54 protein-coding genes (1 of these 54 running past the window's edge) are annotated in these 43128 nt (G+C 32.8%); 51 read left to right on the top strand and 3 right to left on the bottom strand.

The window, feature by feature from the left end; genetic code table 11:
* The first annotated feature begins 289 nt into the window (after nucleotides 1–289).
* From HCH28_RS19125 to HCH28_RS19045, 17 genes are all read left to right on the top strand, one after another.
* Nucleotides 290–472, top strand: coding sequence for a hypothetical protein (locus HCH28_RS19125; protein WP_221682689.1), 183 nt, complete (start codon nucleotides 290–292; stop codon nucleotides 470–472).
* Between the two features lie 1084 nt (nucleotides 473–1556).
* Complete coding sequence (locus HCH28_RS19120; RefSeq protein ID WP_221682688.1) at nucleotides 1557–1802, top strand: hypothetical protein; 246 nt, start codon at nucleotides 1557–1559, stop codon at nucleotides 1800–1802.
* A gap of 71 nt (nucleotides 1803–1873) precedes the next feature.
* Nucleotides 1874–2854 (top strand): GGDEF domain-containing protein, encoded by a 981-nt coding sequence (locus HCH28_RS19115; RefSeq protein WP_221682687.1) that lies wholly within the window; start codon nucleotides 1874–1876, stop codon nucleotides 2852–2854.
* A 292-nt stretch (nucleotides 2855–3146) separates the two neighbouring features.
* The gene (locus tag HCH28_RS19110; protein WP_255601686.1) at nucleotides 3147–3746 is read left to right on the top strand and encodes a thermonuclease family protein; all 600 of its coding nucleotides are present in this window, start codon (nucleotides 3147–3149) and stop codon (nucleotides 3744–3746) included.
* Nucleotides 3737–3979 (top strand): hypothetical protein, encoded by a 243-nt coding sequence (locus HCH28_RS19105; protein ID WP_221682686.1) that lies wholly within the window; start codon nucleotides 3737–3739, stop codon nucleotides 3977–3979. Before HCH28_RS19110 ends, HCH28_RS19105 begins: the two co-directional genes overlap by 10 nt.
* A gap of 48 nt (nucleotides 3980–4027) precedes the next feature.
* Nucleotides 4028–4426: a hypothetical protein gene (locus HCH28_RS19100; protein ID WP_221682685.1), complete on the top strand. Its 399-nt coding sequence runs from the start codon at nucleotides 4028–4030 to the stop codon at nucleotides 4424–4426.
* A 231-nt stretch (nucleotides 4427–4657) separates the two neighbouring features.
* Nucleotides 4658–4945, top strand: a complete 288-nt coding sequence (locus tag HCH28_RS19095; RefSeq protein WP_221682684.1) for a hypothetical protein — start codon at nucleotides 4658–4660, stop codon at nucleotides 4943–4945.
* An 18-nt stretch (nucleotides 4946–4963) separates the two neighbouring features.
* Nucleotides 4964–5392 carry an ASCH domain-containing protein gene (locus tag HCH28_RS19090; RefSeq protein ID WP_221682683.1) on the top strand — a complete coding sequence of 143 codons (429 nt, stop codon included), beginning with the start codon at nucleotides 4964–4966 and terminating at the stop codon, nucleotides 5390–5392.
* A gap of 37 nt (nucleotides 5393–5429) precedes the next feature.
* Nucleotides 5430–5714, top strand: a complete 285-nt coding sequence (locus tag HCH28_RS19085) for a hypothetical protein (RefSeq protein ID WP_221682682.1) — start codon at nucleotides 5430–5432, stop codon at nucleotides 5712–5714.
* 65 nt (nucleotides 5715–5779) lie between these two features.
* Entirely contained in the window at nucleotides 5780–6502 is a 723-nt protein-coding gene (locus tag HCH28_RS19080) for a hypothetical protein (protein WP_221682681.1), read from the top strand.
* Between the two features lie 54 nt (nucleotides 6503–6556).
* The gene (locus HCH28_RS19075) at nucleotides 6557–6877 is read left to right on the top strand and encodes a hypothetical protein (protein WP_221682680.1); all 321 of its coding nucleotides are present in this window, start codon (nucleotides 6557–6559) and stop codon (nucleotides 6875–6877) included.
* 24 nt (nucleotides 6878–6901) lie between these two features.
* The gene (locus HCH28_RS19070) at nucleotides 6902–7117 is read left to right on the top strand and encodes a hypothetical protein (protein WP_221682679.1); all 216 of its coding nucleotides are present in this window, start codon (nucleotides 6902–6904) and stop codon (nucleotides 7115–7117) included.
* Nucleotides 7118–7159: 42 nt separating this feature from the next.
* Nucleotides 7160–7438 (top strand): hypothetical protein, encoded by a 279-nt coding sequence (locus tag HCH28_RS19065; protein WP_221682678.1) that lies wholly within the window; start codon nucleotides 7160–7162, stop codon nucleotides 7436–7438.
* A 35-nt stretch (nucleotides 7439–7473) separates the two neighbouring features.
* Complete coding sequence (locus HCH28_RS19060; protein WP_221682677.1) at nucleotides 7474–7662, top strand: hypothetical protein; 189 nt, start codon at nucleotides 7474–7476, stop codon at nucleotides 7660–7662.
* An 801-nt stretch (nucleotides 7663–8463) separates the two neighbouring features.
* Nucleotides 8464–8676 carry a hypothetical protein gene (locus tag HCH28_RS19055; RefSeq protein ID WP_221682676.1) on the top strand — a complete coding sequence of 71 codons (213 nt, stop codon included), beginning with the start codon at nucleotides 8464–8466 and terminating at the stop codon, nucleotides 8674–8676.
* Between the two features lie 183 nt (nucleotides 8677–8859).
* Nucleotides 8860–8997, top strand: coding sequence for a hypothetical protein (locus tag HCH28_RS19050; protein WP_221682675.1), 138 nt, complete (start codon nucleotides 8860–8862; stop codon nucleotides 8995–8997).
* A complete protein-coding gene (locus HCH28_RS19045) occupies nucleotides 8994–9269 on the top strand; it encodes a hypothetical protein (RefSeq protein WP_221682674.1) in 276 nt (91 codons plus the stop codon). The genes HCH28_RS19050 and HCH28_RS19045 overlap by 4 nt, the downstream gene beginning before the upstream one ends.
* A gap of 106 nt (nucleotides 9270–9375) precedes the next feature.
* Here the strand turns inward: HCH28_RS19045 and HCH28_RS19040 are convergent, their stop codons facing one another.
* Entirely contained in the window at nucleotides 9376–9570 is a 195-nt protein-coding gene (locus tag HCH28_RS19040; protein ID WP_221682673.1) for a hypothetical protein, read from the bottom strand.
* A gap of 522 nt (nucleotides 9571–10092) precedes the next feature.
* On the opposite strand from HCH28_RS19040, the gene HCH28_RS19035 reads away from it, so the two are divergent.
* The 5 genes from HCH28_RS19035 (at nucleotide 10093) to HCH28_RS19015 (ending at nucleotide 17277) form a co-directional block, all read left to right on the top strand.
* Entirely contained in the window at nucleotides 10093–10965 is an 873-nt protein-coding gene (locus HCH28_RS19035) for a DNA cytosine methyltransferase (RefSeq protein ID WP_221682672.1), read from the top strand.
* Between the two features lie 489 nt (nucleotides 10966–11454).
* A complete protein-coding gene (locus HCH28_RS19030; protein WP_221682671.1) occupies nucleotides 11455–11910 on the top strand; it encodes a hypothetical protein in 456 nt (151 codons plus the stop codon).
* A 274-nt stretch (nucleotides 11911–12184) separates the two neighbouring features.
* Entirely contained in the window at nucleotides 12185–15181 is a 2997-nt protein-coding gene (locus tag HCH28_RS19025; protein ID WP_221682670.1) for a DNA polymerase III subunit alpha, read from the top strand.
* Nucleotides 15182–15302: 121 nt separating this feature from the next.
* Nucleotides 15303–16781 carry a hypothetical protein gene (locus HCH28_RS19020; RefSeq protein ID WP_221682669.1) on the top strand — a complete coding sequence of 493 codons (1479 nt, stop codon included), beginning with the start codon at nucleotides 15303–15305 and terminating at the stop codon, nucleotides 16779–16781.
* A gap of 289 nt (nucleotides 16782–17070) precedes the next feature.
* Nucleotides 17071–17277 carry a hypothetical protein gene (locus HCH28_RS19015; protein ID WP_221682668.1) on the top strand — a complete coding sequence of 69 codons (207 nt, stop codon included), beginning with the start codon at nucleotides 17071–17073 and terminating at the stop codon, nucleotides 17275–17277.
* A gap of 545 nt (nucleotides 17278–17822) precedes the next feature.
* Here HCH28_RS19015 and HCH28_RS19010 read toward each other — a convergent pair.
* A complete protein-coding gene (locus tag HCH28_RS19010; protein ID WP_221682667.1) occupies nucleotides 17823–18113 on the bottom strand; it encodes a hypothetical protein in 291 nt (96 codons plus the stop codon).
* A gap of 85 nt (nucleotides 18114–18198) precedes the next feature.
* Nucleotides 18199–19167 carry an HNH endonuclease gene (locus tag HCH28_RS19005; RefSeq protein ID WP_221682666.1) on the bottom strand — a complete coding sequence of 323 codons (969 nt, stop codon included), beginning with the start codon at nucleotides 19165–19167 and terminating at the stop codon, nucleotides 18199–18201.
* Between the two features lie 204 nt (nucleotides 19168–19371).
* On the opposite strand from HCH28_RS19005, the gene HCH28_RS19000 reads away from it, so the two are divergent.
* The 29 genes from HCH28_RS19000 to HCH28_RS18865 all read left to right on the top strand — a co-directional run.
* Entirely contained in the window at nucleotides 19372–20100 is a 729-nt protein-coding gene (locus tag HCH28_RS19000) for a helix-turn-helix transcriptional regulator (RefSeq protein WP_221682665.1), read from the top strand.
* A 71-nt stretch (nucleotides 20101–20171) separates the two neighbouring features.
* Nucleotides 20172–20666, top strand: coding sequence for a hypothetical protein (locus HCH28_RS18995; RefSeq protein WP_221682664.1), 495 nt, complete (start codon nucleotides 20172–20174; stop codon nucleotides 20664–20666).
* A 37-nt stretch (nucleotides 20667–20703) separates the two neighbouring features.
* The gene (locus HCH28_RS18990; protein ID WP_221682663.1) at nucleotides 20704–21069 is read left to right on the top strand and encodes a hypothetical protein; all 366 of its coding nucleotides are present in this window, start codon (nucleotides 20704–20706) and stop codon (nucleotides 21067–21069) included.
* Between the two features lie 115 nt (nucleotides 21070–21184).
* Complete coding sequence (locus HCH28_RS18985; RefSeq protein WP_221682662.1) at nucleotides 21185–21376, top strand: hypothetical protein; 192 nt, start codon at nucleotides 21185–21187, stop codon at nucleotides 21374–21376.
* Nucleotides 21376–21642 carry a hypothetical protein gene (locus tag HCH28_RS18980; RefSeq protein ID WP_221682661.1) on the top strand — a complete coding sequence of 89 codons (267 nt, stop codon included), beginning with the start codon at nucleotides 21376–21378 and terminating at the stop codon, nucleotides 21640–21642. Before HCH28_RS18985 ends, HCH28_RS18980 begins: the two co-directional genes overlap by 1 nt.
* A 747-nt stretch (nucleotides 21643–22389) precedes the next feature.
* Nucleotides 22390–23319 carry a DNA polymerase III subunit delta gene (gene holA / locus HCH28_RS18975; protein ID WP_221682660.1) on the top strand — a complete coding sequence of 310 codons (930 nt, stop codon included), beginning with the start codon at nucleotides 22390–22392 and terminating at the stop codon, nucleotides 23317–23319.
* A gap of 30 nt (nucleotides 23320–23349) precedes the next feature.
* The gene (locus HCH28_RS18970) at nucleotides 23350–23574 is read left to right on the top strand and encodes a hypothetical protein (RefSeq protein WP_221682659.1); all 225 of its coding nucleotides are present in this window, start codon (nucleotides 23350–23352) and stop codon (nucleotides 23572–23574) included.
* 218 nt (nucleotides 23575–23792) lie between these two features.
* Nucleotides 23793–24026 (top strand): hypothetical protein, encoded by a 234-nt coding sequence (locus HCH28_RS18965; protein ID WP_221682658.1) that lies wholly within the window; start codon nucleotides 23793–23795, stop codon nucleotides 24024–24026.
* 377 nt (nucleotides 24027–24403) lie between these two features.
* Complete coding sequence (locus tag HCH28_RS18960; RefSeq protein WP_221682657.1) at nucleotides 24404–25516, top strand: EAL domain-containing protein; 1113 nt, start codon at nucleotides 24404–24406, stop codon at nucleotides 25514–25516.
* 164 nt (nucleotides 25517–25680) lie between these two features.
* Nucleotides 25681–26274 carry a hypothetical protein gene (locus HCH28_RS18955; RefSeq protein ID WP_221682656.1) on the top strand — a complete coding sequence of 198 codons (594 nt, stop codon included), beginning with the start codon at nucleotides 25681–25683 and terminating at the stop codon, nucleotides 26272–26274.
* A gap of 92 nt (nucleotides 26275–26366) precedes the next feature.
* The gene (locus HCH28_RS18950; protein ID WP_221682655.1) at nucleotides 26367–26567 is read left to right on the top strand and encodes a hypothetical protein; all 201 of its coding nucleotides are present in this window, start codon (nucleotides 26367–26369) and stop codon (nucleotides 26565–26567) included.
* Nucleotides 26568–26727: 160 nt separating this feature from the next.
* Nucleotides 26728–27990 carry a glutathionylspermidine synthase family protein gene (locus HCH28_RS18945; protein ID WP_255601685.1) on the top strand — a complete coding sequence of 421 codons (1263 nt, stop codon included), beginning with the start codon at nucleotides 26728–26730 and terminating at the stop codon, nucleotides 27988–27990.
* Nucleotides 27991–28192: 202 nt separating this feature from the next.
* The gene (locus HCH28_RS18940) at nucleotides 28193–29191 is read left to right on the top strand and encodes a DNA adenine methylase (protein WP_255601684.1); all 999 of its coding nucleotides are present in this window, start codon (nucleotides 28193–28195) and stop codon (nucleotides 29189–29191) included.
* A 52-nt stretch (nucleotides 29192–29243) separates the two neighbouring features.
* A complete protein-coding gene (locus tag HCH28_RS18935; RefSeq protein ID WP_221682654.1) occupies nucleotides 29244–29819 on the top strand; it encodes a hypothetical protein in 576 nt (191 codons plus the stop codon).
* Between the two features lie 12 nt (nucleotides 29820–29831).
* Nucleotides 29832–31283 (top strand): hypothetical protein, encoded by a 1452-nt coding sequence (locus HCH28_RS18930; protein WP_221682653.1) that lies wholly within the window; start codon nucleotides 29832–29834, stop codon nucleotides 31281–31283.
* A gap of 173 nt (nucleotides 31284–31456) precedes the next feature.
* Nucleotides 31457–32860, top strand: coding sequence for a hypothetical protein (locus tag HCH28_RS18925; protein WP_221682652.1), 1404 nt, complete (start codon nucleotides 31457–31459; stop codon nucleotides 32858–32860).
* 204 nt (nucleotides 32861–33064) lie between these two features.
* On the top strand, nucleotides 33065–35329 hold the full coding sequence (gene ligA, locus HCH28_RS18920; RefSeq protein WP_221682651.1) for an NAD-dependent DNA ligase LigA: 2265 nt from the start codon (nucleotides 33065–33067) through the stop codon (nucleotides 35327–35329).
* A gap of 364 nt (nucleotides 35330–35693) precedes the next feature.
* Nucleotides 35694–36479: a hypothetical protein gene (locus HCH28_RS18915; RefSeq protein ID WP_221682650.1), complete on the top strand. Its 786-nt coding sequence runs from the start codon at nucleotides 35694–35696 to the stop codon at nucleotides 36477–36479.
* A gap of 272 nt (nucleotides 36480–36751) precedes the next feature.
* On the top strand, nucleotides 36752–37201 hold the full coding sequence (locus HCH28_RS18910; protein ID WP_221682649.1) for a hypothetical protein: 450 nt from the start codon (nucleotides 36752–36754) through the stop codon (nucleotides 37199–37201).
* 120 nt (nucleotides 37202–37321) lie between these two features.
* Nucleotides 37322–38026, top strand: coding sequence for a thermonuclease family protein (locus HCH28_RS18905; RefSeq protein WP_221682648.1), 705 nt, complete (start codon nucleotides 37322–37324; stop codon nucleotides 38024–38026).
* 96 nt (nucleotides 38027–38122) lie between these two features.
* A complete protein-coding gene (locus HCH28_RS18900; RefSeq protein ID WP_221682647.1) occupies nucleotides 38123–39049 on the top strand; it encodes a hypothetical protein in 927 nt (308 codons plus the stop codon).
* Nucleotides 39050–39211: 162 nt separating this feature from the next.
* Nucleotides 39212–39346, top strand: a complete 135-nt coding sequence (locus tag HCH28_RS25145) for a hypothetical protein (protein WP_255601683.1) — start codon at nucleotides 39212–39214, stop codon at nucleotides 39344–39346.
* A gap of 53 nt (nucleotides 39347–39399) precedes the next feature.
* A complete protein-coding gene (locus HCH28_RS18895; RefSeq protein WP_221682646.1) occupies nucleotides 39400–39582 on the top strand; it encodes a hypothetical protein in 183 nt (60 codons plus the stop codon).
* 241 nt (nucleotides 39583–39823) lie between these two features.
* Complete coding sequence (locus HCH28_RS18890) at nucleotides 39824–40015, top strand: hypothetical protein (RefSeq protein ID WP_221682645.1); 192 nt, start codon at nucleotides 39824–39826, stop codon at nucleotides 40013–40015.
* Between the two features lie 2 nt (nucleotides 40016–40017).
* Complete coding sequence (locus HCH28_RS18885; RefSeq protein ID WP_221682644.1) at nucleotides 40018–40299, top strand: hypothetical protein; 282 nt, start codon at nucleotides 40018–40020, stop codon at nucleotides 40297–40299.
* A gap of 85 nt (nucleotides 40300–40384) precedes the next feature.
* Nucleotides 40385–40612 carry a hypothetical protein gene (locus HCH28_RS18880; RefSeq protein ID WP_221682643.1) on the top strand — a complete coding sequence of 76 codons (228 nt, stop codon included), beginning with the start codon at nucleotides 40385–40387 and terminating at the stop codon, nucleotides 40610–40612.
* A 112-nt stretch (nucleotides 40613–40724) separates the two neighbouring features.
* Entirely contained in the window at nucleotides 40725–41162 is a 438-nt protein-coding gene (locus HCH28_RS18875) for a hypothetical protein (RefSeq protein WP_221682642.1), read from the top strand.
* 69 nt (nucleotides 41163–41231) lie between these two features.
* Nucleotides 41232–41915, top strand: coding sequence for a hypothetical protein (locus HCH28_RS18870; RefSeq protein ID WP_221682641.1), 684 nt, complete (start codon nucleotides 41232–41234; stop codon nucleotides 41913–41915).
* Between the two features lie 166 nt (nucleotides 41916–42081).
* Nucleotides 42082–43128 carry the beginning of a type IA DNA topoisomerase gene (locus tag HCH28_RS18865; RefSeq protein ID WP_221682640.1) on the top strand. The gene runs 1050 nt beyond the window's last position, so only the first 1047 of its 2097 coding nucleotides appear in the window; the start codon lies at nucleotides 42082–42084; the stop codon falls past the right edge of the window.

The following is a 43128-nucleotide window of genomic DNA, read 5'->3' as shown; positions in this document are numbered from 1 at the left end:
TGGCTTTACTGTATCTGAGAGGTTTTACAATGACCTGATAAACTCTTTAAAGAAAATATCTAACTGAACAATATGAGCATGTTGTTCAGTAGGAAAAAGGGGAACACATCTTGTTTAAAAGTATACTGTTATGTTCTTTATTTGGATTTATAGTATTGGATTTGATTATAGGCACAAAAAAAGTTTGGAAACCAGGCGTTTTGAATTGGTTAATTGCAATTGTAAAGAAGTAAAAGTAAATGTTACTGTACATTTGACGAAAATGTTCAATAAAGGAGAAAGGTAAATAATGCCATTATATAGAATAATTGGTGAGCAAAAAATAACCCAAAGAGTATTGGTAGTCGTGGAAGCAGATTCTGATGAAGAAGCAATGGATCAGGCACGTGATGGAAACATTATAGCTGCTGAAAAAACATTTGATACGAAAATAGATGAGTTTATTCCACTTGAAACTACAAAATATTACTGAAGATTTTGAGGAAAATATTAATAAGGAGGGTATGAAAATTTTATGTGGATGGGACCTATATTTGATTATACAAGAGTTCATTTGAAAATTAGATGTTTTACAGAAAGTTGTGACAATGTACTTGAACATGAATATCCATCTGATAATTGGAGTCCTAGAATAGATGGCAAATGTTCAAAATGTGGACATGCGTATTCCGTTAAAGTAGCTAGCTTATCAGAATCAGATATTATTAGCAGAACAACAGAAGAAGTTTACCGATAAAATCAATCTGTGACTATTTTGATATGGATTTGATAATTGAATATGGAGAGTTGGATTAAGGGAAAGCGCCAAAGAAATAACAATCATATCGTTTTTAAATGTGTTCGTGTCAGAAAGAAAATGCTCAGCATCTAGGAGTGGGATTTTGAAAAAATTGCATAGGGAGGGAGAAGTTTAATTATGATTAAAGCGCTCGTTAATTTTGGTAACAACATAAGAGAAATACAGGCTGTAAATCCTACAGTTAGCATACAATCTAATAATAAAATTACTGTTTATATTTTGAGGAAAATATTTAAATTTAGAAATATATGTGTAAATATTAAGGTTAGAAAAACTAATCTAGAAACACATAGTAGTAGCGAATATTGGGATTGGAGTAAGGGTGATTTCATTCCACAATTTATGGCGTGCATAGCAGTAACAAGTTTGTTCAAAAGGAGTTCAGTGGTGAACGAGTAATAAATATTTCAGACATTGTAGAACAAAGAAATGTCGAAAATGAGTAACGATGTTATCTAAAGAAAAATAAAGCAGTAGTGTTATAACACCACTGCTTAAGAATTGGTCGCCCTTTTATGGATACAATAATGAATTATACCATATTTGTTACTGCTCATAAATAGGATTGTATCATATTAAAATATTTGATAAGATTTAATCAACTAAATACATTATCGGGAAGAACCCGCTTCAAAATACCAATTGTCATGGTTTATTTCAATGACTTCTATTGGCATTTTGAAGCGGGTTTTTGTATTGGATAGGAGAAGTGAAATAAGACATTATAGAATTTTTTTATAAAGGAGAATGAATAAATATGAAAAAATATCGGGGATCATCGATGGAACAAAATGAGGAATCATGTCAGGATCTCGAAGGGCATTGGACTTTCGCACATAGTAAAGAATTAGAATGGGAAAATGCCCCCTTTAAAACAAAAAAGAAAGCAATTGCTGCGGGTAAAGACGTACTTCCATGTGGCTTTTTAATAGGACAGTTAAAGAGAAAAGATAACAATTTGGAATACGAAATTGTGAATCTAGAGAAGTTAACGTTTAGTTGAAAATGAATATAAGAAGAGCTCTTAAAACTAAGAAGTGAATTTGAGAGCAGGAAAAAGAAAGGATGAGTCCAATGCCAATATTAACTATTGTGTTGAGTGCATTATATCAATACATAAGATTGCAATTTAACATGGCCATTAACATGAAAAATGCTAGAAAAGAAAACATGTTACTGTTAATTGGTCAATTACTATTATTACTATCAGCTGGTATTTATATATGGCTGCCGCTCCAGTTAAATTTTTATATCCCATTTTTAATGATGAGCATTTTTTTAATAGAGTTTGTAAAGCCCTGGTTATTGAATGAACACTTTATTAGCAAAATAGTTATAGCTTTACTAGTCATAGCTACCTTCATCCCCTTTGTAAAAGGAATAGCCTTGATTTTTTTAATGCTCTATTTGATTTATGGGGGATATAAATACGGTGAATTTAAAGATCGATCAGCTGTATTAATCATGTCACTCTCAGCATTTTTAACAATTACAACAAACACAGATACATTTATTTGGAGCGGTGCGACAATCTATTTTGTGCTAAACCATATTAAGCACACAGCGCAGCTTTTAAGCATGATGAGAAATGCTAGTGAGAATGTCATTACTGATACCCTTACAGGCCTTTATAACCGACGCTGGCTATTTAAAAAGGCAGAACAATTAGTACAGCTTCAAGAAATAGGAATTATCTTTTGTGACATCGATAATTTTAAAAAATTGAATGATGAAAAAGGCCATGAGCATGGTGATCTTGTATTACAGCAAACAGGGGAAGTTATTCGAAGAATTTTAAATGGTTACGGTTTTGGGGTTAGGTACGGTGGAGAAGAATTGATTGGATTAGTGACTAACACTATGTTCACTGAACGCCTTGCTGAAAAAATCTTGGAAGCAGTCCGAAAAGAGATAAACATCACTATGTCAATTGGTATTGCTGTGGGGCAAGGTTCAGTCGAAGAACTACTAAAGACTGCTGACGAACGTATGTACATTTCTAAAAACACTGGAAAAAATAAAATAACGATACAAGATGAAGTAGAAGCTTCATGAGTTTGGAAAAGCCCTTGCATTAAGGGCTTTTTCGGTGTAACGGTATATCACGATTAGTGTACGAAACGTTAAACAGTCTTGGTCAAAACAAAAATTCGAAGAGGATTGTCGCATTTTTGGAATGTTATTTACCTGAATGTTAAAGAGATATTTTCGATGTAACTACGGACATTCAAAAAGAATACCGCTTCATTGCTTAATTGAGAAATTTATATATTAGTAGCGTTTTTATACAAAAGCTTTAAAACATGCTTAGATAGAACTTGAATATAGACAGAAAAGAGGATGAGACATGAACTGGAAACGAATACTTACAATCAGTTTATTAACCCTATCATTAGCTGCTTGTGAGGCTGATCAAACTAGTCCTAAGAAAGAGCCATCTGTTATTTATGAAGTAAACGAACAAATGATGGCAAAATTAGAAAGTGGAGTAGTTGAAGAAGCACCTATATTAGAATCAAATCAGGAGAAAGTTAAATTTTTATGGGCAAGTGACGGTGATACTGCGGTATTCGAAAGGATTGGCAAAAGCAAGGGGAGTATCGGGGAGCAAATTAAAGTTCGTTTTTTACTTATCGATAGTGCTGAGATGAAAGATAAGAAAACTGGAAAGCCCCAACCTTTCGCTGAAGCGGCCAAGGCACGAACTACTGAGCTCTTACAGTCTGCTAACGAGATAATAATAGAGACGGATGAAGGAGATCATTACGATAAGTACCAGCGATTATTGGCCTATATATTTGTGGATGGTGTATCTGTACAAGAAATCCTTTTAAAAGAGGGGTTAGCGAAGGTAGCTTACGTGTTCCCTCCAAATATCCGTTACTTAGATCAATTTAAAGAAGCGGAGAAAATTGCAATTAATGAGGGTGTTGGACTGTGGAAATGAAAGAAATTACAGACATAAATATTTTAAAGTCAATGGATTTAAGCTCAGTCAATGCAATACAGTACTTAGGGCTAGTTTATACAAAAATAACTATGGTAGGAGAGCCAAAGACAACGTTTCTTTTCTATAGCGAGGCTGAACGTCATTTGATTAAAATTAAAAGCAAAAGTTATTTACTAGCTTCATATGTTATTCTTCATAAGGTTTCAGACAATGTATATAAGACTACATAAAAGCCTTTAGGGAATGTAATTAAGAAGGAAGTAAGGAGATGAATTGTGATGGTTCTTGAACAATTTAGTCTTTTTGATGATGAAATATTCAATCAACCAACTACAAAAAGTAACAAAAAATCGAGACCTATACCTGAACATGAGGCATACTTATTGAATGATCATGTACTACCTTTACTACAAGAGAATGGAATAAAAGATAAAGAACTAAAAGTATGTGTGCGTGATGTTAATGAATCTTGGATGGTAATTGAAGCTGCCACAAAGGATATATGTGTTACTATGACTATTTGGAATAATGGTAATAAAGATTATATCCATTATAAGTCGAATATCATTACAGAGGAATACATAAAACAGTATTTTACAAACCGGACTAAGCCTTCACAAATTTACTATTTAGAAAAGATGTTAGAACGGAATACTATAAAATTCCTTAGTAAATAAGGTTAATATTCTTACTTTTAATAAAATTATTTAGTGTTGAGAATCCATTAGAATTTAGGGTATGGTAAAAGAGGGTTTAATAGAATATAATATCCATAATATCTAAAACAATTCGGAAGCACCGAATAGACGTATTTATTTACGTTTATTCGGTGCTTTTTTATTTCCCTTTGATTTTTTTACAAGGTTTGTGAAAGAGATAATAATAATGTACAGCAAGGAGAGAAAAAATTGGAAGTGTCAACAATTCAAATATCCTCTTCAAATATAAGAGAAGTTATTACAACTTTAATTAATGATTACATTCGAATCGAGAAAAACGAAACAGGGCTAGCGTATCAACAATTAAGCTACTTTAAAAGGGGACAAATAAACATCATTACCAAGCTTATGGGTGAAGAATGGGACTTTGAAGCTACAGGTCAGTGTTATTACGATTTTCTAAAATATCTTGTTGAAAGATATGAGCTAAGTGTATGGAAAATTAATGATTTATTTGAACCGAAAAGTAAAAAATGATCAGGGAGGATAAATTCTATGAAAACAATTACCATAAAACAGCCATGGGCAACCTTAATTGCTCTTGGTGAAAAGAAATTCGAAACACGTTCTTGGCAAACAAAGCATCGTGGTCCTTTAGCAATTCATGCAGGGAAGCAGATTGATAAAGAAGCGTGCGACTACCTGCCTATTAAACAAGCACTTCATAAGCATGGTATTGAAAGTTATAAAGATTTACATACGGCTGTTGTGTTGGCTGTTGTTGATTTAATTGATTGTCACAAAGTACCGAACGAAATAAGTTCTGCTGGTGTTGAATTCGAAAAAAAACTCGAAGGTGATGAAGTTTATTTTGGTGATTACGATGAAGGCCGCTACGCATGGGAGTTAGCAAATTTGCAAGTGTTACCAGAGCCAATTCCAGCCAAAGGAAAATTGAACTTGTGGGAATGGAATAAGGAATAGTCGAAAAAATTGTGCAAGAGAGGATGATGACGAGAAAATGAAAAATGCTACAGTCACAATTAACTACGAAAGTTTTCAATCCATAAAAGATAAAGCAGATAGATACGATAAATTGATTTCAGAGAACAAACGGATTTCGGCTGAGCAAGATGAATTTGTTGAAACTTTATGTAAGTGTCTTGATAATGCAAACGATCAAAAGTTGGCTGTGAATAAACAGTATTTCATTGCTCAAGGGATTAAAGCAATTTGTAGCCATTTAGACATGGATGTGAAGGTTGAATATGGTGATCTGGATGAAGGGAAAGCCCCAAAGAAATAGCAATCATATCGTTTAAAATGTTCGTGTTAGAAAGATATTGTACAACTTCGAAAGGGATTGATTATGTGAAAGAATCCGATTTGTTCGAACCGTTAAAGGAGTTCTTGTATCAAAAAATGGGATGCCAGCAAGTATATGCTGAGGTCAACGATATAGATGTCGTAGGTAGACATGGAAATGTATATATAGGTGTGGAAATGAAAACATCACTAAACTTCAAAGTGATTGAACAGGCAATAAACCGCAAGAGTCTAGTTGATTATGTATTTATTCTCGTACCACAGCCAAAAAGCCAACATCGAAAATTCGTATTAGATTGGATAAAAGGATTAGGTATTGGATTAATGTATTATAACGCAAATCCGAGAACTTTTTCAGAAACCAAAGGTGTAAAAATTATTTACTGGGGAAAACGACAACGACGTTCAAAGTATTTCCATATAGCGGATCGTATCAATGATGAAATCCATTTGGTAAATATCGGTGGTTCTAAGGGCGGGGAAACAATAACGGAATATAAGCTTACAATTGAGAAAATAAAAGAATGCTTATATTTTCACCGTACAGGGCTGACTATAGATGAGCTTCTGGAAAACGTGCAAACCCATTACGCTAACCCTAAACCCTCCACAATGGCTACGTTGCGAGCCAAATGGAATGAAGATTGGCTAGAAATTTTTACAGAGGATAAAAAGCTTAAATATTGTATGAAAGAATCTTATCGTGAAGAGTACTGGGAAGAGCATAAAGAACGACGTGCAGAAATGCGCGCTAGGAATCGTTCTTAACCATTTATAAATTTTCGTTTTAGAAACATATTGTTGAAAAAGGAGAGAAGGGAAATGAATCAAGTAGAAGCTAGAGAGCAGTATTTAAACTTCAATATTCAACTTACTGAGCAATTGTTCAATTTAAAGTTTGAAGGTACTTCATTAGAGGATAAAGAAGTGTTTGTTGAGCGGTATAGGGGGCGTAGGGATGCTGCTGTAGACCAAATTTTATCAGAGATGCATGATGAGTATTTAAACCGTAGTAAGGAAATTGAAAAAATAAAGAAATTTATTCAAACAAAGCCTGATTACAAAGTTTCAGATATTCAGAGATTGTTGATGAAGGGATATAAACATTGCTACCAATTACTAGAAGAGATTGGTGAGCGTTAAACAAGTGTAAGAAAGAATTTGTACATGAAGGATGGCAAAAAGAGTGGAAAATTAGAGGATTTGCCGACGGATGATGAACTTAAAAGAATGTCATTGAACGAATTGAAAGCTCTAGCTGATAGAATGCTATCTTTTTATTTAGCTAGAACAGAGGGTAAGTATTGCTTTATAGACCAAAATCAACTTTGGGAAAAAGAACGAATTTGGTTTAAATACCACATGATGATAAATGAGCGGTGAGGCTATAAAGAATAGTTGAATTTTGTGAAGGAGGCTAAGTGGGTGGCAGAAAAACAAGAAGCATGGGTGCTACGTTTGAAAGATGAATTTAACGACAGTGAAGTAGAACAGTATTATTCAGGGGATGAAGATGAGGGGCTTACAGCAGATTTAAACGCAGCAAACATCATTTACAACAAAGCTGATGCAGAAAATTGGATGAAAAAATGGGAAGAGGCTATTTATTCTAAGTTTGGTAAAGATGCCATTTGCAACACTGGATACACTCATATGATGAAACACTTTGAATTCGTGGAAGTGGAAGTTGAGTTTCAAGAGTAATCGAAAGGTTTTGTACAGAAGAGGGGTCTATGAAATTGGCTAAAAATAAAAAAGTTAAATTTGCAGAAATGGAACTTAAAAACCGTTCAGTTGATGAAGCTGAAAAAGAAGCGAGGGATTTTTTTAAGAACACACGATTAATGGGCAAAGACAAAATTGATGTGAAAATAGCGTTAACTGAAATGAAAAAGGTTGAAGTTGAAAGGGATTTGTTTGGTCTTTGATATATGAGTAATCGATAAAAATTGTGTAGGAGTATTAATTTTATGGCGGCTAAAGGAGGGTTAATCAATGAGTGTATTTGACAGTCATACGTTAATGAGTATCACATCCCTCAATAGCACAGAACAGTTAGTATTGTGCGGTGTTGGGATAGGAATAATTATAATTTTACTTTTAATTGCAACAATTATGGTAACTGACAACAAGAGGAGGAAGTAACCACAATGGAATGGCTGAATATGCAGTGAACTATCACCCGTTTAACAACGAAACAAAACATGACCATGAAAAAATCAGACATACAAGACCAGCTAGAGAGTTCTTTGATGGTCGATTTAGCTACTGAACAATATGGGCATCTTGTTCAGTAGAAGAACCATTATATAGAGAAGAAAGGTTGATTGTGATGAGATTAAAGCTAAATGGACTTGCTGCTACTGCAACTATAATTCTTGTTTGTTTACTATATTTAATCTTTAACCGATAAAGATAGGAACAATTTACTGCACACTTTAAGTAACATGGTTGATAAAACAAAATGTGTAACAAATAGACTACTGAATAATATGAGGATTTTGTACAGGAAGGTGAGAGAACATAAATCGATTAGGTATAGACTCGTTTGCTTGGGTTGTTATAATTTTGACATTTGGTTTCTTGGGTATGTTTTTAGAAAAATTTAAAGAATATTCTTTTTGGAAATGCTTCATTTTAGGTGTAATTGTAGCAAGTGTGGCAGTAATTTTGTTAAAGTGAAAAATTTGCATTAGAAAGAAAATACTCTATAGAATGGAGGAAAACTAATGACTAAAACCAGCACAGAAACAGGTTGGTGCACAGATGGGTTACTAATTACACCCGAAGACACATGGAGTTGTTCAGCTTGTGCTGAACACGTCTCAATGGATGACCAAACAACTAAAGGTGGTTGGTTCGATTATGATAATGACGGAAAATTAGGTTTCATTCACGTTGACTGTTACATAGGAAATCCTAAATTGGATGAAGAAACTTGAATAGTCGTCCGATCTTTGAGAATTGAAAAAATATACTGTAAGGGATTAAAAAACATGGTAGATAAGACTATAAAAAGTGTATCAATTCAAACTTCGAACAATTATTGCGGTCTTAGATTTTGGGAACTCAAATGTTTAAGAAGGGACGGGAGATATAATATCTTCAATTTGATGGTGAGTACCATGCAAGAATATGAGGTAGCAAAAACACTTAATAGTACAAAGAAAGTTACTGACTGGTTAAATTCTGAAGTTGGACTTGCTTGGGTGAACGAGCGCAAAGAAGAAGCGACAAGTACAGGAATAGGGTTGTTTTTATGATACATCAGAGCAATTTTTCAAATGAATGGGAGTATCATGAATTCGAGAAAGAACTGGCAAATGCTAATACAGAAAAATTGTTAGAGATGTTCAAACGAGAGAATGATAATTTTACTACTAAGTGTACTGAGTTAGCTACATACCTAAACAATTGCACAGAAGAAGTCACATCGAAGATTGAAAAGGTCGAATTAGAATGCGATTTATTAGATGACATTAGAATAAAAATCGCTCTAAGGATCGCTGAAATTTTAATAGATATTGAGCAGTGATTACTTTATTTGATTGAAACAGAGCATAGTTGAAAAAGAATATTTGAAAGAAAAATATAGCTCGGTGAGGAGAGAAGAAATAAATTTCTCTCCATACAATACAAAGTCAATAAGCTGGATACGTTCTGTATCCTAATGCAAAAAACATTGAATAATTTTTAAGATGTGTCTTGATTAAATCAGTATTTCTTATTAGAACAATTTGGTTAGGTTCAATAATTCCCAAGTCGTTTTTATTAATTCTTGTAGCGACATCAATCTTTTTACCGTTTGAGAGATTAAAAAAATAGCCTGATTTCATTAAAATACCTCCTTTTTTATATAATAACATTTTTATAAAAATAAAATTAGAAGATGAATAAAACTAAGTGTAGATATTTTAATACTGCAAACAACTTGGTAGACAGCAAACTCAACGAGGTAGGCTAGGTAGAAAACATTATTATTGTGAACATCCGAAAGGATATTGAAGTATGATGAATAGGTGTGGAGCTCCCCAAAACTATAAAATAAGAAGTAGCGGCGGTTATCTAGAAAAACATGCTTATTGTGCTTCCAAAAGGTTCTCTTCGTGTTATAGTTAATATGAAACATATTAACTTAACAGGCACTATCTGCGCACTAAGTCATTTTAATTACATACACATGTGAATAAAATATATAAATAGACTATTAATCGGAAGCACCGAGTAGACGTATTTTAAGTACGTTTATTCGGTGTTTTTTCATTGTTCTTTGGTTTTTTTACAAGCTATTTATGTAGCGAGATAATTCTTATTGAAAGGTCTAGAATTTTAATATCTGAATAAGAAGGTGTTTAAAAATGATAACAGCTAAAAGCTACTTTAGCGGCTGCGGGGGCATTGATTTAGGAATGATGGAAGCAGGAATCGAGATTAAAGAATCATTTGAAATTGATCCTAAAGCTTGTGCGACTCTTCGACTTAACTTTAACCACAAAATTAACGAGACAGACATTACAAAAATAACGGTACTAGATCAACAGGATGCCGATGTTTACATTGGAACTTTCCCTTGTACTAGATACAGTAGTATAGCTGACATACATGGAACCAGAACAGGTGACGATTTATTTTTGCATTTTTTCCGTCACGTGGCCATCGCTCAGCCTGAAGTGTATATTGTTGAGAATGTACCTGGTATGAAAAAGTTTCAAGTCGTAATGGAGTGTCTAACTAAACTCCCGAATTATTATGTACGGGTAGAGTGCCCTGTGAATGCTAATTTGTGGCTGCCGCAAGAAAGAAAAAGGTTAATTGTAATTGGAACCAAAAGGCCCTTTAACAATCTTGAATATCCAGAATCGCAACGTATAACTATGGGAGAAATTATAGATGTAGGAATCGATGTATATACGCCAGATTATGTATACAAGCGATTAAACGGCGAGTATCGAGATAAACCCATTATTACTGACTTGAATGGTATAGCTCCAACATGTGTTGCTCACTATGGGAAGGATCGTTCCACAAGGTTAATTAATGATGGTGTAAAAGTAAGACCTTATTCTGTAAGGGAGTGGGCGAGGTTACAAGGCTTCCCTGATTGGTTTACTTTTGTAGGGACCGATAACGATGCATATAAACAAATCGGTAATGCAGTTCCTATTGATATGGGGAGATGGGGAGGACAGCAAATTTTGAGATATTTTGAGTACTATGGAAAACATGCGTAAATAGTTGAAAGGATTAATTAGACTATGAATAAAATAACTGATATAACCGAACAATTGAACGAAAAAAAACGTGTAGAAAAAGAAGAAAACCGATGGAAGATAATTAAAGATAAATGGAGGATAAAAGGCTATTTGAAATCTTTAGTGATGCTTTAAGGCTCGATTCGTTTATGTTCTATAAATTACATGAAATTAATTGGTACATAGCTATAGATGAAGCTATCATTTTTTTAGCTATTCTAAAATTAACCATTCCTGAACAATTTGAAGAAAATTTTAGTAATATTACTGAGAGAATAAATGATTCTTTCCTCTAATTATTTGGGCTGAAAATAAAGCTCATGTCGTGTAAATATTTATGGTGAACATGATTAAGTATTTAGCATAAACTAAGAGTTTTTCATACTTTTCCCTCTAATACAGTGATATAATTGAATCTATAAAAGTCCTCTGATTAGAGGGCTTTTTTGTAAAGAGAGGGGACAAACAATGAACACCTTTCCGTCAAAGAATAAAGTGTTATTTAAAATATATATCAAGTCGTACACACTTCTTATGCTATTAGTGTGTAGTGCAGTAGGGGCTTATTTTTTAAAACTTTCAAATAAGACAGCTGCGTTTAATATAGTCTTTATTTTGGGATTGGTTTTTCTTCATAAATTGATAAATCGGGCAATGGTTTTACTTATCAGTTTTAATCAAGTGAAGAAAGCGATATTGATGCGAGAAGCATCCTTTAAAGAATTAACTACAAAAGAATGTTTATTCAATTCTTTATTTTTAGCACCTGTAACAGTTATTATGTCTATTGCAATTTACAATTCAAATAATTTAATCATACAAATAATTATTTTCTTTATCATACTCATTTTCCTAGTAATCGGAGAAACAGCAAAATATCGTTTTACATTGTATAAGAACTGGTATGATCAAAACTTAATATAGTTGAAATGATGAAAGACAACATTGAATGATTAGGTTTACTTTCTTATAATGGAGATAGTAAATATCATTTATTTTCTTTCATAACCTCAACCAAACGGTAGAGGTACTTAAAACACTCTATGTAAGTGTTCAAACTATCCATTCAAAATTGGACTAGTCTGCTCGCTTACATAGGGTGTTTTTTCTTTTGTAAGGAAAAAGTAAATGACTAAATCATAGCATCTATAGCTAAAAGTACATAGCTAAAATAAAACAATTTAAGGAGAGAAGAAAAATGTATCTAAATGTCATGACGGAAATGGACACATTAAAAAGTACGATTAAAGTAGAGGCCTTAGCAGAGTTTCTTAAACAAAATCAAGTAACAACATGCGCTGTAACAAATACGAATTTGTTTAGACTGATGGAGTTTGTTTCGATTTTCAAAAAACACAATTTAAAGCCTGTTATTGCGTTAAGAGTAAAAGTTGTATTTGGTTCTAATAATGTGTTGCCGATCTTGTTATATGCGAAGGATAAAACAGGATATGGCAACCTAATTAAAGCATCGAGCGGCATAATGCAAAGCGATGATGGTTTGATGAAATTAAATTGGTTGAAACCTTATTCTGAAGGAATTATTGCTGTTATCCCGATATTAGATAATCACTGGTTAAGTTCTACCGATGAAATCAAAACAATTCAGGATATTTTTAAGGAAGACATGTATTTTGGTGTAGCACGTACTAACTTTATTAGACATAGTGAGGAGCATACAATACAGGAGTTGGCCAAGTTATTAGATATCAAAATTACATCACTCAATGAAAGTTGTTATCTCCATAAAGATGATGCCTTTGCTTACGATGTTTTAAGAGCTATAGAAAAAGGTGATAAAATTTCATCATTTGAGGTAATAGATAATTCTAAATATCTTCCATCTCCTATAGAGTTGCAGCAACGGTATAAAGATAAACCAGAATGGCTAAAAACTGCTTCAGCAATCCTTGAAGCTTGTCATGTTGATTTTGGTGAATATCAAGCACACATGCCTGTATACCCATTAAATAACGGTGAAACACCCAAGGAATGTTTATATAGGCTTGCCTACGAAGGATTGAAAATTCGAAAACAAGGTTTAATACCGAAAGAGTATAAAGAGCGCTTAGATTTTGAACTAGATGTAATAAGCAAAATGGGGTATGAAAGTTACTTTTTGATTGTGGCTGATTTTATGGCGTTTTCAAAGAGGGCAGGTATCCTAACAGGTCCAGGAAGAGGTTCTTCCGCAAGTTCATTAGTGGCCTATAGTTTACAAATTACACAGGTGGATCCACTACAGTATCAGTTATTATTTGAGCGATTCTTAAATCCTAATCGTATCTCACTACCAGACATAGATATTGATTTTATCGATACACGGAGATTCGAGGTCATTCAATATGTAAATGAGAAATATGGGAAGGATCATGTGGCTCAAATATTAACCGTTGGGACACTTACTACAAAAGCGGTCGCTCGTGATGTTGGCCGAGTATTAAATTATGAGGAAGCCGAATTAAAAGCAATGTCTACTCTTATCGATAAATCAAAGGCTACTAATATAAAAGATGTTTACAAGAAATCAAAAGAGTTTCAGGAATTTGTAAACCTAGATAATCGTAATCAAATTTGGTTTGATACATGCTGCAGACTAGAAGGAGTATCACGTAACAAGTCTACACATGCTGCAGGGCTAGTTCTCACACCTAAACCTTTAGTAAACTATGTACCGGTTCAGAAAGGAAGCGACGGTGTTTATTTAACTCAATGGACTATGAATGAAGTAGAAGCGGAAGGAGTTCTTAAAATGGACTTTTTAGGGTTAGCCAATTTAAGAATTATTGACAATATCCTTTCTTCACTTGAAAAAACATATCACATTAAACCGACTTTAGATACGATACCAATGGACGACTTAAATACATTCAATCTATTACAAAATGGATTGACTGAAGGTATTTTTCAATTGGAATCACCTGGTATGCGTGATGCTTTAAATCAAATAAAGCCGACCAAATTTGAAGATATAATTGCAATAAATGCATTATATCGTCCAGGACCAATGGAATTTATTCCGACTTATGCAAAGCGTAAACAAGGTATCGAACAGGTATCTTATCTACATCCACTTCTGGAACCAATTTTAAAAGAGACATACGGAATTATAATTTACCAGGAGCAGATCATGAGGATAGCACAAGTCTTTGCAGGTTTTACATTGGGAGAGGCTGATTTGTTACGACGAGCAATCGGTAAAAAGAAACGTGAAATACTAGAGGAACAACAAGCAATATTTGTTAAAGGTGCTCTTAATCAAAATCACGATGTAAAAGTAGCTGAGGAGATTTATTCAATAATTGTAAAATTTGCAGAGTATGGATTCCCTAAGAGCCATGCTACAGCTTATAGTTTTATTACCTATCGTATGGCATTTTTGAAAGCAAATTATCCTTCACATTTTTATGCTGCATTATTAGATCAAGCAAATGGTAATGTTCAGAAAATTAAACGGATACTTGCTGAAATGAAAGACAGAAAAGTTGCTATACTACCAATAGACATTCAAAAATCTAAAGTAACGAATACTTCGGAAAGTAAAGGTGTTCGACTAGGTTTATTAAACGTTAAAAGCATTGGTGAAAGCAAATTGAACACTTATTTGAATGCTGAGATAGGCAGTGATTTATTTGAATATGCAAGAAATGTTGGTTCGAATTTTGACATTAAAGCTATGGAAGCACTAATTAAAGCAGGAGCTTTTGACCAGGTATTTAAGCAAAAGCGAGGTACCCTGTTGGCGTCATTAGAACGCGCTGCAGACTATTCATATACTGATGAATCCTTAGACTTTGGTTTTGGGAAGCCTACATATGCTGAACAAACAAATAAGGATAACTGCTACAAATTAGAAATAGAAGCCTGCGGTTTCTCTGTTTCCAATCATCCAGTTGAAAATATACGCTCTGTTGAGCTTCAGCACAATACAAATTCAGGTGCTGTTGGGCAATTTGTAAAAGTACCAGGGTTAATCGAAGCAGTTAAAGTAACGATAACAAAGAAGGATGAGGAAATGGCCTTTGTAACTGTATCCGATGAATTTGGAACAAGTAGTGTTACAGTCTTCCCGGCCATGTATAATAAAATTAAACCGTTATTAGTTGAAGGAAATATAATACTTGTTACTGGAAAAATCGAACAAAAATACAATCAGAAATCAATAACAGCAAATCATATAGCTATGTTCCTATAGGGACATAGCTTTTTCTATAGTTTTGAAACCAGTTCAACTCTATTTTCAAGCCAAGACTGGATAAGACTTTATATTACAAATTTTTAACGGTAATATATACTTTATTTAGGGGGTGAGTCATATGGAATTTAATAAAATTCCTGTAGTATTAAAACGGTATTCATTCAAAGAAAAAATGAGAATCTGCACAGAGCATTCAAGAAAGCTAGTAGATGTAAATGGGTTAAATTTTATAGAGGATTTAAACGGTAAAGCCTTACCATGGGAAATAGAAACATTTGCTTTATTTGCTGTCTTATCAACAAATGAATACGATAATAGATCTTTTAGTAGCAAGAAATCCTATAAACAATTTATTGCCATAATAAATGCTATTAAAGGATACATACCGACTCCGCTTGATTTAGGTAAAGAGGAATTCTTAGACAATTTAATAATAGTTTTTGGTTTAACACAATTCCATTTACAAGAACCTTTTATTTTTAAATATCATAGATACAAATATTTTTTTAACTTTAAAAACGAAAAAGTAGATATGACGTCCGAATTTTCGAAAAAATTCGGTGCTGACTATAATGAATTCGCTGAATTTGGTTGGTTAATTAGTGCTTTTTATTCTAAAGACTTGCAACATAATGATTTAGTTAGTAAAATAATCGATTTTTTATTCAAAAAATACTCGCATGTGTTAAATAAACTAGTAATTGAAAGAGAAAATCTGATTTTTTTACAACAAGACGTTACTACAAATATTGACGAGTATTTGTACGGTTTCAAGTATTTTTGCCAATTCCCGTTTGTGAAATATGAGGATAATTTCTTTTTGCCACTTCCTCATTTAGTATTCCAATCTGTTACATCTTCTTTATTATTCCGATTAACAGAGGACAATAAAGGCATTCGTGATGTATTCGGTAAAGAAGTTTTAGAAAGTTACTTATTTGCAATTACTGAGACCTCATTTGAATATGAGGAAATCAAACAAGAATTCGTTTATAAAGGACAGAAGGGCGATGAACGTACTTTAGATTTAATGATAAAACATAACAAACAATGTTTACTCATTGATATAAAGAGTATGGCACCAAGCATTTCAATACGGAATCTTAAAACAAACTCTATTGAAACAACTCAATCAAGACTAATTGGTCAACTAGAATCTTTATACAAACATATCACAAGTAAATTTGCTCAAGATTATGTCCCTTTTGAAAGTGATAATGAATTCATTAAAGAAAATATATTTGGGTGTGTCGTCTTACTAGAAGATTCTTATATTAATCGAGAGAAGATTCACTTAGAAACTGCAAAGAAATTAAATATAGAAACTGACAGTGATGAATACAGATGGATGTGTGCTAATTTACGCATTGTCAGTCTTTATGATTATGAAAGAATTGTTTTCTATAATCAAAACATTTTTGATCATCTAACCTACAGTAGAGATAATCAATCAACATGGTTTAACTATCAAATTTTTCAATATGAGTTAAGTACTAATAGCGAAATGAGTTCTTATGTATTTGAAAGTCAAAATGGCTTAAATGAAATGATTGAAAAATTACAAGATGAACTAATTACGTTAAAAATAATTCAATAATAACGGTTAAATTAATTACATTAACGTTATTATATTCGATTAATCAATGGTTATTTAACCATTAGTAATTATTAATATAGCTTAAAATGATAAATCAATTATCGTTAAGCATAATTCCATGAATAGACATATTTATGAATAGCGTTAAGTGATATAATAATTAACAAGACAAGGTTACCTCCAACCATACGGTACAGGAGCGGATTTTTCAAAGCATGTAAACGATGAATGGGTGTAATGTGCCCATTCATCGAATTACGTGCTTTTTTCATTGTTAGGAGGATTTACTATGACAGAAAAGATGCTACAAATGCTAAAGGAAGCGAAGGGGGAGATCCTTATAAAGGCCGATGGCCAGGTACTCATAAGAGTCGCTGGAGAGGAACATTTATTGGAGAAAATGCAGCAAGAAAAGGCGAGAGTATTTGCTGAAGGAGTACAATTAGCATTAGGATATTTCATCGATTATCGCCCAGAAATAAGGATGGTAGGATGAAAAAGGGAGTTGAGTGACTGTAAAATGCAGCTGCAACTGGAGCAAAAATAGCATGATAAAACACTCATGAAACTCTCCACACATTATACACACACATTACATACACAGTAAGAATAAGCATATTTCCACACACCTCGATAGACCACATACAACAAACATTCCACCCACGTTCTTCTCTTCCGATCCATATTCATCCCTGGTGCTCGAATGACCAACGCTTGAAAATACATCTCGCCCTTCTATCCTCCTTACCCTGCGGTATCAATTTCACGAACTATCTACCTTATCACCCGAAGGGTAGCGAATCGCTATCGCTCACGCAAGCGCGCCGACCGCCCACCCACACAACAAAAAGAAGCGACAGATTTACGTCGCCTGTTTTTGCTACTGTGTACGGGAGAATACGACCCGAACAGACCGCGGGGTAAGGGGGGAGAGAACAGACAAGCTGAACGGGGGTAAGCAAGACAGCGGGGGGCGAGCGTTCAACATGCCGTTGGCATATGGTCTATCGAGGTGTGTGTTTTATATGTGTTTTCATATTGTTAGCTCGCCTTGTTGCCCTTTTCAATTATTTCAGCTAAAAATGAGTTTAATAAATTCGCTAATGCGTGCTGTACTTCTGTGCTATTTAAATTCTTCTTAGCATGGTTATCTAATATGAATTGAAGGCCCCTCTCCCATAATTGGCTTCTAAGTGTTTCAGCATTAAACTCTGCCTCCAAGTAATTCGAAATGTCGCGCAAATACTTGAAGTAAATCTCCTCAATTGATTGAATGCTTTGGTCCTGAACATGCTCATACTTTTCAAATACTTTTTGCAGATCTTTTAACAAGTCTTCCAATATCAAGTTAGGGGAAGCGATCGTCTTATCGATAACCGTTTGTAACTTAATGAATAATTGATGTTCTGTTGGAGCTTTAAAATTTATCGATTAATGGTCCCATATCAAAGGGGAAATTAATTCCGATACCTTTTATCATTTCACGGCTTTTAACCTTCTCTATAACATCTAATATTCTATCCGGGCCAACATACGAGTCAGATAATTCTACCCATATATTAATCAAACCTAGTATTTTTAGATGGCCGATTATTTTCCCTAATGATTTTGAGAAGTATATCTCAGCTGCATTGCATTTTACATTTTCTTTTAAATTCGGATCTTCTAAGATTGATGTACCAACTGGCGTAGCTTCATTTATTGCATATTTAGTCCAGCCACCTTTTCCATGGTATGCAAATTCTTTAGCTGCCCGTAAATCATTACTAATAGCGATTTCAGGATAATACATAGCAATACATTTTATGAGTGTATGAACAGTGGATCTATAAATGCTTATTGGTGTAATTTCTTCAGTTATTTCTAAGGGTCCAACGTACTCGTTGATTTTATGAGACGTGCTGATCTGCTTATGAATAGCATCCACTTCCTTGTCAGTCAACGTTCGTTTAATTTTATCTTCTATCTGTTCTTTGTGTTCCATAAACAACCGTCTAGCTTCGCCTTTACCGTTAGCAATAATTCTAATACTTGCTGAATCATTTTCTAGCTCAGTGATAGTTATTTTTGATTCCTTTTTGGGTTTTCCGCCGCTTTCAATGGTTGTACCATTTGTTGTTTTTATTACTGGTATAGCCTTATGCCGTTGGCCTTTAAATTCCTGCGCATTCATAATGTACTTGGTAAATGGTCGTAAACAACCATCTATCTTTGAAAAGTGCTCATTACATCGTTTACATATGATTTGGCCAGTTTTATGTTCTCCGCCCCAGCAAGAGTTAAAAATATGTTCTTTGTCCGTTACTGGTAACTTTTCCATACAGTAAATGCAATTATGAAGTTCGTTCACACGCATCTTTAAATCGACATCTATAATATCTTTCATTTAAATCACCCCTTAGTTTATATTTATAGTTTATTCCACAATATCATTTACTATTCTCCTATTTATTATTCATTTCTATTATTTTCTACAAGCGTTTATTTGCAAATATCTAAGTTTTGATATTTTAATAATCATTTCTATTTACCTTTTCATTCACATATAAGATACTTAATAGAGAACGAATGTTTGTGAAGGAGGGATAACATGGATACTTTTAAACGTATCGGTTTTAGTGTTGGAGATACAGTTAAACTTCTATGGCTGCATCGTACCTCTGAAACCGAAGTTAATCCAAAAGAACTTCATGATACCTATGAAGATCTATTTCCTGGCCGTAATGTTGCTTATGACTATGTTGCTCGAATTGCAAAGAAACTTGAGGCTGAAGGTTATTTAACAATGTCCCAAGTACAACATAAAAAATACTATTCCATTACCGCTTCAGGTAGAGAACACTTACAAAATTACGAGTCGCTTTATTACAACAAGTTTGTTGAAATGCTCAAAGTGATCGATCGCATCTATTTTTACTTAACTAAAGATGGCCAAAAGCCAGAAGATCCTGAATACCCATTACAACAAGAATTTCGAGCTTACTTTGCTAAATTAATCTCGGTTAAAGACATGACACGTTTTATGATTTTTAATCTTGGTATGAATAGAACGGAGTTTTATGCTGCTGAGGTGAATGAACAGCTAAACGAACTCTTTGGATGGGCGCCTTCCAATGGGTATCTTTATGAAATCACTCGCGAAATGGAAGCGGAGGGTACTATTAAAGGCCGTTGGAAAGAGCCAGAGAAGAGAACTGTTCGACTAATTCAAGTGACGGATGCTGGTGAAATATTTGCTAAACAAGTTTCTTCAAACTTAAGAGAACAAGTCGTCAATGTTAGAAAATATCTAAAATCTTTCGTAGTTTTTTTCAATTAAGTAATTAAAGTTGGTTTTTTGACGCTATTGATAGACTAAAAGGGAAATCACTTTTTTCAGGAGGAACCTTTATGCAAAATAGCGAAAATAAACCAACTTTAGATGAAATTAAAGCAATGAAAGGATATACTGTAGCAAAAACTTTGGCCCTGCAATCGAAAATTTTCAATTGCTCTTTAGACGAAACATGGGATCGCCATATACATAAAGCGATACATAGAGCAAATGATAAAGTTGAAATAATTCATATTGCTGAACATATTCTAAATTTCGAAAAAATGGCTACTGTCAACAAAGTTAAAAAACCACCAGTATTTATAGAGGGTTATAAGTATAGTTTTAATTCAATTTACAATGATAAACAGTCCAGAGTTTTAGTTAAATACACGTTAATTAATCCTGGAAAGTATAAATTAGAGGTCTTTAGAGATAATCAACTCATTTACATTCATAAGTTACTACTTACTTATCCTTTTAATCAAACCTCTTTAATCCTTCGTCAATATCTTAAAATTAAAAGGGTTTCATTCAATTGGGAGGTATTTAAAGAAGAGTTAAAAAAATGATTTTTCAAATTCAATTTAAAGAATCGGTGGAAATAGTATGAAAAATTTATATAAAGAAAAGGATTTTCACGAATTAATTAAACAACAGAGGATAAAAACAATCAGTATAAATCCTACAGGTCAACAACAATATATGAATCCTCTTGAAATAGGGGTCCGAGGGTCCGCTACTGCTTATGCTGAACAAGTAGTTAATTTTATTAATGAGCTCGCAATAACGTTAAAGGAATACACATTAAATGAAGAGGAGAAGGAAGTACTAACTAAGGAATTAGTTCATTCTTTTGATTCTGGAAAACTGCACGATTTCCGTTCTTTAGTTGAAAGACTTACTATTATTAATTCTTCAAAAGAACAAGATGTTTCTCGTTTAATAGAATTACTGACGATGACATTAAAATAAAAATATTGGAAAAGCCATATTGAGATATGAATTCAATATGGCTTTTAATTACCAGTGAATTTTGAATAAAACTGTTTTTTATCTTACAATTATAATAATAAGGAGTTGAGTACAGATGAAATTTACTTCATTCGATAAAGCAGTTTTAATGGAAAAGGCAATTATTTTAAATGGTCTAATTGCTAATGGAAATAAAGAGCAAAGAAAGCAAGCAAAAATGCAGTTTGAAAATGAAATTTTACCTTGTATCCTTGCTTTAACATCTTCCAATAAAACTACAGTAGAAGAAGGATGCCCCTTTTTCTAATGGGGATGAGAGCAAATGAGGTCTTTTCGCACGTAATTGAAATGATTGCATTTCATAAAGATTTACAAGAAATGAATGATGTAAATCAAGTTCAATTAATACAAATAGCATTTAAGACACCCGAAATTGGGTACCTTCATACTGGTGATCTTTACATAATAGATAAAAAAGGTGTAACAGTCACGACAACTAAAAAACATCGATTTTTATGGAAACAAATTTGGCCGTATCTTAAAACTGCCAAGAAACAGAGCTTTTTATTTTAATCTTCTGCAGCTGAGGTTTACTAATTATAATCGATCATTGCAATTACAGTATCAACAAGTTAGAATAAAATTGTAACTTTACCAAGATTTCTATCGTCCGAACCACACGGGAGGACTATTAATTTTAAGGACACTTTTTTAAGTGAAAATGGACAGGATAAGTCTGTTCTTTTACTTAAAAAAGTGTCTTTTTGTGTATCGGCACTTAGAAAGGAGGAGAACAAATGACTTTTTATGACTGGCTAATTATTTTATTAATTCTAATTGTGATACTTAAAATCACTAAAGTAATCAGCAAGATGTTTTTTAAAGTAGCAAGTATAGTCATGGCTTGTATATTATTGGCAAGACTATGGACTATGATGCAGATGTGGTAGGTGAGAAAAATGAAATGTTGTCTAATTTGTAATAACAGTGTGGAATTAAAGTATAACAATCTTTTTTGTTCTAATTGTTATTTAGACAGGTTAATCGAGGAATTCAGTATCTGCGGGATTCCAATTTACGTTCTAGTATCTAACACATCGATAAAAGTAGTAATCGATGATCCTTACGATTTTCTTGGACGTGTTAAACCAAAGATTGTGAGAAAGATCTTGGAGGAGTATAAAAAAGAGGCTACAAATTTAGTTAGATGTAGATGTGGCCGTCTTTTAAAAAGCGAGCAGTCCATTCTTGTTCAAGCGTATGGGAAACCCCACGCTTTTTGTGATTTGAACTGCTATGAAACTTTAGGAGGAACATTATATGTCAAACGTAATTTTAATTCACGGTGAGGAACCATTATTATGTGACGAGTTCACAAAGAGCATCGTGCCAGATAACTCGATGTCAGTAGAAAAATATGATATGCGAGAGGAATCGATTATTGATGTATTAATGGATGCTGCACAAGGAAGTTTGTTTGGTTCTGATGATAAAGTTGTCATACTGAACGACTGTTACTTTTTGGGTAGCGAGAAAGCTTTAAGTGATAAAGAAATGGAGTATGTAACCGAATTTATAAATAACAGAGAGAATACAACAACCATCGTATTCCGATACCCTAAAATTGATAAGCGTAAAAAGCTTGTTAAAGCCCTTTTAAAAAACGCTAAAGTATTTGAAGGGAAAAGGATTAAATCACCACAAAACTGGATTACAAAACGCGCTGAAGGCTATGGTTTGCGATTAAATAACATAGCGGTGGATAAGATGGTTGTCGAGTTAGGAACAGATCTCTACCTTCTTGATAATGAATTAAAGAAAGTTAAAAATCGGTATCCTTCAGAAAAAATGATTACTGCAGAAATGTTAAATGATGTACTATCTAGAACACTAGAAAGCGATATATTCAAGCTACTCGATAGAATTATGTATCGTCGAGTTTCTGCAATAGACCTATTAGCTGATTTGCTAATGACAGGGAATGAACCTATCCATGTTCTACTGTTAATTGCTAGACAACTTAGAATGATTGAACAAGTAAAAATTACTGAAATAACAGGACAGCCAGTTCAGCAATACTTGGATGTTCACCCTTATGCATTACAAAAAGCAAAAGAGCAGGCTGAAGAGTATACATTAAGCGATATTCAGTCAAAAATGGAACAAGTAGCAGAACTTGATCTTAAAATGAAAAGAGGTCAAGTAGATAAAGTAATTGCTCTTGAAACACTGATTTTAAAATGGATGTAATGTAAATTTTAAAATAACTAGGAGGCGCCCATGTTAACTAAAAAAAGCTACTTAATAACTGAAGGGGATAACATTCGATTAGTAAATGATCCTGGAAAAAACAGATTATATGAAGAAGGAGCTTTTATACTGGCTAAATTAACACAAAATTCTTATAGAATCCTAAGTCCAAAGCGGTTTAGACATTTGGGCCTTATTGTATCCAATAAAGACAAAATTGAATTTGTCTCTATAGATTCACTCATTTTCCCTTAGTTCCATTACTAACAATATTTAATATTGATATGAAAGCTAAGGTGGTTTATAATGATGGCATATCTTATTAACTTAAATCCCCCCAACCATACGGTATAGGGGTCTTAAAGCACTTTTGAAGTGTTCAAACTAATCTCTCTTAGGGACTAGTATGTTCATTTATCAAAAGTGCTTTTTTTGAGTTATTTTGATAAATAAATTTTAAGGATGATCTAACTATGAAATCAAACGTATTAAGAAATGCGCCTACACATTCTACAGCAATTGAAAAGTATCGTAGAACTAAGGCAAACAAAAGTTCAAAGGTGACGAATGAATTACCAGCCGAAATTAAAACACGAGATATTGGATGGTCGAAAACTTTACTTGGTGGTGGTTTTGCTACCATTTCAATCGGTATATTTTTCGTCTTACTCCTGTTCACGGCTTTAGTTTATGGCCCAAAATTCTAACCTATTAAAAAGCTCTTTCCTACATATCGTGGGAAAGAGCTTTTTCATTTTTCTCTAAATCCTTTAGGATTTTAGAAAAGGTGTCATTAGTAAGTATCAATTCTTTGTAGATCTGTATATTACTATTATACTTCCTTTTTATTACATAATAACTACAGACTTTTGAAGTGTTGCTAATTCTTACATATATAATATATACTTATTAATATTGCTTAGTTATGTTTTATACTCAACAAAAAATAAAAAAGTTAATCTATGATAGAATTAAATAAATGAGAAAATGAAAAGTTGGAAGAACCACTTTCGCAATTAATAGCGAAAGTGGTTCTTTTTATTTTACATATATTGTAATTTTATCAAAGAAGAAGGGTGGTTTAATGACTTTATTTTCAACAAATTACGTATCTAATAGGAATTGTGCGATTGAGAGTATAAACGGTAAAACATCATTTACTTTGATATATGTGAAACTTAAAGATTCAAAATGGAATGATGGGGAGCCAAACACAAAGAACAACTTAGATTTTTTAGAAAGAACAATTAGCTCTCAAGGAGATAGCATTGAGTGGTATAGAGTTTATGAAGATGAGTTCGTAATTATCTTAGATACCCGAGAAGCTTCTAAAATTATTAAGGAAATTACCTTAAATGAAGAAATGCTAGTTCAATCTTTATTTGTTAAAAATAGACAGTTACCTGCACTACATTACTTACGTAAGGTTTCCAATCGTTCAGAAAAAACTGGTACCATTCAAAATACTGTCCTTAAGGACGGTCTAGATATTAAAGAATTTAGTACAGTTTTTCAACCAATTTTGCATAAGAATAACCACCTTTCCTTTGAGGCATTGATGCGATGGAATTCAAAAGACTTAGGAGTTATAACGCCTAATGTATTCATTCCTATTTTAGATAGAGAAGGATTATTGGTTAACTTAACTAAAAAAATTATAAATGAAGCGGTTGCTATATTAAATGAATACAAGCAAATTGACTACATCACTGTTAATTTAACCGCTTCCTTAGTTAAAGATATCGCTTGGTTATTGGAACACCTTGAGAGTATTGGTTTAAATGAAAACAGAAGAATAGCGTTCGAGTTAACAGAAGATTCATTAGCAAATATAGAGGTTAGAAACAATTTGAAACAGATTCGAGAACGTGGTCATTTGTTGTTTATTGACGACTTTGGTACTGGATATTCTAACTTTCACTATTTAGCTACTTTCAATTTTGATGGTGTTAAGTTGGATCGTGTATTTATGGGGGATCAAAGCAATAAAAAAGTAATTGTCTTACTTTCAAAATTTATTAAAGCTCTAGATTTAAAATTTATTATTGAAGGAGTAGAACGATTTGATCAATTTAGCTTTTTATTAGAGACAAAGTATGACGCGATTCAAGGATATTATATATCGCAGCCACTTAAACAAACTGAATTGGGTGATTTTATAACTCAAATGAATTTTGGTTCATTGAAAAAAATATAACTTCGCGATTCTTATTAAAGTACAGAAAAGTTATTACTGCTAGCTTTTTTGACCTTCAATCCATAACCATTTAGATTATAGTTGTCACAACAAAGTTAATTAATCTGAAATAAGGAGTGGGTTGGAAAGAAAACAAAGTAATTTCTATTTTTAGGAGGACCGTAATGAAAAAAGTAAAACTAAAGAAGTACAGCACTGTAACAACTGCTTCAATTTTGGCTTTTTCACTAAGTGCATGTTCTGCAATCGAAGAAGGTAGCGAACAGTTTACCGCGGTTGATATACCCGATGAGAATGAAAGTTACAATGTACCAGATGATCAAACAGCAGAAGAGTTTGCTGAAGATATGGTAGCAGCCTCAAATGTTAGTGTCTACGATACTGATATGGCTGCCGCATGTGATGAGTGGAAAGAGATCGATGATGGTTCTTTCCAGTGTATAGATGAGGATTCCGAATACTATGCTCAGCACTTTTTTAATGGTCTTATGTTTGCTACTTTAGGTTCTATGATGGCATCGAAGATATATTCTGAACACAATTTAAAAAACGGTGAGCGTAAAAAACAAATTGTAAACAGTGCTGTCGTTTCGCCAACCACTACTCGTTACCCTAATACTAATAAGTCAAAAAACGGGGTTAACCTTCAAAAAGGCACAGGAAGCGGTAAGACAAGTACCACATCTAATTCATATTCAAGCGGAAAGTCTGGTTTTGGTTCTGGTGGAGCATCACGTGGAGGTTCTTCATCCTCTTAAGTTAAATCATCATAGAAAAATTCGGGTTAAAGCAATTTTGAAAAAAGATCAAACATTTTAGATCAATTATGTTAAGTAAGCGTGGTGTAAGTGTGGCTAAAAAAGAAACTAAAAGAGACCTTATTATTCAAGCTGCAAGTATTGCTCATAGCGCACGTACTGAAGAAAAACTACAAGATGCTATGAATAATATGCTTTGGGTTATGGCAAAAGGTACAAGGTATCAAAAAGACGTTGAATTAGCATTTGAAGCATTAGAAAAAATGCATGATTTACGCTATCGTCCATTATAAAACCCAACTCATTATAATGACCATATTTATCGCAACTTTTTTACAAACATCGTGACTTTTTTATAAACATCGCAACTTAATTTCAATGCTACAGAAAATGGCCAATATGATCCTTCAAGGTGATTGTATTGGCTATTATTTTTCGAAAGGAATGTTCAATTTGAATACAACAGAAAATTATCAAGTGAAACGGAAAGCGTTTTACTCTCAATTTACCAACTTTTTTTATGATATAGAGGATCTAGAGTATGCAATTTATGATGTAATGCCAATTGCCAAAGAACAAATAGAAGAGATTAAATATGCATCAAATATTTTATGGAAGATATTTACGAAAGTATCCAAACAATTTAAAAAGTTGAACAAGGAGCAATTAATTAGTCTTGGAATCCGTGAAGAAATGATTCCATTTATTGATTTAGATTATTTAACTCAGCAATCTGTACTTGCACGGTTTGACTTTATCCTTTCCAAGTCTGGTGAACTAAAAGCCATTGAATTGAATGGTGACACACCGTTTTTAATTCAAGAAACATTTGAAATGAATAGACACTTATGTAAGGAGTTTGGTTTCAAGAACCCTAATGACGATAAAATTGTTATGAAAAGCTTATCTGCTGCACTTTTTGCATCTTTAGAGTACTTAAAGGAGAAGAAATCACAACCTGTAATAGTCATTACTGGAAAAGAAGAAGAAGAGGATTATGAGGAATACTGCCATGTTCAATTTATTAAAAGAAACCTTCCTTTCGAAGTTAAATACGTACCTATTTCAGAATTGCGGATTATAAACGAATCCAATGAACATATACAAAAGGGGCTCTATACTCCAGATAAACAAAAAATAGACGTTTTATATCGTCCTGCACATCCCATTGAATTTTTAATTGATGACGTATCCAATGACGGGGATCCAATAGGGATTCAATTACTAGAGTTAATAAAAGAAAGAGAACTGGCCATTATTAATTCACCAGCAGCTTATATTTTACAGAATAAAATTCTAATGGCTTTGATATGGGCAAAAAAAGATGACCCATTATTATATTCTCCTGAAGAGATCCAAGCTATCAATCGTTATATGTTACCTACATACCTTTCAGAGGATGTTTTTATTACTAACAAACAGCCTTATGTTAAAAAACCAGTGTATTCGAGAGAGGGAAATACCGTTGAGATTTATAAAGAGAACGGCAGTAAATGGTATGAATCTTCATATACACACTATACAGACAATCTATATGTCTATCAGCAATACATCGAGATGCCTTCAATAGAAATTCCATTAAAAGAGGAAGTTGCTGAAAAGAAATGGCTTATAGGGTCTTTTATAGCAGATAATGAAGCCTGTGGACTTTCGTGTAGGCTAGGTAACGCTGTTACAGAATGGGATTCCCATTGGGCAGCAATTGGCTACAAATAAGGTTTATTATAACAAGCACACCTAAAGTTCCGTTTACCTAAAACATCAGAAAAATACCCCCGAAATTAAACACCTTTCCTACATGATTATTAATGTATCGAGGGGTGTTTTTTTATATCTTTTTGGTTTTTTTACAACCTACGATAGCTATCCCATAATTAAATTGAAATGGTCTTAAACAACTAGTAAAGGAGGCATCCCGTTGGAGAATGTCCATTGTAATGAATGTAGCAAACATCATTCTTATGTTTGTAGGAATTGTTTTTACGATGATCACGATGATATTAATGTTCAAGGTTGGTGGTGTGCTAATTGCGATTCCTTCAACTTTTGGGATGAAGCGGAGTACAAAAACCATCAATTCGTTATCGTATTAGAAGAAAAATCAAAAGAGATACAAAAGATTTCTGTTCCAATTAAGTTAAAACAGCAACTGTCACCTTTACGTTATCCAGGAGGTAAAAGTAAATTGATACCGTACTTATTTTCTCTTTTAAACAGAGATAAATGTAAAACAATTATTTCTCCGTTTGTTGGCGGGGGCAGCTTTGAATTAGCACTTCTTGAATCAGGAGTTGCTCAGAAATTAATGTTAAATGATCTCGACTACGGTATCTATTCGTTATGGTGGTGTATGCTCTATTCTCCTGAATCTTTAATAGACAGAATTATTACGTTCAAACCAACGCACAAGGCTTTTTTTGAAGCCCAGAAATTAATAAAGACTGATTATCTTAACTTAAATATGATAGAGGCCGCATGGAACACTTTAATAGTTAATCGGCTTGCATATAGCGGTATAGCAAAAGCTAACCCATTAGGTGGAATAAATGGTTCTATAGAGAATCTAACGTCTCGGTGGAATCCAAATACATTAATTAAAAGAATTAATAGAATCCACAACATGGCTGATAATATTGAAATCCATTGTGAGCAAGCAACTAAATTCATTGGAGATTGGTTTTTCAAGGACAACGCAACGTTGTTCATAGACCCTCCTTATTATCAAAAAGGACAGTTATTATACAATCAATTCTTCACAGAAGAGGATCATATAGATTTGGCATTACTTCTACGAACATTACACTATGGTTTTCCAAGTTCAGATATTATCGTCACTTACGATTACAACACATTTATAGACGACATTTATTACGCAACAGACAAACGTGAAATTATTGGAAGACAATATTCTATTTAACCGTACTATTACCACTAGTTGCTAATGAAACCTAAAGAAAGGGGTTTTATCTATGGTATTTAAATACATTTCGGACAAATTGATACTAAAATTAGCTTCAATTTTCGGTTTTCCCGGTGAAGATGAAAACCTATTAGAAATTGAAAGAGAAAATCTGAGATTAAAAAAAGACTTATATGAAGAACGATTACGAAACAGTAACTCTTCTGGGCAAGCCGAGATAATTGCACTTCGACAAAGGGTTGAAGAATTAACTGAAGATAAAATTTTTCTTTTAGAACAAGAGAATGCTTGGTTACGAAATGAAAATCAGATGATAAAACAACTGGCACCCCCTTCAGTAAACCAAATATCTTATACACCTTCTTTTAAGGAAATAATTGAATTTACATATCGAGAAGGTATTTTTGAATATTATCTGCATGGTGGTTTGAAACAGGAGCGGAAAATTGATCAAGTTACCTTAATTGGGGAACTTATCAGAACCTTCCCTGAGCTAGAGTTTAACATAAACCACAATAATTTAACTGTCTCCTCAAGAAGCATTCATACCCTTAAAAGAATATACCCATTGGATTCAAAAATACCAGTTGCAGTCTTAACTAATTTTAACTTTATTAATTGTTAAGGAGTTGGTTACATGTTTAAATGGTTGAAAAATAGAGCGGTCGAAATAGAAGTTGAAGAAAAAATAGCTAAAGAAAATGCTGAAGAAAAGCGGTTACTATTAGAACAAGAGGAACAATTGAACTTGGACTTAACAAGTCAGAATATACCTTATGAGTTGGTACAGAGTATTACGTTGAACGAGAGGAAAGATTTAATAGTATTTGCAACTGAGAATGGCACTCTTCCTCTTCGATTATCAAATGATAGAGACCTACTATATCAAATGAATTATTTATTCCCCTATGAGTTTGTAGAGTATTTACAAAAGGATCAAATTTTTCAGTTCAAATTAAACATTACCTTTAAAGGCTTTTCTCGGTTCTTACCTACATTGCCAATAATGAGATTAGAGGGTAATTCATACGTTTGGTTTACTTTAGATTTAGCAAAAATCATTAATGTAAAGGAAATTCGTTATTTTGCTGATGTTGTAGTCGGAAAAGAAACCATTGCTCAAGATGATTTAACATATCAATCAGTGCTGACTAATACCTTAAGATACTATAGCCAAAAGTTTGGAATAACTCTCAAAGCCCCGCTTCTAGAAGAAGTAAATCTTAAGACAAGTTTATTTACTCAAATAGCTATTAGTCCTAAAAAAGAAGTTTTTACTATTAAACCATTACGTGTATTACTAAGTGAGTTTTACCACAAAGATCTTGAAATAAAAATCAAGGAATATGTAGAAAAAATAGTTAACGTTATGGCTTGGGAAAAGGAATTTCAACGTTTTCAAAATGTAGTGGACAACATATTAAAGACGTATAAGTATGATCAATATTTTAAAGTTGAATATCACAAAGTTCTTTCTAACACATTTAGCTTTATTCTGATTAGAAATGATTTGAAACTCCCTATAGTGTCATTTGATGTTGATTATTATTTAATTCGATATAAAAACACATCCGATTACTTTAAAGATTTAATTGAGAATGGTGTTCTTGAAGCAATATCAAAAAGTCTTCAAATAAAATATAAATTACTTACTAAGAGTAGAAAATTAAAAATATCTAATAATTTTCAGTTCAATATAGGTGGTGATATATCATTTAATTTAGCAAATCTATCATTGGTAGAAGCTTGTTTAGATATGGAGAATTTTCTAATTAATGAGTATGGTTATGAAATGGCCAAAAATGTCCGGTTTAGTCTTTGTGAAGGTTTTGATATTCATAAAGGCTGGATAGGGCTCTACGTTCAAGATTGGGAAACAGTGAAACGAGCGTACTTAGTTCCGCTTCAAAATTATAGTTTAGTTAAGTATGCTTCGGAATGGCCTTCTCGAATGGTAGTTGAGACTAGAACAGAATGGTGCAACCACGTGCTAACAATAGATAAAAAGAAAAACAAAATTACATGTACATTGGGAACTGAGGTTATAGAGGCTAAATTTAAAGATGGGCTTAGAATATTTTCATATTAGATCCTGACTTAATCTTAGATGCTAGGAATAGCCTAATAAAACACATATAATTAAAAATGACACTCTATTTAAAGGGAATTATGTAAGATGCTTGTAATTATTGAATTTTATAAAAACCTATCCATATTAGGTGTTAGCCCATCCTTTTACATTAATCCATAAAATATCTACTCTTGAAATTAAATAATGAGGTGATTATTATTTCTAAACTAGTTAGAAAAAGTAATGGTTTTGTCATACGTTATAAGCATTATTTAAAGAACTCTATTACCAATAACACGAATAGAAATATAGAGAGACAAAAAGACCAAAGTAATTCAAAGCTTTTTAGCCACATATTGACCTATGACAACGTCAATCAAACGATATTAGGTAGTTATATTTTCAAACTACTAAAAGATGCAACCTTAGATCCTCATACTTACAGAAGTGAACGATTACAGGTATTGCAAGATATTTACCAATACATCAGCTCAAATAACAGTTGGTACGACTTATGGAAAACAGCAAAATCTATTGAAGAACATGCAGCTAAAAAAAATGTCATAATCGATCATCAAACCTCAACAGAATTATTGGATATGATCCGTCTAAATATTCCATATCCTAATTTTATAATGGGGCTAAATGATGACCTTACACCTATAATCCGGAAACCTACATTTTATATTACTGAAAAGACATTAAACTATATAGAACATGATAATGTGGGGAGAAAACGGGGCAAAGAGTTGTATAATATTCAAACTTCAACAGCTGAATTTAGCAGTTACTTAATTCACTCTTTTGGGCTATACCGTGAATCACACTTAGATTTGTTATCTCAAAATGGTATTAGAAATGAAGAGGTAAATAATATTAAGTTTCCTAGGAAGTTAACTACAATCGAAAATATAGTTAAATTTATTGAAAATAATAGACATTTTACTATGAATCCAAATGGTGTCGTGATAGATTGTTTTAACTGTGGTGATATAGATCAAGTAATACTTTTTGAACAAGAAGGTTACATTCTTTGGAAAGTTATTTTTAAACAAAAGGGAATAAAACTTAATCACAAGGGTGACTTGGTTGAGGATGGTAACGGGGCCGAATACTGTGGCTACTTTTCTCATACATTTTTTGCTCGGAGTCCTTATGCTGGTCATATTACTTTTATTGATTTTGAATTTGAGGTATATGCTTTTGTCTTAGAATGTTATGCTGACATCATTTGTGGTTCATCACGCTTAAATAAAGAATTTAATAGAGACTCTTTAAATGTGAGTTTCTTAGAAATACAAAGCGAAGAGACTGCTACTGTATTGGATAATAAGATGGGCTTTAGATATATGCCTAGAACAGTTTACAAACGTGTAAAGGCAAATACTAAATCTAAAGATGAATATAACCTTGAATTAAAAAAATACTTCATTGCTGGTCACATTAGAAAGCTACCAGATGGACATAGGCCGAGTGAGGATGCTGTTCTTCATGCACAAGAATTTGGTATCGAACTACCAGAGAACCATACCTTTGTTAGACCATATGAAACTGGTGAAGAAAAACTGCGAAGTCACTATAGAAAAAAAATCTAAATATGTTTGTAAAAAATGTTTTGCTTTAATATACTTAGTAATAACATTTCGATTAACTGATTATCTCTAACCAAACGGTGAAGAGTCAAAAAGCACTTCAATAGCAAGTGTTCATTTACTTCCAAGGGAGTAGTGTGAACATTTGTCATGTTGAAGTGCTTTTTCATGTTTTTGAGATGAAAAAATATAAGGGAGTAATAGAATATGACAAAAGAAATGACATTATTCGATCAATTACAAGAGGAAGGGATTAAATATCCTGCAATGAAAGCAATTTTTCATTATTACTCAGATAATGAGAAAAAACATACTGAAGAGTTACTTGTTGTGAACGAGTTACAGTATGAGACAGCTTTATCTATTGCGAATGAATTTGGAAAACAGGGCTTAATTAAAGAACTTAAATCAATCAGAACTAATTATTCAATTGAAAACGTAGAGGTCCTAGAGCTTAAAAGCCAAGTAAGCATTGAAGATTATATGGGTGCACTACAAAAGACAATTATTGTGCATGATAAGCTTTATGATCGAAACATACCTATCATTACTGATTCTATGTACGATGGCTTATACCAGGAATTAATTAGACTTGAAGCGGTAAATCCTCATGCTGTAGATCTTAATTCACCAACCCAACGGATTGTCACTAGCTTTGCTGAGTCACTAGAGAAAGTTAATCATAGCCAGCCAATGTTATCGCTTCATAAAACTACAAATGAAGAGGGCTTGTTAAAATTTATCAATCAACGTAAAGGCGAATCAATAATCGTTCAAAACAAAGAAGATGGATTAACAGTAGCAGCTGATTACATAGGGAACTATGATCACGGTTATCTTGCTGATAGTGTTACTAGGGGTAATGGATATGAAGGCGAACGTGTTTTACATTCCTTCTCTCAAATCGATAACATTCCTAAGAAAATACCTTTTACTTCAAATCTTAAATTACGATTTGAAGTAGTAGTACCCTACGAAGAGTTTAACCACATTAATATCAACGGAGAGTACTCTAATACTCGTAATCTTGCATCTGGTACTATTCGTACATTAGATGGCTCCTTGGCTCGAAAAAGGGGTTTAAAAGCATATGTTATTGAGGTTATTGAAGTAGAAGGAATGGAATTCACATATGACACTGAACGTATAGAATTTGTTCGTTCATTAGGTTTCGAGATTTCTGATACCATTGTATTTTTTGAAGATAGAAATTGTAATTGGGAAGAAGAAACAGCACGCTTTTTAGAGTATATACAAACGTATGATGAAAAAGTACGTCCACATTTATCTCATATGATTGACGGTTTAGTTATTAAATATAACCGACTAGCTTTAAGAGAGGAATTGGGGTATACAAGTAAGCATCCGCGATGGGCTCTAGCATACAAATTTTCTTCTCTTGATGCTATTACAACACTTAGGGATATAGTTATACAAGTAGGTAAGACAGGCCAACTAACTCCTGTAGGGGAGCTAACGCCTGTAGAAATTGGTGGTACTACTAATAGTCGTGCTACGCTTCATAACTTTAAAAACATATCTTTAAAGGATATACGGGTAGGGGATCAAGTTTTACTAGCAAGAGCAAAAGATGTAATACCCCAAGTTATTAAATCGTACCCAGATTTAAGAACCGGAAAGGAATTCATTTTTGAAATCCCTCCTGTTTGTCCAGAATGTGGAGGTCCTCTTGAATATAGTGGTGAAAATCTATTCTGTAGGGGAACGAACTGCGAACCTCAAAAGCTAGGCAAACTAGAACATTTTGTATCTAGAAATGCTATGAACATCCTAGGAATTGGGGAAAAAACAATCGAAATACTTTATGAAAATGAAATTCTTCAAGACTTCTCGGATATTTATAATTTAAAGCACCATAGAGAGGCTATAACGAGCTTTGAGGGCTTTGGAACAACAACCTTCAACAAATTAATCAAGGAAGTTGAGAAGAGCAAAAATCAGCCTTTAAATAACGTTTTATATAGCCTTTCCATTAATCATATTGGAGAAACCGCTTCTAAAGATTTAGCTAAGGTTTTTTCATCTATGGAAGAAATACTGCAGCTTGCTGAAAATCCTGCCAAGCTGAATGCAAAAATATTGAGCTTAGATAATTTTGGAGAAAAAATGGCCTATGAATTTGTATCTTATTTCACAAATAAAGACAACGTTGAACTACTTAAAAGGTTATTAAATCATGGTTTATCAATGCAAGCATCAAAACCTCAAACTGCTAGTAATGCAGTCCTAAAAGATAAGGTATTCGTAATTACTGGGACTTTCTCAAGAGATCGGAAAGCTTTTAAATCCGAAATAGAATCATTTGGTGGGAAAGTAACTGGTTCAGTAAGTAAGAAAACAGATTACTTATTAATGGGAGCAGGTGTTGAAGGTAAGACAAAGCATACAGATGCCCTCAATTTAGGCATTAAAATACTTTCTGAAGAAGACTATTTAGAATTAATAAAATAACAACAAACGAAAAGCGCGGCCAATGCCGTGCTTTTATTATTCAAAAATATTTCCAGGTACCTATTATTGAACAAACCAAAGAGGAGGATAATCTTTTTACAATGTTTAAAATTGACATTTAGTCAGATTTAAGAAATTCTGGCGGATTACTGAAAAACAGACTTTTCTTTCAAAATAAATAATAGTATACTGTTAGCATACTATTTATTAACACTAAACTCCCTATCCAAACGGTAAGGGATTCCCTTCTACACTTCATCTAGAAAGTGTCAAACTTTTTCCTCAAGGAATCAGTCTGCACATTTACTAGATGGAGTTTTTTTATGTGTTTCAAATAGTAAATAAATTTTCAGGGGGCTAACATATGTTAGTAAATGACTTAACTTTAGCAAAAATTGCAGCACAATTGGGGTACGAACCATTTGTAGCGGAAGATCAAGGAATGAGATTATCTAAGTATAATTGGATTACTGATTATGCTGCTATTAATGATTTTATTGCAGACTATAATGCAGCAATCCTAATCGATGAAAATTCCACAGACTATATGATCTCAAAAGAATTTTTTCAAAAGAACAAAAATATCATAAACCGTGCTATGAAAAAAGAAGCTTCCATCATCATTTCGGAAAATTCTAGTTTTGGAAAAGGCTTTTTAACACAAGAAATCATTGACCGTATTGATTTACTTGAGATGTTAATAAGTAGCAATGAATTAAAAGACTTTAAAGAACACGTTTTAAATAAAAGTGGCCGCTATAATCCCACTTTTGATAGAGCTAAATCTTTAATTGTTGAATGGTTTGCAGAAAAGCCTATAGATTATATGGGGCTACTTGTAGGTCGATTACTTACTAAGGATTATGAGCAGTACTTCCATTGTGGTATTACAGGAGATGCATCAATTCAAGATGCTATCAAAAAGAATAACTCAGTTTATACACTCTATGAAACAAGTCAGGACTTTGGGGGAACAGCAATTAGAATAGCTGAAAAGGCTCCTCATGATCTTGATGTAACATTCACCTTAAAACTTAGTAATAACTGTTTAAATCAGCAAATAGCAGCATGGCAATTACGTTTAGCTGGCTATATTGAAAAGGAGCAAAATGTCTTTGAATACAATGCAATAAGTAAGGAAAAAAAATAGTTCAAATTGAAAGATTTTTCTCAATTAAATCACTAGCATCATTGATTAATCATGGTATAATAATTTAAATTTAATTACATTTTACAACTCCAACCATACGGTAAGAGTTACGATTCTAAAAACGCTATTTGTGCGATTCGGTAGGCAATTTTTTGTCATTTACCGTTCCACGAATGGCGTTTTTTATATGAGTATCAGTTTTTTGACTAAATGGCTCATAAAGAGAAAATGGAAGTAAGATTTTTATCTAAATTGGAAGGATGGTAAAATGAATGAAATTTTTAGAGAAAAACACAAAAGTAATTGTACGGTCAAGAATATCCAAGAAAGAACTTATAAGACCTATTGCCGATTATGTTGATGGTAAACTTTATAAAAACATAGCCATGTATATTGATCTTCACATACGGGATTTTAAACGATCTGGTTTTTCTTATTCTTATAATGAAATTATCCATAACCCTGTTATATTCGCTTTATTTATAGAAAAATTAGTTCACCCAGAATATAAAATTTCCTATGAAGATATTGATAAACCAATTTGGATTATTAAATCCTATAAAAAAGGAACACCTCTATTTTTAGTTTTAGAAGGGCATAGTATCCCTCATCCCACTTTAACTTTTTTAAATCAGATTTTAAGCACTTATGGATATATCAATAAAAAACCCAAATATGAAGCTAAATCTATCAAAAAAAATCTCTCTCCACATGATCGATAAATATACATTTCTATTTCCAATCCTAGAAAATCAATGTAAAATAACCTTAAATAAACTTTGCGAAGCACGCAAGTTATCTATTAGGTAACTTGCGTGCTTTTTTATTGGGGAGATGAAAATATGAAAAAACTAATGACTATTATTTTGCTAGTAATGCTTGTTTTATCAGGATGCCAAGCACCTAATTACGGTTCTGAAAAGGAAGATATTGAAGTTTTAGCTACATCAACTGGCATCGAAGTTGCGACATTAAATGGTTATGTAATAGAAGTTACTGAAGACAATATTATTAAAATAAAGGTTCCAAAAAGAGGAGAGATGATTCAGAAAGGGTTAAAGATAAATGAAGAAGGTATTGTTAATGTTGCTTTAGCATCAGTTAAGCTGCCAACAGACAATTTACCATTATCTGAAGAAACAAATGCAGTATTAAAAAACTTACTTTTAAATAAAGATATATCACTTGATGTACTCAAAGAAACTGCCTCGTCTGGACAAAACACGGCACTAAAAGTAGCCCAAGGATATATACATTTAGAAGGGACTGATACTTCTATCCAAGAAGTCCTTATTGAAAACGGTTTAGCAATCATTGATAAGAATGCCCCATCTATAAAAAGCTATATGTCCAAGTTAGAAAAAATACAGACTGCTGCACAAAATAATTCTATAGGCGTTTGGGCAATCGATGGCTTTGTCGATTTACGTAATACTATTGGTGGGCAATTTACAAATGTGGTCAATGTAGATGAAGAAGAAATTAAAACGATCATAAAAGACATAAAGATGAAAGGGAAAGAACTTGAGATTTCTATTTTCAATTAAAGAGTATTAAGATGGGTTTACATTTTCCTTTTTGACATTCAATTAAGTTATACGTAGATTATTAATAAGAAATGTAAAAAAAGGAATTGATAATCTATGGACAAAAAATCAGCTGTGATGATGGACGACATATATCCTGTGGGTAGGATTTTTATAAAAAAAGCTTTCTCTTTTTTAAATGTACCTAAAAACCAATACTCAATATTAACTAAAAATTACCCAGCACCAGAATTTTACGACTTAAAATTACCAGGAGGGATCTTGGATATCGAGGTAGATTCCCATGCTTTTGAAAGATGGAATCAAAGGGTTGGTCCGTTTACGACAAATGAAATACTTACAAATGTTTTTAGAGTGGCAATATTAATAAACCCCAATCGTATTCGTATTCTGGATCGTAATTTGGCTATTTTAGATAATGAAATTGTATTCTCTTTTGAATTTAAAGACTCAATTTTAATAGTAACAACATTTTTTGGAAGAGTTTCGTTAAAGCCTTTACTATTAAACGTTGACACTTTAAGAAGGTATAATTCGCAGTATAAAGAGGAAGTAGTTTTGGAAATAGACAGTAGTGTAATTTCAAAGCAAAGACTTCCCATCGTACCTACATCTGTTATAGAATTCGAGGATTCTGAAAATGCCTTTCACATACTTTTTTATATCAAAAGTAAAGATAGTAATGATGGCAACAAAAGTAGAAACTTTTATTATCATCTAGTAAATAATGTAGATAAAAAACAAGAAAATACAGATTATATTGTACAGGATAAAGAGGAAAATGTTGAAGTTGTTGGGGAATACTCAATAAAACAAATTGATCTGATGCATCCTAATCGTTTTCATTTATCTGATATACAGTTACATGTCCTAGGTTTATTAGGAAATATCAGATTTTTATTGAAATACATGTCAATAAAAGATACTGCTCGACTAGACAAGCTGCATCAAACACATTCTAGAACGGCCATTAGACGCTTTGCTGGAAATAAGAATTGGAATTTTTTAAAGAAAAGTAAATAGCAACTAATTAGAACATCTTTGTACTAACGGTAGCAACAATTAACAGAGTATTTCTAGTTATTATTATAGAGACAGTAAGAATTGATATTCAATATTTAGTGCACGTTTGAAAGATTTTGTTCAGTGCAGGCAACATGTTGGCAAGAAAGGGGAATTTTAATAATGAAAGATTTAATTGAGCAATTAAAAGGCGCAATTGAGCAAATGGAACGACAGCAACGAGATTACGAAGAATTACAATTATCGAAAGAGGAGTGTGAATACATTCTACAGTTAATCACAAAAGAAAATACTTAACCAACAATTCATCTAAGTTGCTGAAGTCTTTGAGTAAAGGAGCTAGAAGTAATATGGATAAAAATAAAAAATCGGTAACCCAAACTGTAATTGAAGAACATAAGAAGGGAAGCGAATTAAAGTTAAATATACACAAAGAATATATGAAAAATACAAGTATTGTTATGAAAGAAGAAGATAGTAAAGAATTCGAAAATTTACTTACTGCTTTAAACATTAATGTTAAAAAAATATAAGTATGGTAGACAATCTTTTTGTGCCTGATTTTTTGAAAGATATTGTTCAGTTAAAACAATAAAACATTTGGAGGGGGATTTATTATGATGAGTCAAGAAAAATTGGATATTTTAAATGGCATGGAAATTATTGATGAAGATTGTGGTGGAGGCGAGCTGGTTTATGTACTTGTCGAGTACAGCAATGAACATTTAATTCAATAATTTAAAAATTCCAGTCGGAAAGGGAGCGTGGCAGAGAATGGAGAAACTAAAAGAAGAATGGAATGTTATGGCTATAGGGGCATCTCTTAATGGAGGTGCAGTTTTCGAGTTCAAGAAGAAATCGAATTCAAACGTATCAGTTACTATTAATCGTGCTTATACAGAAGAAGAGGCATGGAAGGTTTTATTTGAGACAGTGAAAGTCACTGTTCAGAAAAGGGAGTGTTAATCTTGACGGAAAAAGTGTGGGTTAATGGACAATGCGAATTTGATTTTGAGTATTTATTAAATTTGACTAATCAAGAGTTTGTGGCTGCTGTATCGAGTAATGTAGATGATGAATTTACGGGCGAAGTTAAGTCAATTAAAGTAGAAGAAGATAGTCATTTTGTGCGTGTGTATGTAGTGTATCGAGGTTTTTTAGGTGTATTCAATTATTTTAAAGTGGATAAATCGTATGCATATACTACTTTATCAAAATCGGATTTAAATTGGGCACTGGAAGTAATGTAAAGTGGCAGCTAAAACTTTTTAAGAACAGTAATGAACACTTTGAGAAAATTCATATTAAAGGAAAAAACAGGTGGAGGTGATTTAATTGTTAATTCGTAAAGACAATCTTTATATAAATAGACATAGCGTCGGCCATTTTAAAGTTTACTTGGCATTAGAAGATGCTGTAAGTGCCAATAACCTTGTAAAAGTCGTTGATCTTACTCGGGATGCTAACGTTTATCTCTCAAGTACGACGGTATTGCCGTTTGAAGGCAAACTGGACGAGGAATTAATCGAAGTTGCAAAGAAATACAATTATACGATTGATTGAACGAAGTGATTTAGTAACAGTGGAAAGAATGTGTGTAGGATGAGTAAAACTACAATAAAAGGGATGGGTTTAATTGTAGTGATAGGCTTAACTGCACTACAGGAGGTAGGGCATGTTAGAAAAAATAAAGAAAATATTGGTTGATGACAGCGATCCAATAAAAAAATATTTAGAGGAGCTTGTTAAAACTAACCACTTGATGCTAAGTGACCCAAATAAATATACATTTAGAATCATCGAATACTTAAAATCTCAAGGTGCTAAAGATTGTATAATTGAAGTTTATCAAGTGCCTATAAAAAGGATATACCATGTTGATTTGAGTAAAGTAACTTATGATTCTCAAACAAAATTTTGCAAGGTTGAAACAGATGAGAATGATACTTTCTATATCAGCACCGATTTTGATCGTAACCATTTAGATAGTAGGTCATGTCTAATAGTTGATAATACTTTTATTTTAAAGATAGATTCATCTGATTTCTTTGTTAAATTTACTATTACTTTGCCTTGTTCGGTTAAAGAAATGCTTCTTAAAAACGAAAATTAAACCACTTTATTAAGTGTTTGAAAAGCTATTTCTGCAAACGACTAACAAAAGAGGAAGGATGATATTTTTTTGTTTAAATTTAATTTCCGTAAAGAAGAAAAAAATCTCCCATTACCTGTAAGGGAAGCTTTAGAAGATCTTGAGAGGGATATGATTCAGGTGTATGAGAAATCCTATAGCTATATTACCAAACTCTCTAAAGCAAAAATTATTTCTGGAGTTAATGCTCTATTTACTTTTGCGATTTGGTTCATACTCTTGGATTTTTACAGATACTATAATGGTGCGTCAGGAGATTCTAGTCCTTTATTCAATTTGTATAAAATAATTCCTATTCCAAATGAGAATTTATACATTTTTATTGTTCTTGGGTTTATTACGACATACTTAACTGTATTCTTTATGGGAAGCGCGGTTACATACTTATTTGAAAGAATAAGAGTAGAAAGACATATAGCTAACAAGAGCATTGATACATACTTGAAGAAACATAAAGGAAGCTTAAAAAGCTTATTATTTGGATTTCTCGCTTCCTTAACTTTTTATTTACTAATACTAGAAGATATGAAATTTCACCAACTAATACTACGTGATGCAATTGTATATCTCTTTATGTTAGTAACGATTTTTATTTACCGTTATAACAAACTTGTTTTAAAATTCTCGAACCATATGAAGAATCACGTCTTAAATACTTATCTGGAAGCAATAGAATCACTCCTGGAAGAAAGTAAAGATGAGAAGGAAGAATGAGTATTTAATATTTAAAATATATCTTCAACACATTAAAAACATTTGTACTAGAATAAATAATTGATATAATTAATTGTAGTAGAGAAGTACTTTACTAACCCATTGCGTGTGGGCTAGTAAAGTACTTCTCTTTTTTTATCTTAAAACTAAAAAGGGCGTGTTATGTATGACAACAACTTTAGTAATTGCAGAAAAGAAGGAAGCTGCAAAATCAATAGCACAGGCACTATCTCCTCAATTCACTGAGAAAGAAGGATACATTCAAGGTTCTAACAATTTAATATTCACATGGGCTAGTGGACATCTTGTTGAGATAAAATCACCAGAAGAAATGAATAAAGAATGGGGAGAATGGGCTTGGGATACCCTTCCTATGATTCCAGAAAATATACAATTAAAGGCTAAACCTAAAGTTAAAAAGCAGTTAGATATCATTCAAAAACTAGAAAAGCAGGCTAGTGTCATTGTTAACGCAGCTGATTCAGGTACAGAAGGTGAAGTAATCTTTAACTTTATCGCTATTTATCTCCGCTTTAATAAGCCTATATATCGCTTATGGACTTCATCTTTGCAACCAGGGGCTATTCAAAAGGCATATAAGGAATTAAAGCCTGCAAGTGCTTATAATGCCTTAAAACAAGCAGGATTCTCTAGGGCTATCTCTGACTGGATTATTGGGTTAAATGCTACTAGAGCATTAACTCTTGCTGCTGGTGGGAAAATAATACACGCAGGTCGAGTTCAAACACCAGTACTAGCATTAGTTTATGATCGCCATAAAGAAAGATCGTTATTTAAAAAGATGAAGTTCTACCCTTTATTAGCTACATTTTCTCAAGGTACAGAAAAATATCAAGGGTACTTTGCAGGCGACCACATTATTAATCTAGATGAAGCAAAATCGATCACCGCACAAATTAACGCCAAGCAAGGAACCATTACAGACATTAAAGAGGAGCAAAAGAAAACACCGCCACCGCTACTTATGGATCTAACGGACTTATCAAGAATTGCCAATCAAAAATACAGCTATACAGCAATTAAGACGCTTGAAATTGTTCAGTCCTTATATTTAAAGAAATATGTAACATACCCGCGTACCGGGTCCAGATATACAACTGCAGATGAAATACCTTTAATGCATAATTCATTTGATGTATTAAAAAATCAATTTCCTAAGCTAGCAACTAACGGTGATAAAGGTCTTGTTAAT

This window comes from Lysinibacillus sp. K60, assembly GCF_019731275.1.
Lineage (GTDB): Bacteria > Bacillota > Bacilli > Bacillales_A > Planococcaceae > Lysinibacillus > Lysinibacillus capsici.
Note: the sequence above shows the minus strand (reverse complement) of the source record. Positions and strands in the feature narration are given on the sequence as shown.

Coding starts and splice junctions, on each gene's coding strand:
- HCH28_RS18995 (WP_221682664.1), top strand. CDS start 20,172: ATGCAAAATAGCGAAAATAAACCAACTTTAGATGAAATTAAAGCAATG.
- HCH28_RS19020 (WP_221682669.1), top strand. CDS start 15,303: ATGGAATTTAATAAAATTCCTGTAGTATTAAAACGGTATTCATTCAAA.
- HCH28_RS19030 (WP_221682671.1), top strand. CDS start 11,455: ATGAACACCTTTCCGTCAAAGAATAAAGTGTTATTTAAAATATATATC.
- HCH28_RS19110 (WP_255601686.1), top strand. CDS start 3,147: ATGAACTGGAAACGAATACTTACAATCAGTTTATTAACCCTATCATTA.
- HCH28_RS18900 (WP_221682647.1), top strand. CDS start 38,123: ATGGACAAAAAATCAGCTGTGATGATGGACGACATATATCCTGTGGGT.
- HCH28_RS18955 (WP_221682656.1), top strand. CDS start 25,681: ATGAAAAAAGTAAAACTAAAGAAGTACAGCACTGTAACAACTGCTTCA.
- HCH28_RS19070 (WP_221682679.1), top strand. CDS start 6,902: ATGAAGGATGGCAAAAAGAGTGGAAAATTAGAGGATTTGCCGACGGAT.
- HCH28_RS18910 (WP_221682649.1), top strand. CDS start 36,752: ATGAAATTTTTAGAGAAAAACACAAAAGTAATTGTACGGTCAAGAATA.
- HCH28_RS18935 (WP_221682654.1), top strand. CDS start 29,244: ATGGTATTTAAATACATTTCGGACAAATTGATACTAAAATTAGCTTCA.
- HCH28_RS18930 (WP_221682653.1), top strand. CDS start 29,832: ATGTTTAAATGGTTGAAAAATAGAGCGGTCGAAATAGAAGTTGAAGAA.
- HCH28_RS19050 (WP_221682675.1), top strand. CDS start 8,860: ATGCAAGAATATGAGGTAGCAAAAACACTTAATAGTACAAAGAAAGTT.
- HCH28_RS18990 (WP_221682663.1), top strand. CDS start 20,704: ATGAAAAATTTATATAAAGAAAAGGATTTTCACGAATTAATTAAACAA.
- HCH28_RS25145 (WP_255601683.1), top strand. CDS start 39,212: ATGAAAGATTTAATTGAGCAATTAAAAGGCGCAATTGAGCAAATGGAA.
- HCH28_RS19040 (WP_221682673.1), bottom strand. CDS start 9,570: ATGAAATCAGGCTATTTTTTTAATCTCTCAAACGGTAAAAAGATTGAT.
- HCH28_RS19085 (WP_221682682.1), top strand. CDS start 5,430: ATGAAAAATGCTACAGTCACAATTAACTACGAAAGTTTTCAATCCATA.
- HCH28_RS19075 (WP_221682680.1), top strand. CDS start 6,557: ATGAATCAAGTAGAAGCTAGAGAGCAGTATTTAAACTTCAATATTCAA.
- HCH28_RS19100 (WP_221682685.1), top strand. CDS start 4,028: ATGGTTCTTGAACAATTTAGTCTTTTTGATGATGAAATATTCAATCAA.
- HCH28_RS19000 (WP_221682665.1), top strand. CDS start 19,372: ATGGATACTTTTAAACGTATCGGTTTTAGTGTTGGAGATACAGTTAAA.
- ligA (WP_221682651.1), top strand. CDS start 33,065: ATGACAAAAGAAATGACATTATTCGATCAATTACAAGAGGAAGGGATT.
- HCH28_RS19090 (WP_221682683.1), top strand. CDS start 4,964: ATGAAAACAATTACCATAAAACAGCCATGGGCAACCTTAATTGCTCTT.
- HCH28_RS19045 (WP_221682674.1), top strand. CDS start 8,994: ATGATACATCAGAGCAATTTTTCAAATGAATGGGAGTATCATGAATTC.
- HCH28_RS19005 (WP_221682666.1), bottom strand. CDS start 19,167: ATGAAAGATATTATAGATGTCGATTTAAAGATGCGTGTGAACGAACTT.
- HCH28_RS19125 (WP_221682689.1), top strand. CDS start 290: ATGCCATTATATAGAATAATTGGTGAGCAAAAAATAACCCAAAGAGTA.
- HCH28_RS18980 (WP_221682661.1), top strand. CDS start 21,376: ATGGGGATGAGAGCAAATGAGGTCTTTTCGCACGTAATTGAAATGATT.
- HCH28_RS19035 (WP_221682672.1), top strand. CDS start 10,093: ATGATAACAGCTAAAAGCTACTTTAGCGGCTGCGGGGGCATTGATTTA.
- HCH28_RS19025 (WP_221682670.1), top strand. CDS start 12,185: ATGTATCTAAATGTCATGACGGAAATGGACACATTAAAAAGTACGATT.
- HCH28_RS18905 (WP_221682648.1), top strand. CDS start 37,322: ATGAAAAAACTAATGACTATTATTTTGCTAGTAATGCTTGTTTTATCA.
- HCH28_RS18895 (WP_221682646.1), top strand. CDS start 39,400: ATGGATAAAAATAAAAAATCGGTAACCCAAACTGTAATTGAAGAACAT.
- HCH28_RS18970 (WP_221682659.1), top strand. CDS start 23,350: ATGTTAACTAAAAAAAGCTACTTAATAACTGAAGGGGATAACATTCGA.
- HCH28_RS18965 (WP_221682658.1), top strand. CDS start 23,793: ATGAAATCAAACGTATTAAGAAATGCGCCTACACATTCTACAGCAATT.
- HCH28_RS18890 (WP_221682645.1), top strand. CDS start 39,824: ATGGAGAAACTAAAAGAAGAATGGAATGTTATGGCTATAGGGGCATCT.
- HCH28_RS19115 (WP_221682687.1), top strand. CDS start 1,874: ATGCCAATATTAACTATTGTGTTGAGTGCATTATATCAATACATAAGA.
- holA (WP_221682660.1), top strand. CDS start 22,390: ATGTCAAACGTAATTTTAATTCACGGTGAGGAACCATTATTATGTGAC.
- HCH28_RS18875 (WP_221682642.1), top strand. CDS start 40,725: ATGTTAGAAAAAATAAAGAAAATATTGGTTGATGACAGCGATCCAATA.
- HCH28_RS19015 (WP_221682668.1), top strand. CDS start 17,071: ATGACAGAAAAGATGCTACAAATGCTAAAGGAAGCGAAGGGGGAGATC.
- HCH28_RS19055 (WP_221682676.1), top strand. CDS start 8,464: ATGACTAAAACCAGCACAGAAACAGGTTGGTGCACAGATGGGTTACTA.
- HCH28_RS18985 (WP_221682662.1), top strand. CDS start 21,185: ATGAAATTTACTTCATTCGATAAAGCAGTTTTAATGGAAAAGGCAATT.
- HCH28_RS19120 (WP_221682688.1), top strand. CDS start 1,557: ATGAAAAAATATCGGGGATCATCGATGGAACAAAATGAGGAATCATGT.
- HCH28_RS18960 (WP_221682657.1), top strand. CDS start 24,404: ATGACTTTATTTTCAACAAATTACGTATCTAATAGGAATTGTGCGATT.
- HCH28_RS18915 (WP_221682650.1), top strand. CDS start 35,694: ATGTTAGTAAATGACTTAACTTTAGCAAAAATTGCAGCACAATTGGGG.